Source organism: Plantactinospora sp. B6F1 (genome assembly GCF_040120695.1).
Classification (GTDB): Bacteria; Actinomycetota; Actinomycetes; order Mycobacteriales; family Micromonosporaceae; genus Plantactinospora.
Map to the genome: position 1 here is coordinate 54,082 of NZ_JBEEAC010000003.1, position 57,671 is coordinate 111,752.

At 70.9% G+C, this 57,671-nt stretch carries 44 protein-coding genes and 4 pseudogenes (2 of these 48 only partly in view); 32 read left to right on the top strand and 16 right to left on the bottom strand.

What is annotated here, in order from left to right:
• On the bottom strand, window positions 1-108 hold the 5' portion of the coding sequence (locus ABNF97_RS05870) for an endonuclease/exonuclease/phosphatase family protein (RefSeq protein WP_130465176.1). 660 nt of this gene lie to the left of the window's left edge; the window shows 108 of its 768 coding nt (coding positions 1-108); its start codon is at window positions 106-108; the stop codon falls past the left edge of the window.
• A gap of 108 nt (window positions 109-216) precedes the next feature.
• On the opposite strand from ABNF97_RS05870, the gene ABNF97_RS05875 reads away from it, so the two are divergent.
• Both ABNF97_RS05875 and ABNF97_RS05880 read left to right on the top strand, forming a co-directional pair.
• Entirely contained in the window at window positions 217-1,548 is a 1,332-nt protein-coding gene (locus ABNF97_RS05875) for an AAA domain-containing protein (protein ID WP_502930457.1), read from the top strand.
• 94 nt (window positions 1,549-1,642) lie between these two features.
• Window positions 1,643-1,882, top strand: coding sequence for a hypothetical protein (locus ABNF97_RS05880; RefSeq protein ID WP_130465175.1), 240 nt, complete (start codon window positions 1,643-1,645; stop codon window positions 1,880-1,882).
• A gap of 152 nt (window positions 1,883-2,034) precedes the next feature.
• On the opposite strand, the gene ABNF97_RS05885 is transcribed toward ABNF97_RS05880, so the two are convergent.
• Entirely contained in the window at window positions 2,035-5,160 is a 3,126-nt protein-coding gene (locus ABNF97_RS05885) for a DEAD/DEAH box helicase (protein WP_349337885.1), read from the bottom strand.
• Window positions 5,161-5,489: 329 nt separating this feature from the next.
• Between ABNF97_RS05885 and ABNF97_RS05890 the strand changes: the two genes are divergently transcribed.
• From ABNF97_RS05890 to ABNF97_RS05905, 4 genes are all read left to right on the top strand, one after another.
• A complete protein-coding gene (locus ABNF97_RS05890) occupies window positions 5,490-6,059 on the top strand; it encodes a hypothetical protein (RefSeq protein WP_349337886.1) in 570 nt (189 codons plus the stop codon).
• A gap of 202 nt (window positions 6,060-6,261) precedes the next feature.
• Window positions 6,262-6,699 carry a hypothetical protein gene (locus ABNF97_RS05895; protein ID WP_349337887.1) on the top strand — a complete coding sequence of 146 codons (438 nt, stop codon included), beginning with the start codon at window positions 6,262-6,264 and terminating at the stop codon, window positions 6,697-6,699.
• A gap of 72 nt (window positions 6,700-6,771) precedes the next feature.
• The gene (locus tag ABNF97_RS05900; RefSeq protein WP_349337888.1) at window positions 6,772-7,314 is read left to right on the top strand and encodes a hypothetical protein; all 543 of its coding nucleotides are present in this window, start codon (window positions 6,772-6,774) and stop codon (window positions 7,312-7,314) included.
• 178 nt (window positions 7,315-7,492) lie between these two features.
• Window positions 7,493-8,341, top strand: a complete 849-nt coding sequence (locus ABNF97_RS05905; protein ID WP_349337889.1) for a COG1361 family protein — start codon at window positions 7,493-7,495, stop codon at window positions 8,339-8,341.
• Window positions 8,342-8,400: 59 nt separating this feature from the next.
• Here ABNF97_RS05905 and ABNF97_RS05910 read toward each other — a convergent pair whose 3' ends face one another.
• The gene (locus ABNF97_RS05910; protein WP_349337890.1) at window positions 8,401-9,495 is read right to left on the bottom strand and encodes a GNAT family N-acetyltransferase; all 1,095 of its coding nucleotides are present in this window, start codon (window positions 9,493-9,495) and stop codon (window positions 8,401-8,403) included.
• 31 nt (window positions 9,496-9,526) lie between these two features.
• Here ABNF97_RS05910 and ABNF97_RS05915 point away from each other — a divergent pair, with 31 nt between their 5' ends.
• On the top strand, window positions 9,527-10,036 hold the full coding sequence (locus ABNF97_RS05915; protein WP_130465170.1) for a MarR family transcriptional regulator: 510 nt from the start codon (window positions 9,527-9,529) through the stop codon (window positions 10,034-10,036).
• Between the two features lie 109 nt (window positions 10,037-10,145).
• Complete coding sequence (locus ABNF97_RS05920; protein WP_130465169.1) at window positions 10,146-10,601, top strand: Rv0361 family membrane protein; 456 nt, start codon at window positions 10,146-10,148, stop codon at window positions 10,599-10,601.
• A 53-nt stretch (window positions 10,602-10,654) separates the two neighbouring features.
• Here ABNF97_RS05920 and ABNF97_RS05925 read toward each other — a convergent pair whose 3' ends face one another.
• The 3 genes from ABNF97_RS05925 to ABNF97_RS05935 are packed head-to-tail and all read right to left on the bottom strand — an operon-like array spanning window position 10,655 to window position 12,714.
• Entirely contained in the window at window positions 10,655-11,236 is a 582-nt protein-coding gene (locus ABNF97_RS05925) for a CGNR zinc finger domain-containing protein (RefSeq protein ID WP_130465168.1), read from the bottom strand.
• An 18-nt stretch (window positions 11,237-11,254) separates the two neighbouring features.
• A complete protein-coding gene (locus ABNF97_RS05930; RefSeq protein WP_349337891.1) occupies window positions 11,255-12,436 on the bottom strand; it encodes a glutathionylspermidine synthase family protein in 1,182 nt (393 codons plus the stop codon).
• A gap of 2 nt (window positions 12,437-12,438) precedes the next feature.
• A complete protein-coding gene (locus ABNF97_RS05935) occupies window positions 12,439-12,714 on the bottom strand; it encodes a hypothetical protein (RefSeq protein ID WP_349337892.1) in 276 nt (91 codons plus the stop codon).
• A gap of 80 nt (window positions 12,715-12,794) precedes the next feature.
• Between ABNF97_RS05935 and ABNF97_RS05940 the strand changes: the two genes are divergently transcribed.
• Both ABNF97_RS05940 and ABNF97_RS05945 read left to right on the top strand, forming a co-directional pair.
• Window positions 12,795-13,715, top strand: a complete 921-nt coding sequence (locus ABNF97_RS05940) for a proline dehydrogenase family protein (RefSeq protein WP_349337893.1) — start codon at window positions 12,795-12,797, stop codon at window positions 13,713-13,715.
• A 92-nt stretch (window positions 13,716-13,807) separates the two neighbouring features.
• Window positions 13,808-14,566, top strand: a complete 759-nt coding sequence (locus ABNF97_RS05945; protein ID WP_349337894.1) for a DUF1963 domain-containing protein — start codon at window positions 13,808-13,810, stop codon at window positions 14,564-14,566.
• Between the two features lie 169 nt (window positions 14,567-14,735).
• On the opposite strand, the gene ABNF97_RS05950 is transcribed toward ABNF97_RS05945, so the two are convergent.
• Window positions 14,736-17,084, bottom strand: coding sequence for a hypothetical protein (locus ABNF97_RS05950; RefSeq protein ID WP_349337895.1), 2,349 nt, complete (start codon window positions 17,082-17,084; stop codon window positions 14,736-14,738).
• A gap of 426 nt (window positions 17,085-17,510) precedes the next feature.
• On the opposite strand from ABNF97_RS05950, the gene ABNF97_RS05955 reads away from it, so the two are divergent.
• The 9 genes and pseudogenes from ABNF97_RS05955 to ABNF97_RS05995 all read left to right on the top strand — a co-directional run bounded on the left by ABNF97_RS05955 (window position 17,511) and on the right by ABNF97_RS05995 (window position 26,631).
• The gene (locus ABNF97_RS05955; protein ID WP_349337896.1) at window positions 17,511-18,215 is read left to right on the top strand and encodes a permease prefix domain 1-containing protein; all 705 of its coding nucleotides are present in this window, start codon (window positions 17,511-17,513) and stop codon (window positions 18,213-18,215) included.
• 43 nt (window positions 18,216-18,258) lie between these two features.
• The gene (locus ABNF97_RS05960) at window positions 18,259-19,929 is read left to right on the top strand and encodes a hypothetical protein (protein ID WP_349337897.1); all 1,671 of its coding nucleotides are present in this window, start codon (window positions 18,259-18,261) and stop codon (window positions 19,927-19,929) included.
• Window positions 19,930-19,984: 55 nt separating this feature from the next.
• Window positions 19,985-21,439: an efflux RND transporter periplasmic adaptor subunit gene (locus tag ABNF97_RS05965; RefSeq protein ID WP_502930461.1), complete on the top strand. Its 1,455-nt coding sequence runs from the start codon at window positions 19,985-19,987 to the stop codon at window positions 21,437-21,439.
• A 62-nt stretch (window positions 21,440-21,501) separates the two neighbouring features.
• Window positions 21,502-22,174: pseudogene (locus ABNF97_RS05970) on the top strand (ABC transporter ATP-binding protein); the annotation flags it as partial.
• Window positions 22,175-22,472: 298 nt separating this feature from the next.
• Window positions 22,473-23,657 carry an ABC transporter permease gene (locus tag ABNF97_RS05975; protein WP_130465160.1) on the top strand — a complete coding sequence of 395 codons (1,185 nt, stop codon included), beginning with the start codon at window positions 22,473-22,475 and terminating at the stop codon, window positions 23,655-23,657.
• A 182-nt stretch (window positions 23,658-23,839) separates the two neighbouring features.
• Window positions 23,840-24,052: an excisionase family DNA-binding protein gene (locus ABNF97_RS05980; protein WP_130465159.1), complete on the top strand. Its 213-nt coding sequence runs from the start codon at window positions 23,840-23,842 to the stop codon at window positions 24,050-24,052.
• 229 nt (window positions 24,053-24,281) lie between these two features.
• Window positions 24,282-24,383: a 30S ribosomal protein bS22 gene (locus ABNF97_RS05985; RefSeq protein WP_007465623.1), complete on the top strand. Its 102-nt coding sequence runs from the start codon at window positions 24,282-24,284 to the stop codon at window positions 24,381-24,383.
• Between the two features lie 119 nt (window positions 24,384-24,502).
• A pseudogene (locus tag ABNF97_RS05990) lies at window positions 24,503-25,570 on the top strand (NAD-dependent epimerase/dehydratase family protein); the annotation flags it as partial.
• 137 nt (window positions 25,571-25,707) lie between these two features.
• The gene (locus tag ABNF97_RS05995; protein ID WP_130465157.1) at window positions 25,708-26,631 is read left to right on the top strand and encodes a 1-acyl-sn-glycerol-3-phosphate acyltransferase; all 924 of its coding nucleotides are present in this window, start codon (window positions 25,708-25,710) and stop codon (window positions 26,629-26,631) included.
• A 59-nt stretch (window positions 26,632-26,690) separates the two neighbouring features.
• On the opposite strand, the gene ABNF97_RS06000 is transcribed toward ABNF97_RS05995, so the two are convergent.
• The 4 genes and pseudogenes from ABNF97_RS06000 to ABNF97_RS06015 form a co-directional block, all read right to left on the bottom strand.
• On the bottom strand, window positions 26,691-27,569 hold the full coding sequence (locus tag ABNF97_RS06000; protein ID WP_130465156.1) for an HAD-IB family hydrolase: 879 nt from the start codon (window positions 27,567-27,569) through the stop codon (window positions 26,691-26,693).
• A gap of 304 nt (window positions 27,570-27,873) precedes the next feature.
• Window positions 27,874-28,764 (bottom strand): annotated as a pseudogene (locus ABNF97_RS06005) (DUF5667 domain-containing protein); the annotation flags it as partial.
• A gap of 256 nt (window positions 28,765-29,020) precedes the next feature.
• Window positions 29,021-29,887: an ECF subfamily RNA polymerase sigma factor, BldN family gene (locus ABNF97_RS06010; protein ID WP_349338051.1), complete on the bottom strand. Its 867-nt coding sequence runs from the start codon at window positions 29,885-29,887 to the stop codon at window positions 29,021-29,023.
• Between the two features lie 749 nt (window positions 29,888-30,636).
• Window positions 30,637-32,106 (bottom strand): APC family permease, encoded by a 1,470-nt coding sequence (locus ABNF97_RS06015; RefSeq protein ID WP_349337899.1) that lies wholly within the window; start codon window positions 32,104-32,106, stop codon window positions 30,637-30,639.
• Between the two features lie 534 nt (window positions 32,107-32,640).
• Here ABNF97_RS06015 and ABNF97_RS34115 point away from each other — a divergent pair.
• The 4 genes from ABNF97_RS34115 (at window position 32,641) to ABNF97_RS06030 (ending at window position 36,195) form a co-directional block, all read left to right on the top strand.
• Window positions 32,641-33,012, top strand: coding sequence for an SCP2 sterol-binding domain-containing protein (locus tag ABNF97_RS34115; protein WP_130465153.1), 372 nt, complete (start codon window positions 32,641-32,643; stop codon window positions 33,010-33,012).
• 6 nt (window positions 33,013-33,018) lie between these two features.
• Window positions 33,019-35,088: an amylo-alpha-1,6-glucosidase gene (locus ABNF97_RS06020; RefSeq protein ID WP_349337900.1), complete on the top strand. Its 2,070-nt coding sequence runs from the start codon at window positions 33,019-33,021 to the stop codon at window positions 35,086-35,088.
• A gap of 127 nt (window positions 35,089-35,215) precedes the next feature.
• The gene (locus ABNF97_RS06025; protein WP_130465151.1) at window positions 35,216-35,470 is read left to right on the top strand and encodes a glutaredoxin family protein; all 255 of its coding nucleotides are present in this window, start codon (window positions 35,216-35,218) and stop codon (window positions 35,468-35,470) included.
• An 83-nt stretch (window positions 35,471-35,553) separates the two neighbouring features.
• Window positions 35,554-36,195, top strand: a complete 642-nt coding sequence (locus ABNF97_RS06030; protein ID WP_130465150.1) for an HAD hydrolase-like protein — start codon at window positions 35,554-35,556, stop codon at window positions 36,193-36,195.
• 22 nt (window positions 36,196-36,217) lie between these two features.
• Here ABNF97_RS06030 and ABNF97_RS06035 read toward each other — a convergent pair whose 3' ends face one another.
• Both ABNF97_RS06035 and ABNF97_RS06040 read right to left on the bottom strand, forming a co-directional pair.
• Window positions 36,218-36,883, bottom strand: a complete 666-nt coding sequence (locus ABNF97_RS06035) for a LuxR C-terminal-related transcriptional regulator (protein ID WP_130465149.1) — start codon at window positions 36,881-36,883, stop codon at window positions 36,218-36,220.
• Window positions 36,884-36,987: 104 nt separating this feature from the next.
• Complete coding sequence (locus ABNF97_RS06040) at window positions 36,988-38,298, bottom strand: sensor histidine kinase (protein WP_349337901.1); 1,311 nt, start codon at window positions 38,296-38,298, stop codon at window positions 36,988-36,990.
• Between the two features lie 447 nt (window positions 38,299-38,745).
• Between ABNF97_RS06040 and ABNF97_RS06045 the strand changes: the two genes are divergently transcribed.
• From ABNF97_RS06045 to hemB, 5 genes and pseudogenes are all read left to right on the top strand, one after another.
• Window positions 38,746-39,609, top strand: a complete 864-nt coding sequence (locus ABNF97_RS06045; protein ID WP_130465147.1) for a redox-sensing transcriptional repressor Rex — start codon at window positions 38,746-38,748, stop codon at window positions 39,607-39,609.
• Window positions 39,606-40,925, top strand: a pseudogene (locus ABNF97_RS06050) (glutamyl-tRNA reductase); the annotation flags it as partial. The gene ABNF97_RS06045 and the pseudogene ABNF97_RS06050, both read left to right, overlap by 4 nt.
• Before the next feature lie 208 nt (window positions 40,926-41,133).
• The gene (gene hemC / locus ABNF97_RS06055; protein ID WP_130465145.1) at window positions 41,134-42,099 is read left to right on the top strand and encodes a hydroxymethylbilane synthase; all 966 of its coding nucleotides are present in this window, start codon (window positions 41,134-41,136) and stop codon (window positions 42,097-42,099) included.
• Window positions 42,096-43,676 (top strand): uroporphyrinogen-III synthase, encoded by a 1,581-nt coding sequence (locus tag ABNF97_RS06060; RefSeq protein WP_130465144.1) that lies wholly within the window; start codon window positions 42,096-42,098, stop codon window positions 43,674-43,676. Before hemC ends, ABNF97_RS06060 begins: the two co-directional genes overlap by 4 nt.
• A 187-nt stretch (window positions 43,677-43,863) precedes the next feature.
• Window positions 43,864-44,847, top strand: coding sequence for a porphobilinogen synthase (gene hemB / locus ABNF97_RS06065; protein ID WP_349337902.1), 984 nt, complete (start codon window positions 43,864-43,866; stop codon window positions 44,845-44,847).
• 84 nt (window positions 44,848-44,931) lie between these two features.
• Here hemB and ABNF97_RS06070 read toward each other — a convergent pair whose 3' ends face one another.
• On the bottom strand, window positions 44,932-45,954 hold the full coding sequence (locus ABNF97_RS06070) for a GNAT family N-acetyltransferase (protein WP_349338052.1): 1,023 nt from the start codon (window positions 45,952-45,954) through the stop codon (window positions 44,932-44,934).
• Between the two features lie 72 nt (window positions 45,955-46,026).
• The gene (locus ABNF97_RS06075; RefSeq protein WP_349337903.1) at window positions 46,027-47,322 is read right to left on the bottom strand and encodes a lytic transglycosylase domain-containing protein; all 1,296 of its coding nucleotides are present in this window, start codon (window positions 47,320-47,322) and stop codon (window positions 46,027-46,029) included.
• 56 nt (window positions 47,323-47,378) lie between these two features.
• On the opposite strand from ABNF97_RS06075, the gene ABNF97_RS06080 reads away from it, so the two are divergent.
• From ABNF97_RS06080 to ABNF97_RS06095, 4 genes are all read left to right on the top strand, one after another.
• Window positions 47,379-47,597: an FmdB family zinc ribbon protein gene (locus tag ABNF97_RS06080; RefSeq protein ID WP_349337904.1), complete on the top strand. Its 219-nt coding sequence runs from the start codon at window positions 47,379-47,381 to the stop codon at window positions 47,595-47,597.
• Window positions 47,598-47,796: 199 nt separating this feature from the next.
• Window positions 47,797-50,634: an ATP-binding protein gene (locus ABNF97_RS06085; RefSeq protein WP_349337905.1), complete on the top strand. Its 2,838-nt coding sequence runs from the start codon at window positions 47,797-47,799 to the stop codon at window positions 50,632-50,634.
• A gap of 131 nt (window positions 50,635-50,765) precedes the next feature.
• Window positions 50,766-50,957, top strand: a complete 192-nt coding sequence (locus ABNF97_RS06090; RefSeq protein WP_349337906.1) for a hypothetical protein — start codon at window positions 50,766-50,768, stop codon at window positions 50,955-50,957.
• Between the two features lie 132 nt (window positions 50,958-51,089).
• Window positions 51,090-54,959: a S8 family serine peptidase gene (locus ABNF97_RS06095; protein WP_349337907.1), complete on the top strand. Its 3,870-nt coding sequence runs from the start codon at window positions 51,090-51,092 to the stop codon at window positions 54,957-54,959.
• Between the two features lie 45 nt (window positions 54,960-55,004).
• On the opposite strand, the gene ABNF97_RS06100 is transcribed toward ABNF97_RS06095, so the two are convergent.
• Window positions 55,005-57,671, bottom strand: the 3' portion of a protein-coding gene (locus ABNF97_RS06100) for an ATP-binding protein (protein ID WP_349337908.1). It continues 252 nt past the right edge of the window; the window shows 2,667 of its 2,919 coding nt (coding positions 253-2,919); its start codon lies off the right edge, out of view — the gene reads right to left on this strand; the stop codon is at window positions 55,005-55,007.

The following is a 57,671-nucleotide window of genomic DNA, read 5'->3' on the forward strand; positions in this document are numbered from 1 at the left end:
GGAATCACTCCCGCGTAGGGTGTTGATCCCCGCGTCGATCGCGGTCTCCGCCCGTCGCACCTCGTCGGCGAGTTTTTCCAGCTGCGGGTAGTCCACCTTGGTCGTCACGGCTGGAAAGTCTATCAATTTCGCTGGTGTCGGTGGCTCCGCGAACTCCTGCCGGCGCGGGACCCTCCGGGTACTGTTCCCGGAGCCGTCGGTGCGGAGGTGGGGTCATTGCCCGGGCAGCTGAAGACATCGCCGACCGAGGCGGCGGGGCAGGCCATCGCTGGCGTGCTGGCCGACCTGCACGGCGGGCATCATCGTGGGGTGGTGGTCGACTCGCCACCCGGGGCGGGAAAGTCGACGCTGGTGGTGCGGGCGGCGGGGGAGCTGGCCGAGGCGGGCGAGCCGCTGATCGTGATCGCGCAGACCAACGAGCAGGTCGACGACCTGATCGACCGGCTGGCGCAGGCGCGGCCGGAGCTGCCGATCGGGCGGTTGTCGGCTAACGACTACACGGCGACGGACCGGATCAGGAACTATTCGACGGTCCGGGTCGCGGCGAAGGTCGCGGACCTGGGAACGTCGTCCGTGATCATCGGTACGGCCGCCAAGTGGGCGCTGGTGCCGGAGGGTCGCTGGCCGTGGGCGATCGTGGACGAGGCGTACCAGATGCGCTCGGATGCGCTGCTGCGGGTGGCGGGGCGGTTCGACCGGGCGCTGTTCGTCGGTGATCCGGGGCAGTTGGATCCGTTCTCGACGGTGGAAACCGAGCGGTGGACCGGGCTGACCTGGGACCCGATGCAGTCGGCGGTGGCGGCGCTGCTGCGGCACAACCCGGAGCTGCCGGTACACCGGCTGCCGGTGTCGTGGCGGCTGCCGGCGACGGCGGCCCCGGTGGTGGCGGAGGCGTTCTACCCGTTCACCGGCTTCTCGGCCGGGACGACCGCGGAACAGCGGTCGCTGTCGTTCGCCGCGGCGGGGTTCGGTGGTGGGGCGGTGGACGACGCGCTGGAGATGGCGGCGGCCACCGGGTGGGCGTTGTACGAGCTGCCGGCCCGCTACACGTTGCGGACGGATGGCGAGGCGGCGGCGGCCTGTGCGCGGCTGGCGTTGCGGGTGTTGGAGCGCGGGGCGGTGGCGGTGTCGGAGCGGGCGCCCGGGGGCGCGCCGGTGACCGCCGACCGGATCGCGGTGGGGGCGGCGCACCGGGACCAGGTGGCGGCGATCCGGGCGCGGCTCGGGGCGGCCGGGGCGGGGATCACGGTGGACACCGCCAACCGGTTGCAGGGGCGAGAGTACGACGTGGTGATCGTGCTGCATCCGTTGTCGGGGCGGCGGGACGCGACCGCGTTCCACCTGGAGGCGGGGCGGTTGTGCGTGCTGGTGTCGCGGCACCGGCACGCGTGTGTGGTCGTGGCTCGGGCGGGGATCGCGGAGCTGCTGGACGCGCACCCGTCGACCGAGCCGGTGCACCTGAACGTACCGGTCAAGTTCCCGGACGGCTGGGAGGCGAACCAGTCAGTGCTGGCACACCTTGTCAGTAGCCGAAGCCGTAGCTCCTAACCGTTGCCCACCACCCTCACCGACCACCAGCGGGCCGTCGACCTCCTCACCGCACTACGCACATCCCTCGCACACGTACCCGTACTCGACTTCGGTGAAGCCACCAGAGTTCATGACCTTCATCGCGAACGCCACCGGCGGCGAGGTGCTGGGCAACTTCGTCCGGCGTGACGCGCTTGACGTGACCGCCCGGCAGGAGGATCCGGCCGAGGTGTCGCCGATCGCCGCCATCCTCGGCTTCGACCACCGGGTGACCGCGACGTTCCGGCTGGCGAACCGGGCCACCGAAGAGGCGCGCGACGAGGCCACCCGACTGCCGCAGCCCTTGCTGTAGTTCCCGGCGGTTGATCGGCCCGCCGGCCGACGTCCGGAAGACCGACTCGGGCGGGATGTGCGGCCCAGGTCGCCGCCGAGATCCTGGCCGGCCCGGCACCCGAGAGCCGTCGAGCAGTCGCTGGACTCCGCCACAGCTGAGGTGGGCGATCCTCAGGCCGCGATGTTCCGGGCGGCAGCATAGAGGTCCGGTGGGAGTAGTCTGTCGAGCCGCCACAGCACCCGCATCGGCCGGCTGCCGGTGTGCGAGTCGTAGGTCATCGCCCCGGCGTACAAGTACGCCGGGGCGCCCAGGTCGCCGTCGCGGACCTTGGTTTCCCGGACGAAGAGATGCACCGTCGACCCGCGCTCGACGTGGCGGATGTAGCGCTGTCCGGTCGGTGATGCTACCGAGGTAGTGCTCTGTGACTCCCATTGGAAGAGTTCCTCGGTGATGGCGCGGTCGGCGTACATGGTGGTGGGGGAGTAGTGGCGCTCAGACTTGAGCAGGGTGACGAAAAAGAGATCGGCTTGCTCTCCCGGGACCCACTTCACGCCTTCGCGGAGCTGGGTTGGATTTGGTACCCCGAAACCGGCACAGGCCTCGTCGCGGCTGTAGCGAGCGTGCACTCGTAGCGGGACGGTTGCCGAGACCGGGCCGGTCGTGACGCGGTGGATGCGGTCTTCCAACACCTCAGCAAGCTGACGAAGCTCGTCGCACCGGTCCGGGTGCGCCCAGAGCCGCCGTAATCCATCCTCTTTGCGGTCAAGCGGGATCTTGTTTCCCCAGAGGATGACGTGCAGCAGGTCTGCGAGCCGTCCGGCGCTGCGGCGTCGCCCGGCGGCGACCTGACGAAGCAGGGCGAGCCGGTCCAGGTCGTCCAGGTGCAGCATCCGACCGATCGCGGCGCCAAGTGCGGCATCATCCGGCCCGACAGGGCCACGGCTCAGGCCGGCTCGACGGCGAAGCCCGGTCCACCCGCCGAGACTTCTGCGACGGTAGATGTCATCGGGCTCCACGCCGGTCTCGCGGAGGAAATCGGCGAGGCTGACGTCCCCGAGTTCCCGTAGCTCGGCGGTGAGGCTCGCCGTCGAGTTGGGCAGCGCCGCCCTGAGGTTGGCCAGGATGATGTCCTTCGCTACCCGGTCGAGTTCGATGTGACAGCCGCTGGGCAGGTGGGGGAAGTCGTCGGCGACAGCTTGGGTCAGCGCTCGCCGGCTGACTCCGGTCAGCGCTCGCCATCGGAGGTCGAAGCGGAAGTTGGTGTGCTGCCCGCCGATGAGATCGAGCACGGTGAGGCAGGCTTTGCCTTCGTCGAGGCGCAGTCCTCGACCGAGCTGCTGAAGGAAGATGGTTGCGCTCTCGGTGGGGCGCAGCATCAGGATCGTGTCGACCATTGGCAGGTCGACACCCTCGTTGAACAGGTCCACGGTGAAGAGGACCCGCAACTCGCCACGCCGGAACCGGTCGAGCAACCGCCTGCGCTGATCGGCATCAAGGCGCGAGGTCACGGCTGCGGACGGTACCCCGGATCGACTGAACGACTCGGCCATGTACTCGGCGTGGGCAACGCTCACGCAGAAGCCCAGCGTCCGCATCTGAGCGACGTCGACCTTGTCACGTACCGCCCGCAGGATCTTCGAGACCCGCGCCCGGTTGCCGGTGTAGAGCCGGCTCAGCTCGCTCGGGTCATAGCCCTGGCCGCGCCGCCAGCGCAGCATCGACAGATCCACGTCGTCGTGCAGGCCGAAGTATTGAAACGGTGCGAGGAGTTGTCGTTCGAGCGCCTCCCACAGGTGCAGTTCGACCGCCGTTCGTCCGTCGAACCAGCGGCGCACGTCGCCGCCGTCCGCCCGGTCCGGAGTCGCGGTCAAGCCGAGGAGTTCGCGGGGTTCGAGCCGCTTCAGGACGCGGCCATACGTGGGTGCCTCGGCGTGGTGGAATTCGTCAACGATCACCATGTCGAACCGGTCGGGCGGCAGGTCCTCGTCGCCGAGCCGGTGCAGGGATTGGATCGAGGCGAAGACGTACCGCCAGTCACGTGGCTTCTCACCTGCGACGAGTACCTCGCCGAAGCTGCCCTGACGCAGGACCTGCCGGAAGACCGAGCGGCTCTGCCGAAGGATCTGCTCCTGATGTGCGATGAAGAGCAGGCTGTCGACCTTGCGGCCGTTCCAGAGACGCCGGTAATCCAGGGCGGCGACCACCGTCTTACCGGTGCCGGTGGCCATCACCACCAGGTTGCGGTGGCGACCGTGGACCAGGCGTTCGGCTTCGAGGTCGGAGAGGACCTCTCGCTGGTAGCCGTACGGGTGGACGTCGATGTTCGTGATCTCGATGTCGGTCTCGGCGGTGTCGACCAGGCGTTGACCACGCGGGAGCCGTTGCCGGCGCTCGTGCCGCAGTGCTCGCCGGAGGCGATCGGCGTGCACGGCTGGGTCGTACGCCTCGAAAGCCGGATCGTTCCAGTAGTCGGTGAACGTCGCATCGAAGGTGTCGATGACCTGGGGCTGCTCAAGGCGGGAGACCCGGACGTTCCACTCCAGGCCGTCGACCAGGGCTGTCCGGGACAGGTTCGAGGAGCCGACGTAAGCGGTGACGGCACCACTGTTCCGGCGGAAGAGCCAGGCCTTGGCGTGCAGCCGGGTGGTCTTTGTCTCGTACGACACCTTGATCTCGGCACCCAGCTCAGCGAGCCGATCCACTGCACGCTGGTCAGTAGCGCCGAGGTATGTCGTGGTGATGACGCGGAGGCGACCACCACGAGCAATCAACTCTTGCACGGATCTTTCCAGCAGGCGCACGCCGTACCAGGTGATGAAGGCGCAGAGCAGGTCGACGTGGTCCGCCGAGGCCATCTCTGCGTTGACCTCATGACCGATGCGTGGCTGATGCCGGCCGTTGACCAGGAGGGCGCCGGTCGACAGCGGTGTGGTGGGCCGGACAGGGAAGTGCGGCGCCGCCGGTGGAACCGGAGGGTGGGCGATGGCCGTGAGCAGCTGTTTGTGTGCCTCGGCTAGCTGGTCGTCGTTGCCGGTCGCTTGTGGCTCAAGGTCGGCGATCCTCTCCGCGATGCGGTTGACCATCTCGATCTGTCTGGCAAGTCGGTCGTTCTCGTCACCGCCGACGGCGCATAGCGCTCGTTGAACCAGCCCGGTGATGTGCCGGGCCAGCACGACGTGGGCATCCGCTGGGTCAAGGCTGGCCCGTTCGACCAGTCCGGGGTCGAGGTGTTGGAGCTTGCCGGCGAGCTCGTTGGTGATGAGGCGTTCGTAGATGCCCCGCGCCAGCTCCGTCATCCCGGAGAGGCTAACAACGTCGGGACGAAGCAGAGAGTCGATCCTCTTGTCGATCCCGTCCGTACCCTAAGCTCGGCCCTCCGTGGTCCACAGCAGCGGCCCGAGCAGTGACGAGGTGGGCGAGTCCGAGGATCAGCAGTCGATGCGGCGGCCGAGCGGTTGGGCCGTTACCTGCCGTCCGGCGGACGTCGGCTCGCGCGATCCACATCGAACCGCACAGAGCCGTACCACATGTAGCCAAATCAATAACCTCAGGCTGCACCGGACATCCATGTCGAAATGTGTCAGGATAGCCGTACGTGAATGTCTGACCTCTGCGGGAGGATCGGGTGGCGTTCTGGCGCGTCCGGGACCGGATACGCCTCGAAGCGGGGCATGTCCTGGATGTGGCCTCGGGTGGTGACGGCTTCGGCATCCAGTACTGCGAAACGGCGCTCACCGCCAAACGCCCCATGCGAGGCAAGGCCGAGCAGCGGATCCGGTGCGGGCACTGTGGACATGTCATCGTGTTCACGGTCTACTCCGCCGCGCTGACCCGGCGGCATCGCTTCGTCGCCTACGGCCTCGGCGCCGCCCTGCTGGCCGTCGCCGTCCTGGTCTACGGCATCGGCATCGACGCCGTCGTTTCGGCGACCGGCCCGCTCTGGCCGCTGCTCCTCGCCGTCTCCGAGATCGCGCTGATCGTGCTGGCCCTCGGCTTCCTCGGTTATGCCGCCATGTTCGAGTACGGCGTCCGGTCGCCCCGGATGTGGCGCGGAGGGCCGGCACCGCGCTACTCCCACCTGGCCATGTTCGACCCGCACCTCGGCAACAAGCCGCTGGCCCGCACCGGCCGGGCGAGTTCCACGATCCATCACCAGCACACCGACGACCGTCCGCCCGGGTCAGGGTCGACCTGACCGCACACCCGCCAGTGCATCGCCGCCCACCGCGATCCACCAGCCATGAGCGGGCGGCCAGCGACGTGTTGTCCGGATCAAGTCATATACTCCGTCTGTGAGATGTTTGAGGACCTTAGGGGGAATTATTCTCCTGTCGGGTGCCATTCCGTCGGTTCTGCCGGCCGAGCCGATCGCCGCTGCTACGTTCGTCGTTTCCCGGGTGCGGCAGACCGAACTGTCGATCACGGTCCCGGCGACGGCCAACCTCGGGGCCGGCCTGCCCGGCGCCACTCTGAGTCGCCGGCTCGGCATGGTCACAGTGCGGGACAGCCGGCCGATCAACCCGAACACCTGGACGGTTACGGTGACCTCGACGCCGTTCATCACCGGGGCCGGCTCGGCGACGCAGACCATTCCCACCAGCCGGGTGTCGTACTGGTCGGGGCCGGCCGTCCGGCACACCGGGGGTGGCAACCTGGCGCCGGGTCAACCCACCAGTGCGCAGGCGCAGACCCTGACGGTGCCTCGCATCGCGTTCCGGAAGACCTCCGGCAATGCCAACAACCGGGTGAGCTGGGAGCCGACCCTGGTGATCGCCATCCCGTCCGGTGCGGTCACCGGCCTCTACCGGGGTACGGTCACGCACTCGGTCTCCTGACCCACATCACCGCTTTGTCGGTCCAGTGACGATTGCCCTATTTAAGGTCGTTTGGTGTGTTACAACCTCACCATGAAGAAAATCCTCGCGCCCTCGTTCTGCCTCGCCGCGGCGACTCTGCTGATCGCCACGCCGGCAGCGGCCCAACCGTCCGCCGACACGATCGTGACGTTCACCGTCGCCACCGCCAATCTCACCGTCGAGGTGCCGGCCGCGGTCAACCTCGGCTCGGCGTTCCCCGGGCAACGTCTCAGTGGCCAGTTGGGCACCGTGACCGTCCGTGACCAGCGTGCTGCGGCGAGCGCGACGTGGACCGCCTCGGTCGTCTCCAGCGAGTTCCGCACCGGCGAGGGCGAGCCGCAGGAGATCATCCAGCCACAACTGGTCGAGTACTGGTCCGGGCCGGCAACCGCCACCACCGGTACCGGCGTCTTCGTGCCAGGCCAGCCCACCGAGGCGGACCGGGTCAGCCTCGGCGTGCCCCGCACCGCCTTCGCCAAGACCTCCGGCAGTGGCAACAACTCCGCGAGCTGGAACCCGACATTGGTGATCAACATCCCGTCCGACGCGGTGGGCGGCCTGTACACCGGGACGGTAACCCATTCTGTGTCCTAACCGGCGGTCCCTGGCGGGCTGCGCCCTCACCATCGCCGTACTCGTACTGGCCGGAGCGCCCGGTGCCGCTGCCCCGTCTCCACCGACGAGTCCGGACGTCGGTGTCAGCGTCCGGCTGCTCGACGCGCCGGTCAACCGGCGTGCGGACAGCCGCGCCCACCACTACATCGTCGACCACGTGAAACCGGGGACGACGATTCGGCGCAGGATCGTCGTCTCCAGCGCCTCGGATATCCGCCGCGAGGTCGCCGTCTATCCGGCGGCCGCCACCGTCGAACAGGCAAAGTGGGTCGTCGCTCCCGACCGGACCGCGAACGAGCTGTCCAGTTGGGTGGCGGTGGACCGGGACCGCCTCGACCTCGATCCCGACCAGCGGGCGACCGTGTGGGCCACGATCCGGGTCCCCAGTGACGCCGCGGCCGGGGAACGTTACGCGGTCCTCTGGGCCCAGACCGCCGGCCTCGCCGACTCCACGGTGCGGCACATCGGCCGGGCCGGGATCCGGATCTACCTCTCCGTCGGCCCGGGTGGCGAGCCAGCGTCCGATTTCACCATCACCGACCTGGCCGGCACCCGGGCCCCCGACGGCACCGCCACGCTCACCGCCTCGGTGACCAACACCGGCAAGCGGGCCCTCGATCTCGACGGCACGCTCCAACTCAAGGATGGGCCGGACAACCTCAACAGCGGCCCGTTCAGGGTCGAGGCCCCCACCCTCGCCCTCGGCGCCACCGCGACCGTCCAGGTGCGGATCGGCCGGAACACCCCGGACGGCCCGTGGACGGCCAGGCTCGAACTGGCCAGCGGCTGGACCAGGCGTACCGCCACCGGCCAGGTGAGCTTCACCCGCCCGGGCGCCGTGGCCAAACCCGCAGATCGGAGTCGTACCGTCCTGCTCGCCGGCATGGCCGGGTCCGTACTCGTCCTGGCCCTGCTCGCCGGCTTCGCCGTCTACCAGCGTCGGCGTGCCGATCGACCGGTGGCGCTCGGTACCGGCGCCCTGGGCCGGCACGGCTCCCGGAAGTAGCCGCTACCGCGGCGCGACCGAGGGCTGGCGCTCGCCGGGCATGCGGGAGGACGAGCGCGTCATCGCTGTCGACCAGCGAGGTCCTTGGCAAGGCAGATGGTTCCGTCAACTCCGGCGGGTGATGTCGGCCGATAGCCCTCTTTCTGGTAGAGGTCGATGTTCCGCAGGCTCTTTGCGCCGGTGCACAGGAGGATGCGGCGACACTCGGGGCCGGCGGCGGCCTCGGCGGTACGTAGCAGCCACCGGCCCAGACCTCGGCCGCGCAGGTCGGGCACGACGGCGAGCCGACCCAGGTGCCAGTCGGTGTCGATGCGGTGGGTCCGCACCATGCCCAGCAGCCGGCCGTCGAGCCAGATGCCGGTGGTGTGCCAGCTCCCGAGCCACTCACCCACCTCCTCCAGCGACTCGTGCAGTGCCGGTATGGCCATGGTGTCATTGGCGACAGCCTCTTCCACCCAGCAGCACCGCTGCAGCACGGTGACCTCCGCAGCGTCGTCGGGGGTCAGCCGCCTTGCGTAGGCCCCTGGCAGAAGACCGGACACGGTCCCCGCGGATACGGTCCCGGCTCGCGCGCGTTCGCGCATCGGCCGCAGGGCGTGGGCGAGCCGGACAAGCTCGTCCAGCATGGCCACACCCGCCGCGTCGCGGGCTGCGTCCGGCCGCAGCCGCCCCTCCTCCGCCACCGAATCGCCGATCCGGATCGCGACGGTGGCACCCAACGGGACCATGCGCAGCGTGGTTACCACCTGCTTGGCGTGCTGAACGGAACGGGTACCCGCCGATGTGTTGCCGTAGCTGACAAAGCCGATAGGTTTCCATGCCCACTCGCCGTTGAGGTAGTCCAGCGCGTTCTTCAGGGTCGCCGGCATCCCGTAGTTGTATTCCGGCGTGACCGCGATGAAACCGTCCGCCGCGTCGGCGATGACGCTCCACCGACGGGTGTGCTCGTGCCGGTAGACACCCGACGACGGATGTTCCTCCTCGTCCAGAAACGGCAGGTTCAGGTCACCGAGGGCCACCGGTACGAGCTCGACGCCGAGTTCCGCGGCCCGCGGGGTAACCGCGTCGATCAGACATCGCCCCATGACGGGGCCGAGGGCGCCCGGACGGGTGCTGCAGATCAGCGCGAGGACGCGAAGCGGTTTCGTTGACATGGAAACGAAGTTTAGATGCTAGATTGGTTACATGTCAACGAAGCCGTCGACCGGGGCCGTACGCTGGTTGACCCCCGACGAGGAGCGAGCCTGGCGGGCCTTCCTCCGCGTCATGGTCGCCGTCCGGGCCGGCACCGCGCACGACCTGGCCGCGATCGGCCTTTCCGAGCCCGACTACGAAGTGCTGAGCACGCTGTCGGAGCGTCCCGCGCACACCAGCATGCTGGGGGAACAGGCCGACAAGATGGGCTGGTCGCGCAGCCGGCTCTCCCGGCACGCGACCCGGATGGAAGCACGGGGTCTGTTGCGGCGCACGCCGGACCCGACCGACGGCAGGGGCTGCCTTCTCGTGCTCACCGCGGAAGGTCTGGAAGCTCTGGAGAACGCCGCACCGACCCACGTCGAGTCGGTGCGGCGCCATTTCATCGACCGGCTGGATCCGGAAGACCTCGCCGCCCTCGAACGGATTGCCGGAAAGGTTGGCAGGTCCGAGGTGGTCGCTGATCCCGAGAGCAGCCCATCCGGGCAGCGATCAGCGTGATGATCATGACTGATATCGGTCCAATGCGGTGTCGAGCTGGACCGTCCGGGTCAGGCGCAGAGCCTGTGCCCGGGATGCCCCTGGCGGGCCCTGCCTAGCCTCGGTAGTCATGATCGAGTCGCAGTTTCCCCCGCCCCCACCCGCTGCCAAGCGCCGCAGCGCCAAACGGATCATTCTGCTCGTCGTGGCGATCGTCCTGGCGATCTGCTGCGCGGGCGGTACCGCCATCGGATTTTTGATCTACCGCAGCGTCCAGTCGGCGATGGGGCCGGTCCAGGACGCCGGTGCCCGGTACGTCGCCGACCTGAACGCCGGCAACTGGTCCGCCGCGTACGGGCAGACCTGCGCCGCCACCCGGCGCCTGATGACCGAGCAGGAGTTCATCGAGGCCCAGGAAGCCGCCCCGAAGGCGACCGGATACGAACTGGTCGGCACGAACGTCGGTCACCACAACGGGCGCACGAGGGCGGCGATCAACCTACGGGTCAGCTATCCGGGCGGCGAGGTCAGGGCCGTGCGGGTCCCGTTGGAGCAGGAGGGTGGGCAGTGGCGCCCCTGCCCCTGAGTGGCGAGCCGTGCCAGGCCGGTTAGCCGGGCACGGCACGCTACCGGCCCCGGTCAGCCGACCGGGGCCGGCGTCTTCTCCTCGACCTCGGCCGCGACCGGTGCCTTCGCCTCCACCGCCGCCCGCTTGCGGGCGCGGTGCGCCGCCACGTGAGACCGGGTGGCGCAGCGTTCCGAGCAGAACCGGCGGCAGCAGTTCGACGAGGTGTCCAGATAGACGTTGCCGCAGCGGTCGTCGGCGCAGACCCCGAACCGGGAGCTGCCGTACTCGCAGAGCCAGACCGAGAGGCCCCAGACCGCGCCGGCCAGGAACTCGGCACTCACCGAGGCGCCCCGGCTGGTCACGTGCATGTGCCAGTCCTTGGCGTCGTGCCCGGAGATGCGTGGCTGGACGGGGTAGTTCTCCAGAAGTGAGTTCAGTTCGGTCACGGCGTCGGCGTCCTGTCCCGAGGAACCGAATTCGAAGACGTCTCGCAGGCGTTTTTGTGCCCGGCGGAAGGCGGGGACGTCCCGTTCGGTCACCTCGTCGCGCATCCAGCCGTGCTCATCGGTGAAAACGGCCCGCAGGTCGTCGAGGTCGTCGAGTCGCGCGTTGACTAGATCGACCCCGGTCCGGGCGTACGCGTCGAAGTTCACCCGACAACCGTAGACGACTTACGGCTCCCGTGGCGCGTCCACGTAGTGGGGAAGGAACCGCGCGTAGCCGTCCGTGATCAGGCTCCGGCTCTCCCGTAGCCCGGCACCGGCCGCCTCGCCGGCCACCACCCAACTCCCCAGCACCAGACGATTATCCGAAAACGACGGTAGTGCGCGGAATTGTTGGTAGCACCATCCTTCGTCACCGTAGATCCCCGGATTGGCGATCTCTCCGGAACCGGTGACGATCCGCACCGAACCGCCCTCCCGACCCAACAGTGGCTTGACCACGTACTCGGTCATTCCCCGGGGCGAGTCGAGGTACGCCGGCAGCAGGTAGGGGTGGTCGGGATAGAGCTCCCAGAGCACGGCCAGCAGCGCCTTGTTGGAGAGCAGCAGCTTCCAGGCCGGCTCGATCCAGGTGGTCGGGGTACCGGGATCAAGGGCCGACCGGCCGTACGGCTCGGCGAGCATCCACTCCCACGGATAGAGCTTGAAGCAGGTGAGGATCGGCGTGCTCGCCCCGTCCGGGCCGGGCGGGGCGGTGAACCGGCGGCCGTCCCAGCCGATCTGGAGCATCGGCAACAGCTCGGCCTCCAGCCCTGCCTGCCGGGCGGTCTCGGCGAGGTAGCCGGCGGTCATCTGGTCCTCGCCGGTCTCCTCCTCGTCCGACCAGGCGACGTGCACCAGCGGGTCGTGCAGGCCGGCGCCGATCCGCTGCCAGGCCGCGACCAGCCGCTCGTGCACGCTGTTCCACTGGTCCAGCTCGGGGCGGGTCTCCTCCAGCCAGTACCACTGGATCACCGCCGCCTCGACCAGCGCGGTCGGGGTGTCCGCGTTGTACTCCAGCAGCTTCGGCGGCCACGAACCGTCGTACCAGAGGTCGAACCGGCCGTACAGGGTAGGCGGCTGCTCGCGCAGCGACCGGGTGACCGCGTCGGCGGCCCAGGCCGGGATGCCGAACTCGGCGAACCGGTTCTGCGCGACGACATGCTCGGCGGCGGCCACCGACATCCGGTGCAGCTCCTCGGTCGCCTCCTCCAGCCGGAGCACCTCGTCGAGGTCGAAGGCGTAGCAGGCACTCTCGTCCCAGTACGACATGAAGCCGCCGCCCGGCAGCTCGGTGTCGGCGTACACCAGCCCCTGCGCGCGGATCGTCGCCGACCAGTCCGGCCGGGGACGGCAGGTCTCCCGGCGCACCGTCAGCCGCCGCAGGAGGCGAGGTGGGTGCCGAACCCGCCCCGCTCGGGGAGTACGTCCGCGCCGCCGGTGCTCGACCCGGCGGTGGGGCCGTCCGGCACGGTGGCCGGGGCGTACGCCGCCAGGGCGAGCGAGCGGGGCCGCGGCGTACTCCGGCGCGAGTCGCAGTCGTCGTCATCACCGACCTGGTTGCATCCGGAGAGGGTGACGGCGAGGGCGGTGAGCGCGCCCAGTTGCACGCTCGCGGACCGGAGACGGCGTCGCGACAATTTTTCCACGAGATCGTTGTAACCGATCCGCGCCACTGCTGAGCTCCGGTCCCCGGGTACGCGCGGGCGGCTGGCGTTACGCTCGGCTCATGCTCCGATCGGTCATCCTCGCCGCCTCCCGGTCATCCCGGATCGAGCGGCTCGTCGAGACGGCCCCGTTCACCCGGGACGTCGTACGCCGGTTCGTCGCCGGCACCACCACCGACGACGCGCTGCGCGCCACCCGCCAGCTCGTCGCCGACGGCCTCGCGGTCTCCATCGACCACCTGGGCGAGGACACCGTCACCGGAGACCAGGCCACGGCCGTTCGGGACGAGTACCTGGCCCTGCTCCGCGGCCTCGCCGAGGCCGGGCTCACCCCGCCGGCCGAGGTCAGCGTCAAGCTTTCGGCACTGGGGCAGAAGTTCGACGAGCGGCTGGCCCGGGAGCACGCGCAGGCGATCTGCGCCGCCGCCGAGGCGGCCGGCACCACGGTCACCCTGGACATGGAGGACCACACCACCACCGACGCGACCCTGGACACCCTGGCCGAGCTGCGGAAGGACTTTCCGGGTACGGGGGCGGTGCTCCAGGCGTACCTGCGGCGCACCGAGGCGGACTGCCGGGACCTGGCCACCCCGGGATCTCGGGTGCGGCTGTGCAAGGGGGCGTACTCCGAACCCGAGTCGGTGGCGTACCAGTCGGCGCGGGAGGTGGACAGATCGTATGTCCGCTGCCTGAACATCCTGCTCTCCGGCCCGGGGTACCCGATGATCGCCACCCACGACCCACGGTTGATCGCGATCGCCGAGGACCGGTCCCGGTGGTTCGACCGTACGCCGGACCGGTTCGAGTTCCAGCTCCTCTATGGGGTGCGCCCGGACGAGCAGACCCGGCTCGTCGAGGCCGGCCACACCGTGCGCGTCTACCTGCCGTACGGCACCGACTGGTACGGCTACCTGATGCGCCGGCTCGCCGAGCGCCCTGCCAACCTGGCCTTCTTCGCCCGCGCCGTGGCGACGCGGAAGTAGCGCCGCGACGATCTGACAGTAGCGCCGTGGTGATCCGGGGGTGGCGGTGCCCGGCTGGGATCGGTCCACTCGGCCTGGCATCCTCGAACGCCATGGACCTCTCCCGCGCGGTGGCGGCGTTGCGTGCCGCCCTCGCCGACTCGCCCCGGGCGCAGGGCGCTCCCGATCTGGTCGAGCAGATTCTCGCGCTGGTCCGTCCCTCGATCGGGCTTGCCGTTCCGGCCCGGCGCCGCGACGGCGCGGTCGCCGGCTGGTACGGCGGGCTGCCCGGACTGCCGGACGGGGTGCCGTGGCCGCGGCACCAGGGCCGGCCGATGACGCTGCTGGCCCGGCTCGACTGTGCCACCCTGGCACCGCTGCTCGGTCCCGAGTGGACGCTGCCCCGGGACGGGACGCTGCTCTTCTTCGCCGACGAATGGTTCCACGCCGACTTCGGGGCGGGCCCGGGTGACGATGGTTGCGCGGTGCTGCACGTGCCCGTCGACGCGCCGGACCGGGCCGCTCCGGCGGAGGCGGTGCTGATCCCGGCGCTGCCGCTGGTCGCCGCTCCGGTGCTGGCCGCCCCCGACTACTCCGAGCCGGAGCTCGCGGCGGCCTTCTCGACCGACCCGATCCGGGTGATGGGCCTGGTCACCGAGATCCGCGACCGGCTGCCGACCGTGCGGCACAGGTTGCTGGGGTGGCCCGACAGTCCGGTGGCGGAACTGGCCGGTCACCGGCTGCTGTTGGCACTGGAGGCCGAACGGGGGACCGCCTGGGGCGAACTGGTCGGTGTCTCGTTCTGGATCGACGGTCCGGACCTGGCGGCGGGACGGTTGTCCCGGGTACGCCGGGTCCTCGACGTGGCCTGAGAGTCCACTGCCCCCGGCCGGGGGACGCACAGCAGCGCATCCGGCCCGCCGAGGGTCCGATCTGCTGATCGTTGCCCCCGACGGACCGGATGCGTCCGCTCCGTCACCGGCCCGTGGTCTCCGTTGCCGGCCACCCGTCACCGGTCACCTGTGCCTCGGGTCACGAGGCTCAGGCGAAGCAGTTCTCGACGGACTCGTCACCGGCGCAGTTGTCCGGCCGGTTCTTGCTGATGACGGTGTCGTCGTCCACCCTCACCCTGGCGTGCTCGGCGAAGAGCCCGCCGCCCTTCTTGGTGGCGTCGTTCTCGACGATCTTGCTCTTCTTCAGTTCGAGCGAACCGCCCTCGACCGCGATGCCGCCGCCGACCGAACGCGCGCCGACGGCGCTGTTCTTGCTGACCTCGGTGTCCCGCACGATCACCTCGGACTTCACGGCGAAGATGCCGCCGCCGTCACCCCGGGTGGTGTTCTTGGTGATCTTGCTTCCGTCCACCGTGAGCAGACCCTTGACGGTGGCGATGCCGCCGCCGTCCTTGGTGCCGAGGTTCTTGCTGACGTGCAGCCCCCGGACCGTGAGGGTGGCGTCCTTGTTGAACAGGCCGCCGCCGACCTTCGCGGTGTTGCCGTTGACCTCGCCGTCCCAGACCTTGGTCCGGGCCGAGACGCTGGCGATACCGCCGCCCTCCGCCGCGTTGTTGTGCTCGAAGGCGCTCTTCGTGATGTCGGCCGCCCCCTGGTAGTTGGCGAGCCCACCGCCGGCCTTGTCGGCGCTGTTGCTGAAGAACTCGGACTTCTCCACGGTGAGGACACCACCGTTGAGGATCCCGCCACCGTTGCCGGCGGAGTTGTTCTCCTCGAACTTGCTCTCCGTGACCGCCAAGTGGCCGTCGTTGAAGATCGCGCCGCCGCCGCCGTCCTTGGCGAGAGCGGTGCTGTCGGAGATCGTGACCCGCTTCACCGTGGCGGTGGCGCCGTGGTCGACCGAGATCGCGCCGCCCTCGTCCGCCCGCCCGTTCTTCAGGAAGACGTCACTCAACTCCAGCTCTCCGCCGTCCCGGACGGTGAAGAAGCGGAAGTCCTTGGCGTACGTGTCCCGGGTGATGGTCGCGCCCTCACCCTTGATCTTGATCGGCGTCTTGATCACCGGCAGACCGGAGTTGTCGTGCTTCCGGTCGTGCTTCTTGCCGTTCGGGCTGCCCATCGTCCCCGGCGTACCCGTGGCGCCGTTGGCGGCGTCTGACGGCGCCTTGCCGGTGTCCTTCTGGCCCTTGCCGTCGTGCTTCTCGCCGCTCTTGCCGCTCGCGGTGAGCGTGTAGGTGCACTTCGGCGCGAGCCTGAGGCTGCCGCCGCCCTCGGCGTTGGCGTGTACCAGCGCGGCGATGAGCCTGTCTGGGTCGCACGGTACGGACGTCACCTTCTCGCCCTCGCGCTCGCCTTCGCCCTCGCCTTCGTTCGAGCCGCAGCCCTCGCGGCCCGCCTGGGACCCGCCGTTCCAGCCCGAACCCTCCGAACCCGAGCCCTGCCAGCCCGAGCCGCTTTCACCGCTGCCCTGCGATCCGCCGTGCCAGCGCGAGCTGTCGGATCCGGGGGTCTCCCCGGACGAGCCGTTCTCGCCGCCGCCCTGCGGTCCGCCCTGCCAGCCGGAGCCGCCCTGCGATCCGCTCTGCGGTCCGCCCTGCCAGCCGGAGCCGCCCTGCGATCCGCCCTGCGGTCCGCCCTGCCAGCCGGAGCCGCCCTGCGATCCGCTCTGCGGTCCGCCCTGCCAGCCGGAGCCGTTGGCGTCCTTGGCCTCCTCGTGCTTCTCCCTGGCGTCCTTGGACTCGCCGGCCGGTCCGGCCTTCGGGTCCTTGGTTGCCGTGGGGCCGGCCTTGGGGTCCTTGGACTCGCCGGCCGGTCCGGCCTTCGGGTCCTTGGTCGCCGTGGGGCCGGCCTTGGGGTCCTTGGACTCGCCGGCCGGTCCGGCCTTCGGGTCCTTGGTCGCCGTGGGGCCGGCCTTGGGGTCCTTGGACTCGCCGGCCGGTCCGGCCTTCGGGTCCTTGGTCGCCGTCGGGCCCGCCTTCGGGTCCTTCGACTCCTCGGGCTTCGCCTTCCGGTCCTTCGAGTCGCTCGGCGCGGACTCCGGGGCCTCGGCGTTCTTGTCGCCCTGGCCCTGCCAGCCGCCGCCCGGCTTGCAGTAGTCCTGCCAGTTCCCGCCCTGGGAGTCCTCGCCGCCGTTGTTCCCGCCGTTGTTCGACTCGCCGGCCGGTCCGGCCTTCCGGTCCGCGGGACCTTCGTGCTTGCCCGGGTCCTTGCCGTTGTCGCCGTTGTCGTTGCTGGCGGCGATGACGGACAACTGCCCCAGGTCCACCTCTGCCAGGCCGTTGTCGCTGGCCAGCGTGGCCACCCCGGCCAGACCGGCAGCGCCGGCCACCAGGCTGCCGGCGACGATGCCCCCGGCTAAGAACCACCGGGACCGCCGCCTTTTTGGCCGCGTCGTGGGCTGACCGGGATCCACGTGGCTCCCTTGGAATTCGGACATCAAGCTCCCTGCCTTTCGAATACAAGACACGGCCGCACCATCGGGGGCGCGGAGGGCTACAAATAGGCTGTAGCCACTTAACGTCACCGTACGGTGCTCTTCGGTGCATGGCGGGCCTATATGAAGAAAACCCACGAACAAGTGGAATCAGGCCCAGTCAGCGCCGGAAAAGCGCTAACCGGATAGATGCGGGCCACACAGTGCCAATTACATTCGGGCAGCCGAAAGCAGACAGACATTTGGCGGACGTACCGCCCTTACCGTTCGAGTCAACCGCTGAGGGCATAATCCGTACACCGAGCGCCATGACACCCAAGTGGTGACGTTGGGGTGGTCACGGCTCGAAAGGGGGCCCAGCAGGGTCAGGGTTCCCACCGCGGGGATCCTCCGGATGGCGTTCACCGGGTGCGGTGGGAGACTGGGCCGGTGACCACCCCGATCGACGACTACGTCTCGGCGGTCGCTGGCCGGTTGCGCGGTTCGGCCCGGTTGCGGGCCGACATGCTGGCCGAGATCCGGGACGCCCTGGTCGACGCCGCCGACGTGCACCGGCACCACGGGCTGAGCGCCCCGGAGGCACAGCGGACGGCCGTCCGGGAATTCGGTTCGGTCGACCGGATCGCGAGGGGTCTGCAGGACCTGCTGGCGGTGGCGCAGGGCCGGCGAACGGCGCTGTTGCTCGTCGGCGTACTCGGTGCCCAGTACGGCATGTCGGAACTGCTCGGCCGGATCGGCGGCTGGCAGCAGTTCTGGGGCGGGGTCGAGCCGGGGACCTGGTACCTGTGGCTGGCCCGGACGATGGACACCTTCGCCGGGCTCGCCCTCGGCACCGCCGTCGTGATGGCGCTGCTGCTGCGCTGGGGACCGCGGCACGTGGAGATCCGCCCGGCGGCGATCCGGCTGATCGCCGTACTCGTCTCGGTGGTGGTCGGGGTGAGCCTGGTCTGCGGCGTACTGCTCGCCGTCCTGCCGCCGGGGGACGGGGGCGCGCAGGCACTGGTCGGCGGGGCGGGCTGGACGATCTCGTCGGGCCTGCTGCTCGGCTCGGCCCGGCGCAGTTGGCGGGCTGCCGCCGAACCGCCGGAGTCGCGGCCGGCGGGTCGCCTGGTCGGGTCATGGGCAGGTCGCTGAGGCCGGGTTCGCACGGCTGGACGATTGGTCGTACTCTCCGGCGGTGACCGACGGGGAGTACCGCCACCGCCCACCTGCCGACCACGATCCGCAGACCGGCAATCGTCCGGCCGACCACCCGCCCTCCGGGTACCCGCCGTCGGCCGGCCACCAGTCCGATGGATACAAGCCGGCCGGTTACCAGCCGGGTGGTTACCAGCCGGCCGGCTACCAGTCTGCTGGTTACCAGTCCGGTGGTTACCACCAGGCCGGTGGCTATCAGTCGGGCGGATTCCGACCAGGGCCGGCCGGTTACCCGACGCGGCCCGGCTATCCGCAGCCCGGTGGGCATCCGATGCCGGGCGGATACCCGGGGTCCGGTGGGTACCCGATGCCGGGCGGCCTCCCGGGGACCGCTGGCTATCCGCCGCCGGCCGGACTCGTCTCGCCGCCGCGCCGCCGCCGGTGGCCACTCTGGGTGGCGTTCGGGACCGTCGTGGCCCTGCTGCTCTGTGCCGCCCCGATCGCGATCGGGGCGGTACTGCTCGACGGGATGTCCGGCCCAACCGGCCCGGCCGCCGGCGCCGGCGCGGCGGCCAGCCCGAAGGCTGGCGACCCGTCCTCGGTGACCGTCGACTGGCTCACCGAGCAGATCCGCAGCCGGCTCGACGGGCAGGCGAAGGCGCTGCTCAGCGGCGACGAGAGCGGCTACGTCGGGCTCGCCGAGCCGAACACGGCGATCGCCCGGCAGCTCCGGCGCGACTTCCGGACCCTGCGGGCAATGCGGGTCAGCAAGTGGGAGCCGAAACTGCTGGGCCGGGTGGTCAAACTCGAGACGGCCGGCGAGTGGCGAGCCAACCTGATCGTCGGGCACTGCTTCGTGAGGCCCGGCTGCGAACCGAACGAGATCACCATGGTCACCCGGTGGAAGGACACCGCCGGCCAGCCGCGACTGGCCGCGATCGACACCGACGAGGTTGGCGGGCCGGGGCGGCCACGGCCGTGGGAGAGCGACGAACTTGTCGCCACGATCGGCGAACGCACCCTGGTCGCGGCGCCCCGGGCGTTCCGGGACCGGCTGCCCGACCTGCTGCGCGAGGGGGAGCGGGCGGCCAAGGTCGCCGACCGGTACGCCGCGGACGGCTCGCCGCCGGAGCGCTATCTGATCTTCTACGCCGGCCCGAACGAGTGGGACCGCTGGTACGGCGGCGACCGCCCGGAGTGGACCGCCGGATACGCCGTACCGGTCGGCGACGGCCAGTACGACCTGGTGCTCAACTCCAAGGCCGTGGTGCCGGGCCAGTACGCCGACCTGATGCGGCACGAGCTGACCCATGCCTCCTCGCTGGCCGGCGCCGACCAGATCGACGACGACGCCTGGTGGCTGGTGGAGGGGATCGCCGAACAGGCGGCGGCCGGTGGCCGGGCGGCGAGCCGGTACGACAGCCTCGACGACGTCGACCGGCTGGTCAACTCCGGCTGGAACGGCGAGCTGGCGGACGTGGCGCCCGGCGCCGAGTCCGAGGACTGGCACGTCGCCGGCAGCTACGGGGTCGGCTACCTCGCCGTCCGGCATCTCGTCGACCGGTTCGGCGAGAAGGAGCTGCTTTCCTTCTTCAAACTCGTGGTGCACGACGGCCGGTCGGAGGCGGAGGCCTCCCGGGAGGCGTTCGGCCAGGACTGGTCGAAGCTGCACGACGAGTGCGTGGCGTACGTGAAGAAGACCGCTTCCTGACCCAGGCGCCAGCTGAGCGGGCGGGCCGGTGAGCGGGCGCGCCGGCCCGCGCGTCCTGCCGGCCGCGGCGGGTGGCACCTCGTACGATGGCGGCGTGCGTCGCGCCTCTCCGCCGCGCCTGTCCGCAGCACCGCGGCCCCGTCGCTCCGTGTTCTCCGCCATCCTCCTCACCGCCACCGTCCTGTTCGGCCTCTCCGCGGCCTCCTGCGAGTCCGACGACGACCAGCTCGGGCTGGCCAGTGTCGAGCGGGCCGACGTCGCCGAACTGGTCGACGCCCCGGCCAGCGTGACGGCGCGAGCGGCGGCCACCCTGAGCGCCCCCGCCGACGGCACCCTGGCCGAGCTGCGGGTCAGGCCGGGCGCCGTGGTCAAGCCGGGCCGGGTCCTGGCGGTCGTCGACTCGCCCACGGCCCGGGATCGGCTGGTCAAGGCCCGCCGGGCCCTCCGGGCGGCCCGCAGCGCGGGGCGGGGTGTCGGCGGCGGCGCCGACCTGGCCCGGTTGCGCCGGAATACCGACCGTGCGGCGGCGCAGGCGTTCCAGGCTGCCCGGGACGCCGCCGACAAGCTCACCGACCCGGACGCCCGGGCCGCGCTGCTCGCCCAGGTCCGGATCGCGCAGCGGCAGTACGAGGCGGCGGCCGAGAGCGCTGGTGCGGCGGTACGCGCCGTCCAGCGCGGCGTCGCCGGGCTGAACTCGGCGGTACGGGCCCTCGCCGCCGCCCAGCGCCTCCAGGCCGAGCAGGCGTACGACCTGGCCAAGGCAACCGTCGACGCGCTCGTACTGCGGGCGCCGATCGGCGGGGTGGTGCAGCTCGGCGGGCCCGCGTCACCGGCGGCCCCGGGTTCGGCCGAGGCGCTGGCCGGGCTCCTCGGCGCGGCCGGCGGACTCGGCACGACCGGCGGGCTCGGCGCACCGGCCGGGGCGTTCGGCGCGGGTAACCCGACGGTGGCCGGCGTCGACGGCGCGGTGCCGGTCGGCGGCCAGGTGAGCGCCGGTACCCCGATCCTGACCGTGGTGGACCTGACCGACCTCGGGCTGGTCGCCGAGGTGGACGAGACCGACGTGCTCCTGGTCGACCCGGGGGTGCCGGCGAGCGTCGAACTGGACGCCGCCACCGGAGCGGAGTATCCGGCCCGGGTCCGTTCGGTCGACGTCCTGCCGACCGCGTCGGCCCGGGGCGGTGTCACATACCGGGTACGGCTCTCGCTCGGTTCCGGGCGCTTCGCCGACGGGCGGGCCGCGCCGGCGCCGCGCCCCGGGATGAGCGCCGTGGTTCGGCTGCGGGTCCGGGAGGCGGTCGGCGCGGTGACCGTACCGGCGGCGGCGGTGCATTCGGCGCAGGGGCGGGACGCGGTCTGGGTGGTCCGGGACGGGATCGCCGAGCAGGTGCCGGTGACGGTCGGGGTGCAGGGCCAGGACCTGGTGCAGATCGTCAGCGGGGTGGAGCCGGGCCAGCAGGTGGTGGTCAGCGGCGCCGACCAGGTGCGCCCCGGAGAGCGGGTACGTTGACCGCCGCGCCGGTGGGCCGTTCCCGCGACGCGGCGGCCGGTGCCCCGGCCCGGCGGTGCGGGGTGGCGGTGGAGGCGGTCGACCTGGTCCGGACGTACGAGCTGGGCGGGGTCTCGGTGGCCGCGCTGCGCGGCGTCTCGCTGACCATCGCCGCCGGCGACTACGTGGCGGTCGTCGGGCCGTCCGGTTCGGGTAAGTCGACCCTGATGCACCTGCTCGGCGGCCTGGACCGGCCCACCGCCGGCAGGCTGGTGATCGGCGGTCGGGACGTCGCCACGCTGGACGCCGGGGAGCTTGCCACGCTGCGCAACGAGACCATCGGCTTCGTCTTCCAGTCGTTCCACCTGCTGCCCCGGACCTCCGCGCTCGACAACGTCGCGCTGCCGCTGGTCTACCGGGGAATCGGTGGCCGGCGGCGGCGGGAGTTGGCGGCGGCGATGCTGGGCCGGGTCGGCCTCGGGCACCGGCTGGACCACCGGCCCAACCAGCTCTCCGGTGGAGAGCAGCAGCGGGTGGCGATCGCCCGGGCCCTGGTCACCGACCCGGTACTGCTGCTCGCCGACGAGCCGACCGGCAACCTGGACAGCGCGACCGGCGAGTCCGTGCTGACCCTGCTGGAGGAGCTGAACGCCTCCGACGGTGTGGCGCTGGTGCTGGTCACCCACGACCGGGAGGTCGCCGAGCGAGCACACCGGCAGGTCACCATGCGGGACGGCGTGATCCTGCCGGCCGACGGGGGCCGCGCGCGGGGACTACCACCCAGGCCGGCGGCGGACACCGCGACGGCCGTTCCGGCGACGCGGCGGGGGCCTGAGATAGTAGATCCCGCTCCCAGCGCGGAGCCCCGACGAGCGTCCGGAAGCGACTCGGGGCACCCGTCCGGCTTCGGTGGCGCCACCACCGAAGCCACCGGACGCCGCGGGTCGAGCGGTGCCGCCTCCGGCGTAGCCGACGAGGCAGCCGGGCAGGCCGAGCGCACACCTGCCGGGCGGGCCGAGGGTAGGACCGGGACGGACGGCTCGGGGAGCGGCTCGTGAGGATTGCCGAGGCGTGGCGGGTCGCGCTGGACGCCCTGGCGGCGAACCGGCTGCGCAGCATGCTCACCATGCTCGGCGTGGTGATCGGGGTGGCCGCCGTGGTGGTGCTGGTCGCGATCGGCACCGGCGCCAAGCGGGAGGTGGAGCAGCAGGTCGAGGGGCTCGGCTCCAACCTGCTCGTGGTGGTGCCCGGCCGGCTCGACTTCGGCGCGGCACCGGCGGTCTCCCGGCTCTCCCTGGCCGACGTCGAGGCGGTCAACCGGGTGGTCGGCGATCCGCGCCGGGTGGCGGTCACGGTCACCTCCGGCGAGACGGTACGCGCCGGCAACCGGTCGGCGTTCACCACGGTGCAGGGCGTACTGGAGACCACGCCCGAGGTCTTCGTCCGAAAGCTGGACCGGGGCAGCTATCTCACGTCATCCGATGTCGACACGAGTCGCCGGGTGGCGGTGCTCGGCGCCACGGTCGCCAGCACCCTCTTCGGCGAACGTGAGCCGGTCGGGCAGCAGGTCGCGATCGCCGGCGTACGGTTCCGGGTGGTCGGGGTCTTCGCCCCGCTCGGCCAGAGCCTCGGGGTGGACCGGGACGACGAGGTGCACATCCCGGTCACCGCCGCGCACCGGCTCTACGGCACCCAGCGGATCGACGGGATCGCGATCAAGGCGCCGGACCGGGCGGAGATCGACGACCTCGGCGCCCGGGTCGTCGCCGAGCTGACCCGGCGGCACCCCGACACCGAGTTCAGCGCGGTGACCCAGGAACAGATCCTCGGCGTACTCGGGGACATCCTCGGGGTGCTGACCGGGGTACTCGCCGCGATCGCCGGCATCTCGTTGCTGGTCGGCGGCGTGGGAGTCTCCAATATCATGCTGGTCTCGGTACGCGAACGGACCCGGGAGATCGGCCTGCGCAAGGCCGTCGGCGCCCGCCCACGGGACATCGGGATCCAGTTCCTGCTGGAGGCGGTGCTGCTGACGGCGCTCGGCGGGGTGCTCGGGATGGGGCTCGGGGTGGGCGCCGCGCTGCTGGTGGCCGCCCTCTCCCCGGTACCGGCGGCCGTCACCTGGTGGTCGCTGGCGCTCTCGTTCGGGGTCTCGGCGGCGGTCGGGATCATTTTCGGCGTGGTGCCGGCGCAGCGGGCCGGGCGGCTGGACCCGGTGGTCGCGCTCCGCGCGGAATGACCCGGATGGGCGGGAACGCCGGTTCCCATCCGTCGACCGTGGCGCCAGGGATGATCAATTGTCCGAAGGGATCGCGCCGGTCACAGCCGCCCCGCTACCGTACTGGTAACACGCGCGTAGCTGCGGCGCGGAAGCATCCCGCCGGGCGGCACGCGCCGGGGATTGGGATGGGTTGGTGAGCCATGGCAGGATCACCACAGCCGGACAGCCGGATGCCGGAGGTCAGGTTCTTGACCGTCGCCGAGGTGGCGATGCTGATGCGGGTCTCGAAGATGACGGTCTACCGGCTGGTGCACTCCGGCGAGCTGACCGCGGTGCGGGTCGGCCGGTCGTTCCGGGTGCCGGAGCATGCCGTGCACGACTACCTGCGGGGTGCCTTTCAGGAGACCGCCTGACGGCGCAACCGCGATGTCGCGACGGTTCCGGAGCGTCCCGGGGCGGTTCACCGTGGGGGCGCTTTGGTCCGGCTGACGGCCGAGGGCTAGTCTGGACCGCGACCGTGGCCACGTGCCGCTATGGGTGTGAGCCCGTCGTGCCGGCCCGGTCCGTTGTCCAGCTCGGTAGCCGGCAGCGCCTTCGGGCGGAGCCGGTCCGATCAGCACGTCGCATCAGAAGGGCTGTCGTATGGGCTCGGTGGTCAAGAAGCGCCGCAAGCGCATGGCCAAGAAGAAGCACCGCAAGCTGCTGCGCAAGACCCGCGTCCAGCGTCGCCGTCTCGGCAAGTGACCCCGGCCGGGCGCCTGCCCGGCCGGCGGTGAGCCGGTCAGCTGTCGACCTTCGGAGGCCCACGTGACGACGTCGAGGCGATCCGGGCCCGGCCCGGATCGTCCCGTGCGGAGCGCGAGGTGACCCCCGGTAGCACCCCCGGTGCGCCGGGGGTCGTCGTGGTGACCGGAGTCAGCCGGTTCCTCGGTGCGCACGTCGCGGCGCGGCTCGTCGCCGACGACCGGATCACCCGGGTCGTCGGTCTCGACGTGCACGAACCAGCGGCCGAAATCGCCGGCCTGCTCGACGGCGTCGAGCGGGTCCGGGCCGACGCCGGCGAGGCGAGCACCATCGTCGAGGAACTCGGCGCCGACGCGGTCGTGCACCTGGCGTTGGTCACCGCCGCCGACCCGCAGCAGGGCGGCCGGGCGGCGATGAAGGAGCAGAACGTCATCGGCACGATGCAGCTGCTCGCCGCCGTCCAACGGGCGCCCCGGCTGCGCAAGCTGGTCGTCCGGTCGTCGACCGCCGCCTACGGGGCGTCGTTCCGGGACCCGGCCGTCTTCACCGAGGACACCGAGCCCCGGGCGGTGCCGCGCGGCGGCTTCGCCCGGGACATTCTGGACATCGAGGGGTACGTCCGCAGCTTCCGGCGTCGCCGTCCCGACGTCACCGCCACCGTGCTGCGCTTCGCGCCGTTCATCGGCTCGATGGCGAACACCACGCTGACCCGATATTTCGCCCAGCCCGTGGTCCCGACCGTGCTCGGCCGCGACCCCCGGCTCCAGTTCGTGCACTTCGACGACGTGCTGGAGGTGCTGCATCGGTCGGTGGTGGAGGAGCATCCCGGGACCTACAACGTCGCCGGGCCGGGAGTGTTGACGCTTTCCCAGGCGATCCGCCGGGCCGGCCGGGTCGCCCTGCCGGTGGTGGAGCCGGGGCTATCCGGCGCGGCCGGGCTGGCCCGGGTGCTGGGCTTCGCCCGCTACGGCCTCGACCAGGTCGACCTGTTCGTGCACGGCCGGGTGGTCGACACGACCAGACTGACCACCGAGTACGGCTTCACCCCGCGCTCCACCGCCGCCGCCTTCGACGAGTTCATCGCGAGCCGCCGTGACGGGAGGGTGCTCGGGCCGGAGCAGCTTCGCCGGGCCGAGCAGGTGATCCTGGACGGCATCCGGCAGACCCGGGCCACGGTCCGGGACCGGATCAACCAGTTCGGCGCGGTCGAGGGCGCCGGTCCGGGGCCCGCAGCGGAGTCGGACGAGGCCCGGCGGCGGCGGGCAAATGGAGCGGGGCGGTCGATGACCGGCGACGGCGGTGCGCCGATGGAGCGGGGCGGACGATGACCGGCGACGGCGGTGCGCCGGAGCGGCACAACGGGCACCGGCCCGGACCGGCAGGGAGGGCGGTGCCGGACCGGCCGGGAGATGTCTGGGACCGGCGGGTCGCCGCCGGGCTGGCCTTTCTGCGCCGGCGACTCGGTGGGCAGTACGAGGTCGACGAGTTCGGTTTCGATCCCGAGCTGACCGACCAGGTCTTCCATCCGGTGCTACGCCGGCTCTACCGCGACTGGTTCCGTACCGAGGTCTACGGGGTGCACCACCTGCCGGTCGACGGTGCCGGCCTGGTGGTGGGTAACCACTCCGGTACCGTCGCGCTGGACGCGCTGGTGCTGGCGGCCGTGCTGCACGACCAGCACCCGAAGCAGCGCTACCTGCGGCTGCTCGGCGCCGACCTGGTGTTCCGGATGCCGGTCGTCTCCGAGCTGGTCCGCAAGACCGGCGGCACGGTGGCGTGCAACTCGGACGCGGAGCGGCTGCTCGGCCGGGGTGAGCTGGTCGGCGTCTTCCCCGAGGGCTTCAAGGGCATCGGCAAGCTCTACGCGGACCGCTACAAGCTGCAACGGTTCGGTCGGGGCGGCTTCGTCTCCGCCGCACTCCGTACCGGCACCCCGATCATCCCGGTGGCGATCGTCGGTGCCGAGGAGACGTACCCGATGCTCGCCGACATCAAGCCGCTGGCCCGGCTGCTCAAGCTGCCGTACTTTCCGGTGACGCCGACCTTCCCGTGGCTCGGTCCGCTCGGCGCGGTGCCGCTGCCCAGCAAGTGGCTGATCGAGTTCTGCCCGCCGATCTCGACCGACCACCTGGTCGACTCCGCCGACGATCCGCTGGTCGTATTCAACCTCGCCGACCAGGTCCGGGAGACCATCCAGCAGACCCTGCACCGGTTGCTGGAGAAGCGCCCCGACCCGTTCGGCCCCTGAGCCGGCCCGCGGGCCGGAGGCGGTCACAAGGGTCAGCCCTCGGGCCGAAGCGGAGGCGGTCAGCGGGTCAGCCGGCGACGCATCGCCAGCCCCGCCGTCACCGCGCCGGCCACCAGGCCGGCGGCGACGGTCGAGGGTACGGCGATCCGGGCCGCCTTCCGCCCGGTCCGGAAGTCGTGTACAGCCCAGCCGCGGTCCCGGGCGTGCCGCAGTAGCGTGCCGTCCGGGTTGACCGCCACCGCCCGGCCGACGGTGGAGAGCATCGGCAGGTCGTTGGCGGAGTCGCTGTACGCGGCGCACCGCGCCAGGTCCAGCCCCTCCACCGAGGCGAGCTGGACCACCGCGTCCGCCTTGGCCGGCCCGTGCAGCAGGTCGCCGACCAACCGCCCGGTGTACGCCCCGTCGCGGATCTCGGCGACGGTGCCGAGCGCGCCGGTCAGGCCGAGCCGGGCCGCGATGATCCGGCCGATCTCCACCGGGGCGGCGGTGACCAGCCAGACCCGCTGGCCGGCGTCCAGGTGCTGCTGGGCCAGGGCCCGGGTGCCGGCCCAGATCCGCGGAGCCATCAGCTCGTCGAAGATCTCCTCGGTGAGCCGCTCGACGTCCTCGACGCGCCAGCCGGCGACGAAGGCCAGCGCCGCCTCCTTGACCCGGGACATGCTGCCGGGGTGTTCGACGGCGAGTACCCGGAACCGGAGCTGCTGCCAGGCGAACCGGGCGAGGTCTCCGGTGGTGAGATAGTTGCGGGCCGCCAGGCCGCGGGCGAACCAGTAGATGGAGGCGCCCTGCATCACCGTGTTGTCCACGTCGAAGAAGGCGGCGGCGCCGGGATCGGTCCGGGCAGGGTCCGCCGGTGGGGCGTCCGGTCCGGCGTCGGCCCAGCCGGCGGTGTGACCGTGGTGGTCGGTGCTGACCGTCACCTTGCGGGCCCGAGCCACGCGGGAACCTCCTCGCTACGGGTACACAGCGAGGGTAGCCGGATCGGCCGGGGTGCACCGGGAGTCCGGGACCGCCGTTGCCCGGTCGGGCGGGTGCGGGGGACGGTCAGCCGCCGACCCGGTGCGCGGGTTCGGTGCTGGGGTGGTCGCGTACCGCTGGTGGCTGCTCCTGGCTGGGCGTCGGGCCGGGGGCCGTGGGTGCCGACGAGCGGCCCGGCGCCCGCGGCGCGTCCTCCGGGCTACGGCTACCGCCGTCTCCCTCGGTCGCGTTGGGCGGCGAGTCCGGTGGCGTACGGTCCGGGCTGCGGTTGACCGGGCAGGACCGGGGCAGCGGTCCGATCGAGTCCGCTCGGCCGATCGCGCCGACTCCGCAGGCGAGCGCGGCCCGCAGGCTTTCGGACCGGGTCTGCGCCTTGTCGAGAAGCACCAGCGATTCGTTGGCTCGGCTGCGGGTGGCCCGGGTGGTGTCCTCGAAGAGGCGGACGACCTCCGGGCGTTGCTGGCGCAGGAAACTGTCCACTGCGTCGAGCGCAGCGGGGTCCTGGCGTTGCACGGCCGCGCCGGTCAGCAGTTTGATGCCCTGTCGGGTGTCGGCGTCCATGTCTTCCAGGACGGCGGAGAAGCCGAGATTCTGCCCGCCGACCGCGACCGCCTCGGCGAGCCGGGTACGCGCGAAGTCGAGGTAGAGCTGCCCGCGACTCAGGTCGGAGCTGGCCAGGGCGAGCTGGGCGCGTTCGGTGTGCCGCTTCATGCCGTACAGCGCGTCGCCGGGTACGGCGTTCTCGCTGGCGGCGGACATCCCGGAGACCGCGATCGCGCCGACCGCGACCCCGATGACGATGGCGCCGCGGGCCCGGGCCCGGGTGCGTGGGCCCCGGAAGGCGGGCTGACCGGTCCGGCGGGTGGCGGGTTGACCACCGCCGTCGACGATGGCGTCGTCGGTGGCGGTCGCGCCGATTCCCTCCCGTTCGGCGGTGGCGACGAGCATGGCCCGCAGGCCGGCCCGGAAGTCGGGGTCCACCTCGACGGTGGACCGGACGTTCCGGAGTCGTTCGCCGACGGCCAGGGGCTGCGCCAGGTCGTCGTCGAGCCGGGACCGGACGTGGTGGCGACGGCCTCCGTTGGCCTCGTCGAGCAGCTGCGCGAAGCGCTCGGCGCGTTGGCGGTAGAAAGTCTTCCAACTCACCGCCGACACCTCCCTTCGCTGGTCGCGATGCTGCGGTCGGCGTCGTCCCGCCGTCCGGGGTACGACGGTGGCTGACTTCAGGACCAGGCCACGGTGCCCGAGGCCGGATCGGTTGTCCGACCGACCGGTCGGAGGGATGTCAGGCCAACCACCGGTCGCACCCGGACAAACGGTCGGTGGGGTCCACCGGTTACGGCCCGGCGGCGGGAAATACTACGAAGAGTGAGCGAGGTCACGGAGTGTAGACGATGGCCGTGGGAGCGCTTCACGGTTGGAACCCGTCCGGCAGCAACCGGGCCAGGGCCCGTACCGCGCGGTACTGGAGAGCCTTGATCGCGCCCTCGTTCTTGCCCATCGCCTGGGCGGTCTCCGCCACCGAGAAACCCTGTAGGAACCGCAGGACGATGCACTCCTGCTGCTCGGGGTTGAGCTTCTTGACGGCGGTCAGCAGGGCGACATTGGTGATGTGCTCGACGACGGCCGCCTCGGGGCTCCCCTCCGGGCCGCGATCTTCGCGGTCCGCATCTAAAACGTCACCCGTAGTAACTTCCAGGCGGTAGCGGCCGGACTTGAAATGGTCCGCCACCAGGTTCCGGGCGATCGTCACCAGCCAGGCGCCCAGGTCGCGCCCCTGCCAGGTGAAGCTGCCGATCCGCTTGAGTGCGCGCAGAAAGGTGTCCGAGGTGAGGTCCTCGGCGAGCTGCCGGTTGCCGACCCGGAAGTAGACGAACCGGAAGACGGTGTCGACGTACCGGTCGTAGATCAGGCCGAATGCCTCGGGCTCGCCGGCCTGGGCCCGCTCGATCAGTGCCCAGACCTCCCGGGCCGGATCCGACGGGTCGGGCCGGGCCGGATAACCGGTCGGCGAGGTGCCGCCCGAACCGCTGGACTTCTCGGTCGCCGGCACCACCGGCAGCACCGTGGTCTCGGTGTTCGACACGTCGGGGCGGACCGGCGGTGTCGTGGCGCCCGGCTGGGCGGGCATGGCCGGCCGGGCCGGACTGGCCACCCGGCCGCCCACCGGTCGGGCGTTCCCGCCCGGGGCGTTGTGCCGGGGTGGTGCTTCGTTCGGATGTGGACGGTTCCGGATCCGCTTCGAACCGCCGTCGCCGCGTACCGCAAGGCTCAGCATGTCGTCCATGGACACCCGGAGCCGGTCGAGGCCCTCGGTGAGCGCCAAGCGGGTGTTCCGGGGTGCCCCGCCGGTGTATCCGTAAGTGCTCACTGGACCTCCCCGGCCGACCGAGGCCGCGGGACCGGTTGCCGGGATCCGGCCGCGATGAGGGCCGTGCCCGCGCCGGGGTCGGCGCTATCCGGCACGGCGGTTCCGGGGTGCGCCGTACGACGGCACACGCCCCACAGCTGCTGGTGCAGTGCTCTCACAGGCACGGCGGCCTCCTCGGGCTGAGGGGTGTCGACTCACGGCAAAAGGGGTGAGCCGACCCGAGTGATGATAGGGCCAACGTCACCCATGTGCGGCAAGTCCGTTACACAGAGCCAAAGTATTTTCGAAAGCCACCCGAACGGGGCGCACAGCTTGTGCGTTGTCAGATGCCTGACAGTACGGTGGCAAGGGCTCTGAACAGGGGAAACGTGCAGACACGCCAGTGCGTGACCGGCCTTGGGCGTGCCGCCGCGAGCGTGTTAGAAGCCGTCCACGGTGGTCATCGAGGTCGCCCGTCCTGCCGGGGGCGTCGATATCCGAACCCCGTTACGGCCTGCTGGACCGTACCTCGGGTATCCGGAGAAGTCGAGGGAAGTTCCACGCCGAGAGAACGTCCGCCCCGGCACCGGGTCAGGCTCGGCGACCGTACAGGATGGACCGGTTCACCGCCGCGCTGCGCCGCCGGATCGCCGGGCCGGCCGACGGTCGTCCTGCGGTCACGACTCCCGGCCTGTTTCTCTGTCTCGACCGGGAGCTGGGGCCAATCGGCTGTGCCGGCGCCCGTAGGCCAGGTAGATCGCCACGCCAACGATCAGCCACCCCAACAGCCGCAGCCAGGTGTCGACCGTAAGGGTCGTCATCAGGGCAAAGCTCGTCAGCGCGGACGCCACCGGTATGACCGGCGAGAGCGGCACCCGGAATGGCCGTCGGAGGTCGGGTGAGGTTCGCCGCAGCACGACGACGGCAACTGCTGTTATGAGAAACGCCAGCAACGCGCCCAGGTTGACAAGATCAGCGAGTTCGGCGAGCGGAAGAATTCCCGCGAGTACAGCTACACCGACTGCGATCAACCCGGTAGCGATATAGGGGGTGCGCCAGCGTGGATGAACGGCGCCCATCCGAGCGGGCAGTAATCCGTCACGAGCCATCGTGAATACAACCCGACTCACCGCCACGAGGGACGCCAGAATGACCCCCGTCAGGGCGGCGATAACAGCAATGGAGACAGTTACGGCCATCCACGACGCTCCGACAGCAGAAAAGGCGGCGGCGATCGGCGCATCGGAGTCGACTTTGCTGTAGTTGACCATGCCGACAGTGACGAAGGAAACCCCAACATAGAGGACCATCGCTATGACGATGGTTCCGACGAGTCCCAGCGACAGCGTGCGTGAGGGGTTGCGGGTCTCCTCGGCCAGACTGGCGACGGATTCGAATCCGAGGTATGCGAAGAATACGAGGGCGGTTGCGGTAAGAATACCCACGACGCCAAAAGAGACCGGCTGAACCCCCAAGATCAGCTGAAACAGCGGCTTACCCATTTCCTGGCCCTCGGGCGCGCGAGGTGACGGAACAAAGGGGGTGAGATTGGCCACCCTGACATAAAGGGCGCCAACGACGATTACCAACAGGCAGATGGCAACCTTGATCACAACCAACGTCTTCGTAACGCGTGCGGACGGCCGGATACCAATCATGGCGATCACACCCATTAGGAGCGCGATCGCCGCGGCTCCAATGTTGTGCTTGCTCTCATCGCCGAACCAGGAGCCGGGCAAGTTGAGAAGTTCGGTGAGATAGCCGGACCAACCGCGAGAGACGACGGCCGCTCCCAAGGCGAACTCCAACACAAGAACCCATCCGATAATCCACGCGATCGTTTCGCCTGCGGTGGCATATGCATAGGTGTATGCACTCCCCGCAACAGGCACGCTGGACGCGAGTTCGGCATAGCAAAGGGCGGCGAGGATGGTCACCACGCCGGCAATCGCGAACGAGATGACAACCGCCGGTCCCGCAACCTGCGCTGCAATCCCCGTCAGGGTGAAGAGGCCGGTGCCGACGACGATCCCCACACCAAAGCCGACCAGATCGAGGGCTCCCAACCTACGCCGCAGTTTATGACCGCCGTCGGCGCCGCTCTCCGTCCCCTCCCCAAGCAAATCCTCGATCGGCTTGATCCGCATCCAACGACCCCCGCTCCTACCTGAAGCCTCTCACTGGAGAGATCTTTGCAGCAGGAACGAGGTGGTGAGGCACCAACAGCGGAATATGGTCTGTGGTTTCAGCGTGACTGCTGATGGCTCCGTGGTCAACGGGACGACCGCCTGCTCTCGTTCGGCTGCCACCAGGGCTGGGGAGCACGGGCGCCGCCCGCCTGAGCTGCCGCATCGCCCGGCTGGCTCGCCGGCAGGAGTCCCGCACAGGCCAAATCCGGCGCGTGGGCGGGTGAGGCCATCGTGTCACCTGTTTCTATCACCGCTAAGCGCCTTCCTCATGAAGATCTGATCACAGCAGGTAGAGCGGCATTTCGTGGACGTTTTGCCGCGCCTCGCCCGGGTAGTCGCCGAGTTGGACGGCCAGATGATGAACGCTCCTCCGCGGCTGCGGCACACGTAGACGACGCTGGGGAGGCAGTCCAGGAGCATGTCGCTCCGTCCGGAGGGTCGAGGGCAGGCGGACACTGACTCAGAATCGGTGGACATGGAGGGTCGGATCGAATGTCAGACGCTTGTGTGGAATTTTTCAGGCGGCTCGAATCTCAGGGACACGAGCCGTTGCTCGCCGACGTTACCGGCACAATGCGCTTCGACGTTCTTTACGAGTCCAGAACCGAGATCTGGTTCATATCAATAACAAGTGGTGACGTGGTGGTGAGGCGCGAGGAGCGAAGCGCTGACTGCATCATTCGCATCGGGCACGAACTTCTTGACCAGATCGTCAGAGGCGAGGCAAATGCCGACGCTCGGTGGCTGCGTAACGAGTTCACAATCCAGGGTAACCCTACATTGCTTGATTATCTGCAACGGATCTTTCCCGACCCGCCTCGCAGTCACGAGACACTGCCAGCCAAGATGACCAAAAGAAGGTGATAGCGCATGCCGGGCGAAGCAATGATACGGATCCTGGACGGCAACACGTTTGTCCTCAGTGACACCCGTGGAGATATCGAGGCGTCGCCCACCTTTCCAACTGGCTTCTTCTCCTTCGACACTCGCTTCCTGTCGACATGGCGACTGACGCTCGACGGCGAAAGTCCCCAACCGCTATCGGTGGACGACGTCCGATACTTCGACGTCCGCTTCTTCCTCGTCACGGGCGGAGCTGGAGAGTACGTCGATGCAAAGACATCAATCATACGTGAACGCATCTTGAGTGGCGGGTTCGACGAGTCGATAACAGTCCTGAACCACAGCCGGTCGCCGATCGACCTAACTCTGCGTGTCGACGCCGGGGCCGATTTTGCAGATCTCTTCGGGGTCAAGGGGTCGCAAGGAGGGAAGGGTAGGGTTCGTGTTCGTGTCGAAGAGGGTGCCCTTCGATTCATCTATCAGAGAGAGACCTTCAGGCGCGAAACGATTATTTCGAGTTCTGAACGCTGCGACATCGACGAGCGCGGCTTCACGTTTACAGTTCACGTTGATGGTCACGGTCGCTGGAGTACGCGGTTCCGGGTGCGTGCCCTGGGTTCGGACGGGCGAGAGATTCGAACGAGTCTGCAGAGTACCCGCCCAGGCGTCAAGACTCTGACCCGCGATGAGGTGGATGCGTGGCTTGAAGAAACTCCCCGTCTCATATCGGACAACGAGGTTCTGACGAGAACATACAAGCGAAGTCTGATCGACCTGGCGGCCCTCCGCTTTTCGCCATTGATTTCAGGCGGGAGTACTCTGCCGGCCGCCGGGTTGCCATGGTTCATGACCGTCTTCGGGCGCGACACCATCTTCACGAGCCTTCAGGTGCTGCCCTTCGTTCCCGCGCTCGCTGCGGAGACATTGCTCGAACTGGCGGCCATGCAGGCGCACCATTGGGACGATTTCCGCGACGAGGAGCCTGGAAAGATCGCACACGAGTTCCGGTACGGGGAGACCGCCGCCTTCGAAGAACAGCCGCACACACCGTACTATGGTACGGCGGATGCAACGCCGCTCTACGTCGTGCTGCTTGATGAATACGAGCGATGGAGTGGTGACGCAGATCTTGTTCGTCGGCTGGAGTCGGTAGCGCGTGCCGCCCTAGGTTGGATCGACAATTACGGCGACCTGGTGGGGAACGGCTACATCTGGTACCAGAGACGCAACCTGGAAACGGGACTGGAGAATCAGTGCTGGAAGGACTCCCCGGATTCCATCTCATACAAGGATGGCCGCCTGGCTCCCCTACCTCGCGCCACGTGCGAACTACAGGGGTACGCGTATGACGCCAAGATCCGAGGCGCCCGGCTGGCCAGGCAGTTCTGGAACGATCCCGAATACGCCGATCGCCTGGAACGGGAGGCCGAGGAACTCAAACAGCGGTTCAATCGTGACTTCTGGGTCGAAGATGGACAGTTCTACGCCCTCGGGCTCGACCCGGAAGGCAAATCCGTGGACGCGCTCACCTCGAACATGGGTCATCTGCTGTGGAGCGGGATCGTCCCACCGGAGCGCGCCGGGAGGGTGGCTGACCATCTCCTCGGGCCGCGTCTATTCTCCGGCTGGGGCGTTCGAACTCTTGCAACGACGGAAGGTAGATACAACCCCGTCGGCTATCACGTCGGAACTGTGTGGCCGTTCGACAACTCGATTATTGCCTGGGGGCTTTGGCGTTACGGTTTCAGGAAGGAGGTGGCACGTATCGCAAGCGCCATATTCGATGCCAGTCAGTATTTCGGAGGCCGGCTACCCGAGGCGATCGCCGGCTACGATCGCGACCTGACGGACTATCCCGTCCTGTATCCGACGGCCTGCAGTCCACAGGCCTGGTCCACAGGAACCCCGCTGCTGCTCGTGCGAGCCCTCCTGGGCATGGAGCCGAAAGGCGACACGCTTGCCTGTGACCCATTCCTTCCGGCCGGTTTCACCCAGCTCGGACTGTTGGAGGTTCCAGGTCGCTGGGGTCGAGTGGATATCGTCCACGGCGAGCGGGAGGTACGACCGGCAACGGTGCGAGTGACCTCTCCGCTGTGAGGCGGCCTCGGAGGTGTGCCACCCTGGCCGTCCAGGTGCCCGAGCAGGATAGAGTTCGTCGGGTTCCGGCCCCTCTGCGCGATCGGCCGGGTACGCAGATCGGTGATCCGGCGGGAGGGCGGCGCGCGTGACGAGTGAGCCACGGCTGACCTTGATCACCCGGCCCGGCTGCCACCTCTGCGAGGTTGCCAGGGAGGCGATCGACCGGGTGGTGGCGGTGACCGGCGACCGCTGGACGGAGCTGGACGTCACCGGCGATCTCGAACTGGAGCGGGAGTACGGCGACCGGCTGCCGGTGGTGCTGCTCGACGGCCGCGAGCACGGATACTGGCGGGTCGAGGAGGAGCGCCTGCTCCGGGACCTGACCGCCCCCCGCACCTGACCACCCGCTTCGGTCGGGGGGAGGCGCGGGCCCGGTCGGCGGGAGGCGCGGGCCCGGTCGGGGCGGCCGCGTATCGTGCTCGGATGCGTGAGCACCTCGTCTGGGACTGGAACGGCACCCTGCTCGACGACCTGACCCTGGTGGTCGCGGCCACCAACGTGGCGCTGGCCGGTGCCGGCGGGCCCGAGGTGACCGCCGAGGAGCACCGTACGCAGTTCCGCCGGCCGCTCGCCGACTACTACACCGAGGTGCTGGGCCGGGCCGTGGACGCGGAGGAGTTCGGCCGGCTGGACCGGCTCTTCCACGAGGCGTACCGGGTCGGGCTGGCCAGTTGCGCCCTGGCCGCCGACGCCACCGAGGCGATCCGGAGCTGGACCGGTACCCAGTCGCTGCTGTCCATGTGGTTCCACGACGAGCTGGTGCCGGCGGTCGACCGCTACGGGCTGACCGCCCTGTTCCGCCGGGTCGACGGGCTGCGCGGCACCGTCGGCGGTGAGCGCAAGGCCCGCCACCTGGCCTGGCACCTGGCGGAGGCGGGCGTCGAGGGGACCTCGACGGTGTTGATCGGTGACTCGATCGATGACGCCGAGGCGGCCGACTCGGTGGGCGCCCGATGCGTCCTCTACACCGGCGGCTTCACCGATGCGGCCCGACTGCGCGCCGCCGGCTGGCCGGTGGCCGACTCGCTCACCGAGGCCGTCGAGCTCGCCGCGAAGCTGGACTGACTGTGAGCATGGCGGGGTCGGGTCAGCCGCGCAGGTAGGCGAGGACGGCCAGGACCCGGCGGTGCTGCTCCTCGTCCGGCGGCAGGCGCAGCTTGGTGAAGATGTTCCGGACGTGCTTCTCCACCGCGCCGTCGCTGACCACCAGGGTCCGGGCGATGGCGGTGTTCGACCGGCCCTCGGCCATCAGGCCCAGGACCTCCCGTTCGCGTGGGGTCAGCTCCCGCAGCGGGTCGTCTCGGCGGCGCCGGACGAGTAGCTGGCCGACCACCTCCGGGTCGAGCACGGTGCCGCCGCCGGCCACCCGGCGTACCGCGTCGAGGAACTCGTCGATCGCCGCCACCCGGTCCTTGAGCAGGTAGCCGATCCCACCCCCGCCGACGCCGCCGCTGGGCTTGACGGTGGCGAGCAGGTCGTCGGCGTACGACACCTCGACGTACTGGGAGAGGACCAGGATGGGGGTACGGGGTACCCGCTGCCGGGCCTCCACCGCCGCCCGCAGCCCCTCGTCGGTGTGCGAGGGAGGCATCCGGACGTCGACGATCGAGACGTCGGGAAGGTGGGTGACGATGGCCTCGACCAGCGCCGTACCGTCGCCGACCGCGGCCACCACCTCGTGGCCGTGTTCGGTCAGCAGGCGGATCAGGCCCTCCCGGAGGAGTACCGCGTCATCGGCGATCACTACGCGCATGAGGTAGTTGTCTACCACTCCCGTCCCGTCCGGCGGGCATTCCTGCCGGCCGGGCGTGGCCGAGGCGGGTACCGGGGAGGGGCCGTACGGGGCGCCGGAGCGGTTCAGCACGGCAGTTCGGCCCGGATCTCGGTCGGTCCGCCGACCGGGCTGAGCACGGTCAGGGTCCCGTCGTTGGCGCGGACCCGGTCGGCGAGCCCGGCCAGGCCGTGCCCCTTGGAGAGGTGGGCGCCGCCCTCACCGTCGTCGATCACCACGATCCGCAGCGCCCGCTCCTCCCGGGTCACCGTCAGCCAGCACTCGGTGGCCCGGCTGTGCTTGGCGACGTTGGTCAGCGCCTCGGCCACCACGAAGTACGCCGTCGACTCGATCGCCGGGTCGGGCCGGCCCTCCGGGGTGCCGAGCCGGGGGTCGACGGCGAGTTCGACCGGGATCAGCCCGCGGCCGGCGAGCGCCGCCAGGGCGCTGGGCAGGCCCCGGTCGACCAGGATCGGCGGGGCGATGCCCCGGGACAGTGCGCGCAGTTCGGCGAGGGTGTCCCGGGTCTGGGCCAGCGCCTCGCCGAGGGTCTGCCGGGCCGCCTCCGGGTCCGAGTCGAGCTGCTGCTGCGCCCGGCTCAGGTCCATGGCCAGCCGGACCAGCCGCTGCTGCGGCCCGTCGTGGATGTCCCGCTCCAGTCGGCGCAGCGCGGTGGCCTCGGCCGAGACGGCGGCCCGCTTCTGCTCCTCCAGGACGGTGATCCGGTTGCGCATCTCGGCCACCCCGGTGAGCAGCGCACGTCCCAGCCCGGCCTGCATCAGGGCACAGCCCCGGACCACCACCGGCAGGGTGATCAGGAAGAACACCCCGAGCGCGGTGTTCAGCCCGATCCGGGCGGCAGCGGTGTCGCCCAGCCCGAGCAACTGGTGCAGCTGCTCGTCGCCGGGGCTGTGCGGGATAGCCCAGTCGTACGCCCAGTAGAGCGAGCCGCCGATCGCACCGGCCCACCAGACCGCGGTGATCACGAAGGTGGCGAGGGCCACCACCAGTCGTACCCAGCCGTGTGCGAGGTCGAGCCAGGACTGGGCGTCGGCGATGGGTACGAAGATCCGCCGCCAGGTGCTGGCACCGGGCTCGGCGCTGCGGTAGTTGGGACGTACCCGGGGTTGCCGCAGCACGGCCGGCATCCGCAGCCGCTCGATGTCGGCGAAGCCCCGGGCCGCGTAGAGGGTGCCGGCCAGGATCGGCAACCCGGTCACCGTCACCGCGAGTCCGGCGCTCAGCGCGACCCCGGTGACGAGCACGACGAAGCTTGCCAGCGCGAGGGGGAGGCCGAGAAACACGTAGCCGGAGTCGATGGCGAGTTGGCGTAGCATGCTGCGGCCGGCGCCGGGTTCGGCGCCGGCGGCCACGCTGGTGGCGGTGGTCGTGGTCATGTTCTCGACGCTAGGCATCGGCGCGGTCGGTCCCCATCCCATCGGCTGGCCTCTTCACGGTAGGGCTGTCCCCACCGGGAACGACATTCGCGTGTCACCGTAGGACAGGTGGTGACCGGGAAATCCGCGGTACATCGCGATTGCTCGATCGGCGAAAAGTGCTGGATGATCGGCCGGTGCGGTAGTGGCGGGTTCGTCAGATAAGTCGGACTTAGGTAATAATCGCCCTGGCGGCCCCGGTGGGTCGAGAAACTGATCTTGTAAGTGGAGGCCCAGGTGAGGCGTTATCGCGGTCTATCAAGATCGCGATTTGTGCGTGTCTTCACAAGCGCCTACTCTGTTACTCCGACGAGCCCTGCTAGCACAGCCGGTCACAGCGGCCGCCAGCGGGTGCACCGGAACGACCCGCCGGTCCGGCTGGTCGAAGATCGCACGGCACGGAGTCGCATGAATCAGCACCGCCCCGCAGACACGCCCGGTCGCGTCGGTGCCGTGCCGGCGCTTCCGGATCTCCCCGAGGCGACGGTCGCCCGGCTCCCGGAATACCTCCGTGCCCTGCACAATCTCGCCGAAACCGGCAACGACACGGTCTCCAGTGAGGCGCTCGCGGCGGCGGCCGGGGTCAACTCGGCGAAGCTGCGCAAGGATCTCTCACAGCTCGGCTCGTACGGCACCCGGGGCGTGGGCTACGACGTCGCCCTGTTGATCGACCAGATCGAGCTCGTGCTCGGGCTCACCCAGTGCCGGGCCGTCGCCCTCGTCGGGGTGGGTAATCTCGGTCACGCCCTCGCCGGGTACGCCGGCTTCGCCGGCCGTGGGTTCCGGATCGCGGCGCTCTTCGACGCCGACCCGGCCCGGCTCGGCGAGGTGATCAACGGACTGGTCGTCCGACACATCGACGAGCTGCCGCGGGTGGCCGCCGAGGAGAGCATCGCGATCGGCGTGATCGCCACACCGGCGACCGCCGCGCAGAGCGTCACCGACCAACTGGTCGCGGCCGGGGTGACCAGCATCCTCAACTTCGCGCCGTGCGTGCTCGTCGTGCCGGACGGTGTCGACGTCCGCAAGGTCGACCTCGCCATAGAGCTGCAGATCCTCTCCTTCCACGAGCACCGGAAGGCGGCGTTCACCGGGCTGCCGGCGACCGCCGGACCGGGTGCCGCGCTGGGTACGACGAACGGCACCGCCCTGGGCGGTGCCGCCACGGCGGGGCTGACGGCCCTGCCCGGCGGGCTCGCCGCCACCGGCACCACCGAGGCAACGCCCGCCGGGACACTCCGGTCGACGAACGCGGAGGCGGTCAGCTCATGAACCTGCTTGTCGTCGGTGCGTCGCACCGCACCGCGCCGGTGGCCATCCTGGAGCGGCTGGCCGTCGCCGGTACCGAGCTGCCGGAGATCCTCGCCCGGCTGCTCGCCCAGCCGTACGTCGGCGAGGCGGTCGTCGTCTCGACCTGCAACCGGGTCGAGGTCTACGCCGCCGTCACCGGCTTCCACGGCGGGCTGGGGGACATCTGCGCGGTCCTGGCCGGGCACACCGGGGCCGCCCCGGCCGAGCTGGCCAACCACCTCTACGTGCACTACGACGGCGCGGCGGTGGAGCACGCCTTCCGGGTCGCCGCCGGGCTGGACTCGATGGTCGTCGGCGAGGCGCAGATCCTCGGCCAGCTCCGCGACGCCTACCATGCCGCGAGCGAGGCCGAGGCGCCCGGTCGGCTGCTGCACGAGCTGATGCAGCAGGCGCTCCGGGTGGGGAAGCGGGCGCACGCCGAGACCGACATCGACCGGGCCGGACAGAACGTGGTCAGCGCCGCGCTCGACCTGGCCGCCGCGCACCTCGGCGGCGACGTGGCCGGCCGGCCGGTGCTGGTGGTCGGGGCCGGCTCGATGGGCGCGCTGGCCGTGGCCACGCTCTCCCGGCTGGGCGCCGGCCCGGTGAAGATCAGCAACCGGGGTCACGACCGGGCGCTCCGGCTGGCCGAGGCGTACGGCGCGACGGCGGTGCCGATCGCCGAACTCGAGGACGCCCTTTCCACAGTGGACATAGTAGTCGCCGCCACCGCGTCGATCGAGCCGGTCCTCACCCGGGAGACGGTGGACCGGGCGCTGCGCGGCCGGGCGGCCGACCGGCCCGACCCGCTCGTCCTGCTCGACCTCGCCGTACCCCGGGACATCGAGCCGGCGGTGGCCGAACTGCCGGGCGCCATGGTGATCGACATCGACGGGCTGGCCGCCTCCCAGCCGATCGGCCCGGCCGCCGCCGACACCGCGGCGGTCACCCGGATCGTCGGCTCCGAGGTCGAGTCGTTCCTCACCTGGCTGCGCGGTGCGGACGTCGCGCCGACCGTGGCCGCGCTGCGGGCCCGGGCCGACGAGGTGGTCACCGCCGAGCTGCGCCGGCTCGCCCAGCGCCGGCCGGACCTCACCGACGACCAGCGCGCCGAGGTGAGCCGCACGGTTCACCGGGTGGTGCAGCGGCTGCTGCACTCGCCGACGGTACGGGTCCGGCAACTCGCCGCCGAGCCAGGCGGTGACCAGTACGCCGCCCTGCTCCGGGAACTCTTCGACCTCGAGGTGCCGGTCACCTCGCAGGCGGACACCGTGCCGGAACTGGCCGCCGCCGAACTGGCCGGGGTACCGGCCGGCAACCAGCTGACCGGTCTCGCCGGCCTGCCCGGCTTCGGCGACCTGCCGACGATCGGCGCTCAACGAGACCTCGGCGCCGGCCCGGCCCTGCGCGCCCCGGTGCCCCGACAACAATCCGGAGGAGAACGATGACCGAGGTTCGGGTCGGCACCGGCCGGACCGGTGGCACCGGGTGGATCGAGGTGCCGGCATGACCGCGCTACGGCTCGGCACCCGGGCAAGTGCGCTCGCGCTCGCCCAGTCCCGGACGGTCGCCGAGGCGCTGACGGCGGCGACCGGCCGGCCGGTCGAGCTGGTCGAGGTCGTCACGGCCGGCGACCGCTCCACCGCCCCGGTGCAGCGGTTGGGCGTCGGGGTCTTCGTCTCGGCGCTGCGCGACGCCCTCCTCGCCAGGGAGATCGACTTCGCGGTCCACTCCTACAAGGACCTGCCGACGGCGGGCGAGACCGGGCTGCACGTCGCGGCCGTACCTCCGCGGGAGGATCCGCGCGACGCGCTGGTCACCCGGGACGGCCGTACCCTCACCGAACTGCCGCCGGACGCGACGGTCGGCACCGGGGCGCTGCGCCGGATCGCCCAGTTGCACGCGCTCGGGCTTCCGCTCACAGTGGTGCCGATCCGCGGCAACGTGGACACCCGGATGGGCCGGGTACGCGGCCCATCCGCGGACCTCGACGCGGTGGTGCTGGCCCGGGCCGGGCTGGCCCGGCTGGGCCGCGCGGAGGAGATCAGTGAGACCCTCGATCCGATGCTGATGTTGCCGGCACCCGCCCAGGGGGCGCTGGCGGTGGAGTGCCGGGTGGACGACCCGGAAATGGTCGAGCAACTCGGCCTGCTCGACCACGCACCGACCCGGACCGCGATCACCGCGGAACGGGCGTTTCTGGCCACCCTGGAGGCCGGGTGCAGTGCACCGGTCGCCGGGTACGCCGAAGTCGCCGAGGGCGACGATGGTGAAGAGATCTACCTGCGCGGGGCGGTGATCAGTCCGGACGGCACCCGTGACATCCGGCTGTCCCGCACCGGTACGCCCGCCGAGGCCGCGGAGATCGGTAAGGCGCTCGCCGCCGAACTCCTCGACCTCGGCGCCGACTCGATCCTCGGGGCGCCAAAGGAGTCCGGCGCGAGGACCAAGCATCTTGGAGCTACAGAATGATCGGCACCCGTAAGCCCGCAGGCCGCATCGCGTTCGTCGGGGCCGGACCCGGCGACCCCGGCCTGCTGACCCGCCGGGCGCACGACGCGCTGGTCGACGCCGACCAGGTGGTCTACGACCGCAGCGTGCCCGAGGCCCTGCTCACGGCCGTGAAGGCCGAGGCCAAGGAGGACGCGCAGTTCACCCCGGCCGAGGGGGCCCCGGGTGACGTGGCCAAGGTGCTGCTGTCGGCGGCCCGGTCCGGGCTGACCGCCGTGCACCTGGTCGCCGGCGACCCGTTCGGGCACGACGCGGTGGTCAAGGAGGTGCAGGCGGTGGCGCGTACCGCCGTGCACTTCGAGGTGGTGCCGGGGGTCGGCCAGGCCGAGGGGGTGGCCACCTACGCCGGGGTGCCGCTGTCCGGGATACGCACCGCCGCCGACGTGGACGACGTCACCGCGATGGACTTCGAGGCCCTCGCCGCGGCGGTCGGCCGTGGCTCGCTCGCGCTGGCGGTGGACGCCGGTGACCTGGCGGCGATCCGGGACGGGCTGCTCGCGGTCGGGGTGGACGGCTCCACCGCGGTCGCGGTGACCGGGGACGGCACCGGGGAGACGCAGTACACCACCACCTCGACGGTGGACAGCTTCGTCGCCGCCGCGCTCGGCTTCACCGGCCGGGTGGTGCTCACCCTGGGCGCCGGTGTCCCGCACCGGGACAAGCTGAGCTGGTGGGAGAACCGCCCGCTGTACGGCTGGAAGGTGCTGGTGCCGCGCACCAAGGAGCAGGCCGGGGTGATGAGCGCCCGGCTTCGCGAGTACGGCGCCATCCCGTGCGAGGTGCCGACCATCGCGGTCGAGCCGCCGCGTACCCCGGCCCAGATGGAGCGGGCGGTAAAGGGCCTGGTCGACGGCAGGTACGCCTGGGTGATCTTCACCTCGGTGAACGCCGTCCGGGCGGTCTGGGAGAAGTTCGCCGAGCACGGCCTGGACGCCCGGCACTTCGGCGGCGTCAAGATCGCCTGTATCGGCGACGCGACCGCCGACGCGGTCCGGGCCTTCGGCATCCAGCCCGAGCTGATGCCGTCCGGGGAGCAGTCCTCGGAGGGGCTGCTCGCCGAGTTCTCGCCGCACGACGAGATTCTCGACCCGGTCGGCCGGGTGCTGCTGCCCCGCGCCGACATCGCCACCGAGACCCTGGCGGCCGGGCTGACCGAGCGCGGCTGGGAGGTGGACGACGTCACCGCCTACCGCACGGTGCGGGCGGCCCCGCCGCCGGCCGAGATCCGGGACGCGATCAAGTCCGGCGGCTTCGACGCGGTGCTCTTCACCTCCTCCTCGACCGTGCGCAACCTGGTCGGGATCGCCGGCAAGCCGCACGCCCGGACGGTGGTCGCGGTGATCGGCCCGAAGACGGCGGAGACCGCCACCGAGTTCGGCCTGCGGGTGGACGCGCAGCCGGCGCACGCCTCGGTGCCGGAGCTGGTCGAGGCGCTCGCGTCGTACGCGGTGGAGCTGCGGGAGAAGCTGGCGGCGATGCCGGCCAAGCAGCGCCGGGGCTCGAAGGTCCAGGGGCCGACCGCGCTCCGGTTCCGGTAACCTCTGTCGGATTCGTGTAGCACTATCGGATGTGAGGTCGGCCCGGTCTTCAGGCACCATCGGTGGAGGTGCCGTCGACGGCACAGGGTCGGCGCCGTCGACGGCGCAGGGCCCGGACGGCACAGGGCCGTCGACGGCCCGGCAGACGCCGGGTCGGGTGCCGGCCCGTCGGTCGTGAGGAGTGGTCATGTCGTACCCGGAGATCCGCCCGCGCCGGCTGCGGCGGACCCCGGCGATCCGCCGGCTGGTCGAGGAGACCCGGCTCGCCCCGGCGGAGCTGGTGCTGCCGATGTTCGTCAAGGAAGGGCTGGCCGAGCCGAGGCCGATCGCCTCGATGCCCGGCGTCGTGCAGCACTCCCGGGAGTCGCTGCGCAAGGCGGCGGCCGAGGCGGTGCACGCCGGCGTCGGCGGGATCATGCTCTTCGGCATTCCGATCTCCAAGGACGAGACCGGTTCCGGCGGCGCCGACCCGGACGGCATCCTCAACGTCGCGATCCGGGACGTGGTCGCCGAGGTCGGCGACGCCACCGTGGTGATGAGCGACCTCTGCCTGGACGAGTTCACCTCGCACGGGCACTGCGGGCTGGTCGCTCCGGACGGCACCGTCGACAACGACGCCACCCTGGCCGCGTACGCGGAACTGGGGGTGGCGCAGGCCGAGGCCGGGGCGCACCTGGTGGGGGCGTCCGGGATGATGGACGGTCAGGTCGGGGTGGTCCGCCGGGCGTTGGACGCCGCCGGGCACACCGACACCGGCATCCTGGCGTACGCGGTGAAGTACGCCTCCTCGTTCTACGGACCGTTCCGCGAGGCCGTGGAGTCGGCGTTGCAGGGCGATCGCCGCACCTACCAGCAGGACCCGGCCAACCTGCGTGAGTCGCTCCGGGAGGTACGCCTCGACGTCGCCGAGGGCGCCGACCTGGTGATGGTGAAGCCCGCCCTGCCCTACCTCGACGTGCTGGCCGCGGTCCGGGCCGAGGTGGACGTGCCGGTCGCCGCCTACCAGATCTCCGGGGAGTACGCGATGGTCGAGGCGGCCGCGGCGAACGGCTGGATCGACCGGGACCGGGCGATGATGGAGACGCTGACCTCGATCCGTCGGGCCGGGGCCCAGATCATCCTCACCTACTGGGCCGTCGAGGCGGCCCGGATGCTCCGCACCGGCTACTGAGCCCGCTGCTCGCTGGCCTCATGGTCGACGAGCGGCCCGTCGCCGCCGGGGCCGGGCGTTTCCGCCCGGTGACCCCGCCCGGCCTCAGTTGCCGGCGTCCAGCCGGTGCACCAGCTCCGCCACGTCGACGCCGTACTCGTACCACTCCCGGTCGGCCTGGAACCCGAGGTCGGCGTTGACCGCTCTCATCGCCTCGTTGGTCCGGGCGTTCCAGGTCTGCACCTCGGAGAGTTTGGGCTCGGCCGAGCGCAGTTCGAAGAGCATCCGCGCCTTCATCGCCCGGTCGATGCCGTAACCCTGGTGGTCCTGGCCGACGATGGTGTCGTACTGGTCGGCCCGGGTCGGGTGCTGGGCTGGTACGACGACCTCGGTGAGCCCGGCGACCGCCCCGGTCTTCTCCTCGATCGCCAGCACGATGTACGGCTTCATGCCGCGCCGGTGCAGGCAGTTCAGGCTGTCCCGGAGGCGTTGCGAATCGTACGAACTCGGGCGCAGATCCAGGTCACCGTCGTCAATGTCGCGCATCTCGGCCTTCGCCATCGCGTACGGCTCGATCAACTCGTCCGGCGGCCCGCCCGGGCAGAACTCCAGCCGGTATGCGGAGCCGATTCCCTGGGCCATGTCGCCGAGCGCGTCCCAGTCGACCGTGCCGAGCCGGAGCACGCTGCGGTCCTCCTCGTACTCCCGGGCGAAGCCGAGGGCCTCGTAGAACGCGACCGCGGGCGTGCCGCCGATCACCTCGACGCCCATCGACCGGAAGCCCTCCTGGTACGTCCGCCGGGCCGCCGTGGCGATCAGCTTGCGGCCGATCCCGCGACGCCGGGCCGCCGGATGCACCATCACCTCGAGCACCCCGATGTCACCCAGCAGGAGGACGTGGGTGTGCCCGAGGATGGCCCCGGGTTGCCCGTCAGCCGAGGGCTCGTCCTGGACGATCCAGGAGATGCGGCGTTCGCCGGGCATCACCTCGCAGAGATACTCCCGAAGCATGCCGTTCTCCCACAGGGGATCCTCCGGCAGGTCGGCCGCGAAAACCGCGTTGATCGCGTCCAGGAAGGACTCGATCTCGGCGGCCGGGGCGGTCCGGGGGTCCCACTCGCGCACCATCACCCGTCTAGCTTGCCGTCAACCGCAGCCTGGCGAAAGTGCCCAGTTCTTCAATGTGTCGGGGACATTACGCTAAGTTCGACTGTCCGTGCCGTACTTGTTGGCCGCGTCGAAGACCGATTGGGCATATGGCCGCACGTCATTGTAGGAAAGGATGGCGTTCCACCAGTCGGAGGCGACCGACAGGTTGCGGCCTCCCTTGCACAGATAGTTACCGGCCGCCAGGGCCGCGTCATCGATGCTGTGCGGGTTCTCCACCCCGTCGCCGTCGGCGTCGGCCCCGATCTCCTCCCAGGTGGTCGGGATGAACTGCATCGGTCCGACCGCCCGGTCATAGGTGGCGTCCCGGTCGAGCCGGCCCTGATCGGTGTCCATGATCCGCATGCGGTTGCCCTTGCCGTCCAGCGGCAGGCCGATGATTTCCGGGCTGGCTATTCCGTTCGTGCCGAGAATCGCCCCATTCGCCTGCCCGTGCCCGGATTCGACCTTGCCGATCGCGGCCAGCGTGGTCCAGCGGAGCTGGCAGCCGGGCGTCGTCTGGCCGACCCGCAGCTCGGCGTAGCCGTATGCCTGCAGCGCCGTCGTGGAGATCCCTACCCGGGGTCCGACCTGCCCGGCCCAGCCGGCGAGTACGTCCGAGGGCCGTCCACCGGTCGCGTTCCAGGGCGGCGCCGGCACGCTCGGGGTACCGAACGGCGAAGGGCTCGGCAGCCCGGGGGGCAGCCCACCCGGATCGACGGGATAGCCGGGAACGGTCGGCGAGGGCGGCGACAGGGTCGACTCGGCGCCCGCCGGCACCGGCTCGGCCTGGCGCGCGGTGGCCGGTACCAGGAACGCGCCCGCCGCGCCGGTCGCCGCGACCAGGGCGAGGAGCAGTAGTGCCGGCAGGGTGAGCCGGCCGCTGGGCCGCCTGGACCAGGCGCGTACCGCCCGGGGTGACGGCCAGCGGGTGACCGCGTGCGCGAACCGGACCCGGATCCGCCGGGTCCGCCTGGCCGGCGCGGCCGCCGGTACGTCAAGATCCACCACCGTCTCGCCCGGCTTGTCGGGGTCGGGTTTGGTGGCGGTTGCCGTCTCGGGTTTGTCGGGGTCGGGTTCGGCGGCGGTTGCCGTCTCCGCACTGTCCTGCTCGGCACCGGTTGCCGGGGGCGGCTGGGTACTGGTGGCCGCCGGCTCGGCGGGTGCGGCGGCCGGCTCCGGCGCGGCCGGCGGGACGGGATCGGCCTCGGCGCGCGGTCGCGGCACGGTGGCCGGTGGCGGATCGAGGTCCGGGTCCGGGGCGGCACCCGAGCTGGCCAGCGGGCCGTCGAATACCGGCGCCGCGGGCCGCGGTGGTCGAGTCGTAGAAGTCTCCTCGTGCTCCGCCACCCGTCGAGTATTACCCATGGACCCTCGAACGTCAGGTCTGGTCGTAGGCTGTTGGCATGCCCCGGTACGAGTTCCGTTGCCGCGCCTGCGGCGACACTTTCGAGATGAACCGGCCGATGGCCGAGGCCTCGGCTCCGGCGTCCTGCCCTCGGGGGCACGACGACACGGTCAAGCTACTGTCGACGGTCGCGTTCACCGGTCGCGGCGCGGCCGGTACCACCCCGGCGCCGGCGGCCCCCGGCGGCGGCTGCTGCGGCGGGAGTTGCGGCTGCTGAGGACCTGATCCGCCGGTCCGGACCCCGCCCCCTCGCGACCCCGGACAGTGAGGACGGTTCGTGACCGTGATGTCGGTTTCGTGGCACAGTCCCCGGTTAGCACCTTGGTACGGGGTCGCGCCGTCCGTTTCTACGATGGGCCAACCCGTAAATATGCGGCAGCATGAACGCGACTTCCAGGGGGCGGGAGGTTCCAGGCATGTCAGCACGGATCCACCTGCCTAGCGGGTTGGTGACATTCATGTTCACCGACATCGAGGGCTCCACCCGGCTGGCCCAGATGCTCGGTCCGGGCTACCGTCCGGTGTTGAGCGAGCACCGGCGTCTGCTGCGCGCGACGCTGGCGGCCAGTGACGGGACCGAGCTCTTCACCGAGGGCGACTCGTTCTTCGTCGCGTTCGCCGACGCCTCGTCCGCGCTGGATGCCTCGCTGTCGGCGCAGCGGGCGCTGAACAGCCACGAGTGGCCGACGCCCGAGGCCACCCCCCGGGTCCGGATGGGGCTGCACACCGGGCAGGCCGAACCGCGCGACGGCGAGTACGCCAGCGCCGAGGTGCACCGGGCCGCCCGGATCTCCGCCGCCGCGCACGGTGGCCAGGTGCTCTGCTCCGGCGCGACCGCCAGGCACGCCGCGCCACTGCCGCCGGGCGCCTCCCTGCTCGACCTCGGGCTGCACCGACTGCGCGGCTTCGACGACCGGGAGCGGCTGTTCCAGCTCGTCGCGCCGGGACTGGAGCGCCAGTTCCCCCGCCCGCGCACCGCCGACGCGATTCCGCACAACCTGCCGACCCAGGTCACCTCGTTCGTCGGCCGGCGGGCGGAGCGGGAGGAGCTGGACCAGCTCATCGACTCGCACCGGCTGGTGACGGTGGTCGGTGCCGGCGGGGCCGGCAAGACCCGGCTGGCGGTCGAGCTGGCCGGCGGCGTGGTCGAGTCGTACCCGGACGGGGTCTGGTTCGTGGACATCGCCACCGTCACCGATCCCGGGCTGGTCGCCTTCGCGGTCGCGGCGGTCCTCGGGCTGCGGCCGGAGCCGGGGCGACCGATGCTGGAGACGCTCGTCGAGTTCGCCGCGTCCCGGCGGATGCTGGTCGTGCTCGACACCTGCGACGCCCAGCCGGCCGCCTGCGCCGAGGTGATCTCGCGGCTGCTCGCCGGTGGCAGCGGCGTACGCGTGCTGGCCACCAGTCGGGAGTCGCTCGGGCTGCCCGGCGAGGTGATCTGGCGCATCCCGCCGCTCTCCGTCGACCCGGCACCCGGCGGCGGGCCGAGCGAGGCGGTGACCCTGCTGCTCGACCGGACCGCGGCGGCCCGGGGCGGACGCCGGTCCGGTCCGGCCGAGTCGGCCGACCTGCAACGGGTGGTGACCCGACTGGACGGGCTGCCGCTGGCGATCGAGCTGGCCGCGGCCCGGCTGCGGGTACTCTCCGCCAGCCAGCTCGCCGAACGGCTGGACGACGTACTCGGCGCCCTGGACGCCGGCCGGGACGACGTCGAGCCCGCCCCGGTGGCGACGTCCCGCAGCTGGGTCGCCAACCAGGAGGACACGGTGGACCTGGCGGCGGCGGCCCGGGGGGTGGCGCCACCGCTCGGCGTCCGTGCGGCCCAGCGTTCGGCCACCCAGCGGCACGTCACCATGCAGGCCACGGTCACCTGGTCGTACCGGACGCTCGGCCCCCGGGCCGCCCGGCTGCTGCGCTGGTTGGCGGTCTTCTCCGGTCCGGTCGACCTGGCCACCGTGGAGTGGCTGCTCAACGACGACCCGCTCGATCCACTGTCGGTGCTGGTGGACAAGTCGATGATCCAGGCCGAGCCGAACGTCTCCGGCAGCACCTACCGGATGCTCGACCCGATCCGGGCGTACGCGGCACGCCGGCTGGTCGACGCGGGGGAGGAGCAGACCGCCCGGGACCGGCACGTGGCCTGGTCACTGCACGCGTTGCAGCGGGCCTACCTGGGCCCGGACGACCGACCGGTCACGCTTTCCCTCTACGCGCTCGACCCGCTCGCCGACGAGCTGCGGGCCGCGCTGCGCTGGACCGTCACCGGCGGCAGCGCCCGGCAGGGGCTGCAACTGGCCAGCGGGCTGGACGAGTGGTGGCGGGAGCGGGGGCTGGCCCGGGAGGGGCGGCTGTGGCTGTTCCGGCTCTACGGCCGGATCGCCGAGACCGGCGAGCAGATCCCGGAGGCGGAGCTGGCGGCGGCGTACCACATGCACTCGCAGCATGCCGGCGCGGACGGCGAGTTCGCCGAGGAGCTGCGCTTCTCGCAGCGGGCCGAGTCGGCCGCCCGGCAGGCCGGCGACGGGGGCCTGCTGATCCGGGTGCTGGCCGGCCGGGCCGCACCACTGATCGACATGGGACGGTTCGCCGAGGCCGAGCGGGTGTGCCGGGAGGTGATCGCCGACGCCGAGGCGGAGGGCGTGGCCGGGGAGGCGCTGCTCGCCGTCTACAGCCTGGCCGAGCTGCTCTGGCGTCGGGGTGCCCTGGACGAGGCGGCCGAGCTGCTCGGCGCGGCCCGGCCGGTGGAGGCGAGCCGCCCGACCGAGCGCGGCAAGCGCTCCGTCGACATGCTGCTCGGGATGGTGGCGCTGGCTCGGGGTGATCTGGTCGCCGCGCACGACCACCTGGTGGTCGCGCTCCGGTCCCGGATGAGCTACGGCTATCTGGCCAGGGCCTGCGACACGGTGAACGCGATCGCGGTGCGCTGTGCCGGCGGCGGGGATCCGAGAGCGGCGGCCCGACTCTTCGGCGCGGCCCAGCTCACCCGCTCGGCGATGCGCTGCACCCCGGGCACGTTCGGGGCGTACTGGCTCCAGGAGCAGACCTCGCTGCGCAACCAGATGGGCGACGCGGCCTTCGACACCGCGTACGCCGCCGGTGCCGAGCTGACCCTGGAGGAGGCGGCGGCGGTGGCCCTGGAGGTGGAGCACCCCGACCTGGCCGCCGGTTCGATCCGGTTCGCGCCGGTCGAGGCCCCGGCGCCGCGTCCCCGGCCCCGGCACTCCGCCGAGCTGCCCCGGGACGTCCTCGACTGAGGCTGTGCCGCGCCCTCTCGGAGATCAGAATGAGCGGGGCGGATCTTCAAAATGGATCACTTGCCGCATCGTGCACGCGGCGCCGACTACCTGATACTCCTCACGTAGTCGACGTCTAACAGGAAGTGCACATGGACGAATGTCATGAGTCGCGGAATCCGAACGGCCTTGGCGGCGCCATGGGACGTGGTGTCGAGGCTGCGGCCGTCTCAACGCCGGGTACGGGCGGCGACCCGGCGCGCGATGCCGAGGAGCCCTACACCCTGACGACGGCTGATGAACCCGAGGTCTACCCGGACGACGCCGACTACGAGCCGCTCTGATCCCCCGTCGGGCGGACACGACGGCCCTGCTGGCCGTGTCACCGGCCCCAACCCCCCTAGGGAGACCCATCGATGAAACGGCCACGACGAACATCACCGACCGCCTGGCGGCGGCGAAGAGTACCTGTCGCGATGGTGCTCGGCCTCGCGCTGGTAGCCACTGCGCTCGCACCAACCGGCACGAGCGCCGCCGCCGCGCCGTCCGCGGAACCGGCCGGACCGGCTGGCAAGATCGCGGCGTCGCTGCGGAGCACCTTCGAGAAGTCGGCGGGCGACCGGCAGGATTTCTGGATCAGCTTCGGCAGCCGCGCCGACACCAGTGGCGCTCGTGACATCGCCGACTGGGCCGAGCGCGGCGCGTACGTCGTCGATCACCTGAAGAAGGCGGCGACGGCCGCGCAGGCCGACACGATCAAGACGTTGAAGGCCGCCGGTGTCGATTACGAGGCGTTCTGGGTGAGCAACGCGATCCGGATCAATGACGGTGACTACGGGCTCGCGCAGGTGCTGGCGGCCCGGCCCGAGGTCAAGACCGTCTTCGCTCCGGTGACCTACGAGCAGCCTGAGCCGATCGACGAGCGCGTCAGCTCGTCCCGGCTCGGCCTGAACGAGGTGGCCACGGCCGAGTGGGGTGTGCTCAACATCAAGGCCGATGAGGTGTGGCAGCAGTACGGCGTGCGCGGCGACGGCATCGTCGTCGCCAACGTCGACACCGGCGTGCAGTTCGACCACCCCGCCCTGATCAGGAGCTACCGCGGCTACGACGCCGACAAGGGCACGATCGACAACGACTACAACTGGTTCGACCCCGCGACCGGTACGCCCTTCCCCACCGACGATAACGGGCACGGGACACACACCATTGGCACCATGGTCGGCGACGACGGCGCGGCCAACCAGGTCGGCGTCGCGCCCGGCGCCAGGTGGATCGCGGCTCGCGGCTGCGAGGCCAGGACCTGCTCGGACGTCTCCCTGCTGGCGGCCAGCCAGTGGATGCTCGCGCCGACGCGAATCGACGGATCGGGGGCCGACCCGGCGAAACGGCCGCACATCGTCAACAACTCGTGGGGCTCGGAGAATCCGTCGAACGACCCGTTGATGGAGGACGTCCAACGGGCGTGGGCCGATGCCGCCATATTCGCGGTGTGGTCCAACGGCAACAGCGGGCCCGGCTGCAACACCTCCGCCACACCCGGAAGCCGCACCATCAACTACTCGACCGGCGCCTACGACTCGAACAACAAGATCGCCTCCTTCTCCTCCCGAGGAAGTGGCCAGGACGGTGAGATCAAGCCGAACATCTCCGCGCCCGGCGTCGACGTGCGCTCCGCGTGGCCCGGCAACGAGTACTGGGCGATCAGCGGTACCTCGATGGCCGCACCGCACGTCTCGGGCTCCGTGGCGCTGCTCTGGTCCGCCGAACCCGAGCTGCGCGGTGACATCGACGCCACCCGCCGGCTGCTCGACGACACCGCCACCGACACGCCGGACACCCAGTGCGGCGGCACCGACGACGACAACAACGTCTACGGCGAGGGCCGCCTCGACGCGCTGAAGATGGTCAAGGCCGGTAACCCGGCCCCGACCGGGACGATCACCGGCACCATCACCAACGCGGACACCGGCACAGCCGTTCCCTCGGCCCGCATCCAGCTGGTCAACGGCGACCTGGGCCGCTCCGCGCGGACCGGCGCCGACGGCACCTACACCGCCAACATCGCGGCCGGTGACTACCAGGCGACCGTGTCCGCGTTCGGGTTCAAGACCACGACGGTGCCGATCTCGGTCATCGCCGGGCAGACCACCACCACCGATATCGCGCTGCCCACGGCGGATGGGTTCACCGTGTCCGGCAAGGTCGTCGACCAGCGGACCGGCAAGGGCATCCCCGATGCGAACGTCACCCTTGCGGGGTCCCTCTTCGCCGGGGTCACCGCCGCCGACGGCTCGTTCACGGTGCCGAAGGTGCCGGGACCGGCGCGGTACCAGCTCACGGTCGACGCCGGCGCCTGCACCAGGACCACGCACCGCTCGGTCATGGTCGAAGGTGACACGACGGTGCCGACGGTAGAGATGACCCGCGTGCCGGACCAGCCGGACGCGGATGGGTTCGGAGCGCCGTACGGCTACACCTGCGTCGCCGAGCCCGCGACCTGGGTCGGCGGCACCACACCGGTGACGTTGCCGCCGGCGGACTCCTACGGCTTGCTCGACCTTCCCTTCGAGTTCACCTACTTCGGCGAGCAGTACCGTCGCCTGGGCGTCTCGGCGGATCACGCACACGTGACGTTCCGGCCTGAGCAGAACACCGTCAGTTGGGGCAGCGCCATGGTGCAGCCTTACGGTTGGCCGTTCTTCCGGGGCCGGGACGAGGCCATCCTGACCCGCACGGCGGGCACCGCACCGAACCGGACCTTCACCGTCGAGTGGCGGGACTTCTGGCTCGCCGGCTTTGGCGAACCAGTTGACCAAATGAGCGTTGCGATGACGCTGCACGAGAACGGCGACATCGTCTTCGCCTACAAGGACATCGACCCGGACCGCCCGAGGGAGCGCGGGCTTGCCTCCACCGTGGATATCACCGACCACAGCCCGGACGGCCGAGCCGTCTTCCGTACGCACCTGTTGGCCACCAACCTCGACCCGGTGCTGAGTGACACGAAGCAGTTCAGGTTCGAGCTGCCGCCCAACGGGCTCGTGGCTGGGCGCGTGCTCGACAAGACCACCCGCAAGCCGGTGCCCGGCGCCGCCGTCGACCTGCTCAACTCCTCGGGCGGCCGACTGGTGAGGAAGACGACCGACGACAACGGCGAGTACCGCCTGCAGCTCATGACCGGCCGGAAGTACTCCGTCGCGGTGCACAAGACACCCGGCTATGAGGTCCCCGACCCGGTGGACGTCACCCTGACCACCGACCGGCAGGTAATGCCGCTCACCACCACCCTGCACGGCGGTGGGATGGCGCTGTCCGCAAGCGGCGTGACCATCACGCCGAAGAGGCCGGTCACCGTGACCCTGACCAACAGCGGCGACCGGCAGTTGACCTGGCGGGCCACCACCCACTCGGCAGAACCGACCCCCGCACCGGGCAGCCTGCTCGCCTCGGTGAGCACGAAGCCTGCCGAACCGATCGGCATGGTGGCCGTTGACGGCCGCTCGTGGGTCTCGACGTTGGGCGTGCGGAACACTCTCGTCGAGTTGCAGGACGGCCATCCGACCGGCGCCGAGATCGACCTCGCGCCGCTCGCGGCGTCGTACAACATGACCGTGCCGGAGGTGATCCTCTGGGGCAACATGGCATGGATTCCCAGTCGGCACTGGCTGTGTGTGTTCCCGTCGTACATCCGGCCGGAGTCGATCGCGTGCGTCGACCCGACAACCTCCCAGGTCAAGGCGAAGATCCCGACCGGGATCGGTCCGGGCAACCAGATCATCGGAATGGCCTACGATCCCGAGCGCGATCTCTTCTTCGTCAACTCCTCGAGCGGCGGTCTCGGGTCCAGGATGAGGACCATCGCCGGAATCGACCACCCCGAGCCCGGCGCGGTCCAGCGCACCTGCGCGCTGCCCTACAGCGCCAATGGTCTCGGCTACAACGTCGCGTCCCGGATGTCCTCAAGCTACCTGCACCAGCGCACGGGTAACGTGGTCCGGCAGTTCGATCCCGAAACCTGCGGCACGATCTCGCAGTTCCCCGCCGGCTACTGGATACCCGGTGCCGTCAACTCCGGCGGCCTCGACGCACGCGGCAACCTCCTGTTCGCACACTGGGGCGCGGGAACGACTAGCACGATGCAGACCGACGACCCGAGTAGCCAGGCGTTCCCCTGGCTGCACGTGTCGACCACCTCGGGCTCGCTCAAGCCGCGCAAGAAGGAGAAGATCCAGATCTCCGTCGACTGGGCCGCCGTACCGGCCGACGTCACGAGCGTGCGGCTCGTCCTGCGCGGGAACGGAGGCGCCAACACGGCGGTGACCCTGCCGATCACCCTGCGACGCTGACCAGTCCATCCCACGGCGCCCCGGCCCTCGCGGCCGGGGCGCCGTCTACCCGTTCCGCGGGACCAGGCCGGCCTGGACGGCCTGGACCGCCAGCGCCGTGCGGGTGCTGACATCCAGCTTGCGCATCGCCGAGTTGACATGCCGGGCAACTGTCTTCGGCGACAGGAACAGCTCGTCGGCGATCTGCGGGTTGGTGCGGCCGCGCACCACCAGCCGGACCACCTCCAGCTCTCGCGGCGAGAGCCGGTCGCCGTAGCTCTGCCGCCCACCCCACCACGGCCGGCGTACCTCGACACCGTTGCGGCGCAGCGTGTTCATCACCCGCACGGCCGCACCACGAGCGCCCAGGTCCGACAGTCCCTGGAAGGCGGTGGACAGCAGGGCGATCCCGGCTTCGGCCTCGCCCGCCGCGAGCAGGCACCCGGCCTGGCGCTCGCGCGCGAGCAGCGCGTCGTACGGTCGCGGCAGGTCGTCCCAAGCAGTGGCGGCGGCGGCGAAGGCGGCGGCCGCTTGCATCGGCTCGCCCCGGCCCTCGGCCAGGATCGCCTCGGCGGTGGCCAGGCCCGCCGATGGTCCCGGTGCGCCGACGCCGCGCAGCCCGCGCGCGAACTCGGTCACCAGCTCGGCGGCCTCGCCGAGCCGACCGGCGGCGATGAGCGCATCCACCCGGACGGGAACCAGATCGGTCGCCCAGAGCCAGGTCTCCTTGTGCGCAATGATGTCGATCGGTTCGCGCGTCAGGGCGAGGGCGTCATCGAGGCGGTCGTCGGCGAGCCACAGCTGGGCCAGTGCGGCCGCCGGCGCGGCTATCCACTCCTCGGCGGCGCGCCGGCGCATACCGTCCTGGACAATCTTGAGGTGCTCCTCGGCATCCTTCGTCGCGTCGTTCGCGGCCTCCAGGAGCCCGATGACCAGCATCGCCTCCAGCTTGGCCAGCGGCTGCACGTCCTCGCTGCCGGCGAGCCGGCGGGCCCGATCGGTGAGGCCGTCCCACGCGCCGGTGAAGTAGTCCAGGTGCAGTTGATTGACCAGGGCCGTCGTTTCGACCCGCAGATGGCTCCTCCGCTCGGCCAGCTCCAGCGTCACGCGCAGGCGCCGCTCCGCCTCGGCGTACCGCCCCCAAAGGATCGCCACATTGCCGATGTTCAGGTTGCCACGGCTGATCTCCCACCACTCCTCGGCGGTGCCGGCGTCATCCGGGATCTCGGCGGCATCGGCCCATCCGGCCGGGTCGCCCAGCAGAAGTAGCGCGTTCGCCCGCTCGACGGTCATCCGCAGTCGATCGGCCGGCGCCACCGCCGTCATCCCCTCGGCCGCCCGGCGTAGCCACTCGCGGTGTGTCGAGGCGGGCCAGGCGGCACCGTGCGGCCAGCCGAGGGTCAGCATCGCACGGGAGGCCCGCACCGGATCGTGGGTCAGTTGCGTGACCGCCCGCTCCAGCTCCGCCCGGCCCGCGTCGGTTTCCTCCTCCATCAGGATCAGCAGCCGGCCGAGGTGGTAGCGGATCTCCGCCTCCACACGCCGATCGCTGAGTCCGGACCCCAGGATGCGGCGAAGCGTGTCCACGATCTCGCGGTGACGGGGCATTCCGGTGAAGGACACGTACGGAAGCTTGTCCAGCAGCCGCACGACCGTGGCGGCCGGCAACTCGGCCAGGGTGATCAGCTCGTGCAGCAACCGGCCGGCCGACGCATCGTCGCCGGAGACCAGCGCGAGGTCGGCGGCCCGCTCGGCGTGCCGGCACCAGCGGCCGGTGTCGCCCGCCTCGCGGAAGTGGCGGGCCAGGCGGGCCTCCGAGGTACCGTCCTCCAGCGCCTCACCGGCTCGCCGGTGCAGGTCACGGCGGAACGGCGGTGGGATCGACTCATAGACCGCCCGCTCGTGCAACGCATGCCGGAACGCCACCAGGCGGCGCTGGTCCTCGGCGAGCAAACCGGAGCCGAGCGACCTGACCAGCCCGGTACGGACACGCTCGGCCGGCAGCCCGGTCACCAGGGCCAGCGTGGCCTCGTCGGCGGGGTCGGCGAGCACGGCGGCCGCCTGGAGCACGGCCAGCGCCTCGGGTTCGAGCCGCGCGATCCGCTCCAGCACGGCGTCCCGGATGGTCGGCGGCACCGCGATGTCGTCGAGGTGTCGGCGGAGCCACTCCCCGCGGCGGTGGGTCAGGTCGGCCCGGTCGTGCATCAGCCGGACCAGCTCCTCGACCGCGAGCGGGACGCCCTCGGTGCGCTCGTAGATGAACTGGGCGAACGCCGGGGACAGCTCCCGGTCTTCGAGCATCGAGGAGACCAGCCGTGCGGTCGCCGCCAGGTCCAAGGCGTCGATCGGCATCCGGTGGTGCGTGGTCCCGGCCGGGACCCGGGAGGACAGCCGGCGCACCAGCGAGTCGTCCGGCAGGTCCTCCGGCCGGTAGGTGAGCACCAGGCTGAGCGCCCGCGACGACCGGGCCGTCAGGAACAGCAGGAACTCCAGCGTGACCTCGTCGGCCCAGTGCACGTCCTCGACGACGAGGACCTCGACTCCCAGCCGGTCGACCAGCTCCGCCAGCGCGCGGAACAGCCGGTGTCGCGCGGCGGTCGTCTCTGCCAGCGGCTCGGGAAGGGGCGGCAGGTCCTCGCCCCACTCGGGGAAGACCGGCCGCAGCGCACCGGCAAGCGCGGAGAGCCCCAGCCCGCGTACGCCAGTGGTGGTCTGCCGCAGCGCGTCCACGAT

Coding starts and splice junctions, on each gene's coding strand:
- ABNF97_RS05910 (WP_349337890.1), bottom strand. CDS start 9,495: ATGTCAACGAAACCGCTTCGCGTCCTCGCGCTGATCTGCAGCACCCGT.
- ABNF97_RS06040 (WP_349337901.1), bottom strand. CDS start 38,298: ATGACCACGACCACCGCCACCAGCGTGGCCGCCGGCGCCGAACCCGGC.
- hemB (WP_349337902.1), top strand. CDS start 43,864: ATGTCGTACCCGGAGATCCGCCCGCGCCGGCTGCGGCGGACCCCGGCG.
- ABNF97_RS05995 (WP_130465157.1), top strand. CDS start 25,708: ATGACCGGCGACGGCGGTGCGCCGGAGCGGCACAACGGGCACCGGCCC.
- ABNF97_RS06090 (WP_349337906.1), top strand. CDS start 50,766: ATGGACGAATGTCATGAGTCGCGGAATCCGAACGGCCTTGGCGGCGCC.
- ABNF97_RS05920 (WP_130465169.1), top strand. CDS start 10,146: ATGATCGAGTCGCAGTTTCCCCCGCCCCCACCCGCTGCCAAGCGCCGC.
- ABNF97_RS06095 (WP_349337907.1), top strand. CDS start 51,090: ATGGTGCTCGGCCTCGCGCTGGTAGCCACTGCGCTCGCACCAACCGGC.
- ABNF97_RS05950 (WP_349337895.1), bottom strand. CDS start 17,084: ATGTCCGAATTCCAAGGGAGCCACGTGGATCCCGGTCAGCCCACGACG.
- ABNF97_RS06030 (WP_130465150.1), top strand. CDS start 35,554: ATGCGTGAGCACCTCGTCTGGGACTGGAACGGCACCCTGCTCGACGAC.
- ABNF97_RS06010 (WP_349338051.1), bottom strand. CDS start 29,887: ATGCTGAGCCTTGCGGTACGCGGCGACGGCGGTTCGAAGCGGATCCGG.
- ABNF97_RS05940 (WP_349337893.1), top strand. CDS start 12,795: ATGCTCCGATCGGTCATCCTCGCCGCCTCCCGGTCATCCCGGATCGAG.
- ABNF97_RS05915 (WP_130465170.1), top strand. CDS start 9,527: ATGTCAACGAAGCCGTCGACCGGGGCCGTACGCTGGTTGACCCCCGAC.
- ABNF97_RS06070 (WP_349338052.1), bottom strand. CDS start 45,954: ATGGTGCGCGAGTGGGACCCCCGGACCGCCCCGGCCGCCGAGATCGAG.
- ABNF97_RS05980 (WP_130465159.1), top strand. CDS start 23,840: ATGGCAGGATCACCACAGCCGGACAGCCGGATGCCGGAGGTCAGGTTC.
- ABNF97_RS34115 (WP_130465153.1), top strand. CDS start 32,641: ATGTCAGACGCTTGTGTGGAATTTTTCAGGCGGCTCGAATCTCAGGGA.
- ABNF97_RS05985 (WP_007465623.1), top strand. CDS start 24,282: ATGGGCTCGGTGGTCAAGAAGCGCCGCAAGCGCATGGCCAAGAAGAAG.
- hemC (WP_130465145.1), top strand. CDS start 41,134: ATGACCGCGCTACGGCTCGGCACCCGGGCAAGTGCGCTCGCGCTCGCC.
- ABNF97_RS05885 (WP_349337885.1), bottom strand. CDS start 5,160: ATGACGGAGCTGGCGCGGGGCATCTACGAACGCCTCATCACCAACGAG.
- ABNF97_RS06060 (WP_130465144.1), top strand. CDS start 42,096: ATGATCGGCACCCGTAAGCCCGCAGGCCGCATCGCGTTCGTCGGGGCC.
- ABNF97_RS06015 (WP_349337899.1), bottom strand. CDS start 32,106: ATGCGGATCAAGCCGATCGAGGATTTGCTTGGGGAGGGGACGGAGAGC.
- ABNF97_RS06035 (WP_130465149.1), bottom strand. CDS start 36,883: ATGCGCGTAGTGATCGCCGATGACGCGGTACTCCTCCGGGAGGGCCTG.
- ABNF97_RS06020 (WP_349337900.1), top strand. CDS start 33,019: ATGCCGGGCGAAGCAATGATACGGATCCTGGACGGCAACACGTTTGTC.
- ABNF97_RS06045 (WP_130465147.1), top strand. CDS start 38,746: ATGAATCAGCACCGCCCCGCAGACACGCCCGGTCGCGTCGGTGCCGTG.
- ABNF97_RS05945 (WP_349337894.1), top strand. CDS start 13,808: ATGGACCTCTCCCGCGCGGTGGCGGCGTTGCGTGCCGCCCTCGCCGAC.
- ABNF97_RS06080 (WP_349337904.1), top strand. CDS start 47,379: ATGCCCCGGTACGAGTTCCGTTGCCGCGCCTGCGGCGACACTTTCGAG.
- ABNF97_RS06085 (WP_349337905.1), top strand. CDS start 47,797: ATGTCAGCACGGATCCACCTGCCTAGCGGGTTGGTGACATTCATGTTC.
- ABNF97_RS05900 (WP_349337888.1), top strand. CDS start 6,772: ATGAAGAAAATCCTCGCGCCCTCGTTCTGCCTCGCCGCGGCGACTCTG.